Origin of the sequence: Shigella dysenteriae (genome assembly GCF_022354085.1) — a bacterium.
Lineage (GTDB): Bacteria > Pseudomonadota > Gammaproteobacteria > Enterobacterales > Enterobacteriaceae > Escherichia > Escherichia coli.
The window spans coordinates 3,855,511-3,911,782 of the sequence record NZ_CP055055.1 but is presented as its reverse complement, the minus strand read 5'-3'; the positions used below and the strand labels follow the sequence as shown (position 1 = coordinate 3,911,782).

Below are 56,272 nucleotides of genomic sequence, written 5' to 3'. Positions count from 1 at the left end.
TCATAAAGAACTCAAACGGCTTATCTGCGGCTTCGACATCACGCTGGCTTTCCAGATACCTTCCCTGCATAAAACCACGCGGATGACGCGTTTTGGTGGTACGCAGAATGCGCCCATCCGGGAAGGTCACTTTGCCGTGCGCGCCGCAGCCAATACCGATGTAGTCACCAAAGCGCCAGTAGTTGAGATTGTGCTGGCACTGGTAACCGGGTTTGGCGTAAGCGGAAGTTTCATATTGCTGATAACCCGCTGCGGTTAATAACTGATGCCCCTGTTCGAATATATCCCACAACGCGTCATCGTCCGGCAGTACAGGAGGGCGCGAGCCAAACAGCGTATTGGGTTCGATGGTCAGTTGATACCAGGAAAGATGCGGCGGATTCAGTTCAATGGCCTGGCGCAGATCGCCAAGCGCCTCTTCCAGTGATTGATCCGGCAGCCCATGCATCAAATCAAGGTTAAAACTACGCAGCCCCAGCCCGCTTGCCAGATTCGCAGCTCGTTTCGCTTCTTGCGGGCCATGAATGCGCCCAAGTCGTTTCAGCTTTTCTTCGCTAAAACTCTGTACGCCAATAGAGATGCGGTTCACGCCAGCACGCTGATAATCGACAAAGCGATCGGCTTCTACCGTACCAGGGTTCGCTTCCATAGTAATTTCTGCATCCGCTGCCAGCGGCAAACGCGCACGCACGCCGTCCAGCAGCGTTTGCATCGCCGGGCCGGAAAGCAGGCTCGGCGTACCACCGCCAATAAAAATTGTCTGCACTTCACGGCCCTGAGCGTAAGCCACATCGTTGTCCAGATCGTTAAGCAGATGCTGAACATAATCGTCGTGCGGCACTTCTCCTTTCAACGCGTGAGAGTTGAAATCGCAGTACGGGCATTTCTGCACGCACCACGGGATGTGAATGTAGAGACTCAGCGGCGGTAATTTAACCATTACGTAAAGCGTCCAGCAGCAGTTTCAACGCCTGACCACGGTGGGAAATGGCGCTCTTTTGTTCGCGAGTCAGTTCGGCAGCGGTTTTCCCTTCGGAAGGTACGAAGAAGATTGGATCATAACCAAAGCCACCAGTGCCCGCCGGTTCACGAGTAATCACTCCTGGCCAGCTACCGTGGCACACCAGCGGAGTCGGATCTTCCGCGTGACGCAGATACACCAGCACGCAGTGGAAACGCGCCTGACGTTGGTCGTCCGGTACGTCTTTCAGTGTTTCCAGCAGTTTTTGCAGATTCTTTTGATCGGTCGCGTCTTCACCGGAATAACGCGCGGAGTAAATGCCTGGCGCGCCACCAAGTACATCTACCGCCAGACCGGAGTCGTCGGCAATTGCAGGTAAACCGGTCACTTTTGCCGCATGGCGCGCTTTCAGAATCGCGTTTTCGATAAAGGTCAGGCCGGTTTCTTCAGCGGAATCTACGCCGAGGTCTGTTTGGGCCACGATATCAAGACCGAAGTCGCTAAGCAGCGACGCCAGCTCACGCACTTTACCGGCATTGCCGGTTGCGAGGACAACTTTTTGCATAGGATACCTAATTAATTAACGCCGCGATTTCTGGCGGGATTTGTTGCGGATTAATGATTTTAATTTGTTTGTGGCGGCCAAGTTCGCCTTTTTCAATCACCACCTGGCTTTTGGCAACCCGGAATTGCTTACCGAGAAACTTCACCAGATGACTGTTGGCCTGGCCGTCAACCGGCGGCGCGGTTATGGCGACTTTTACCTCGTCGCCATGTAAACCGACAATAGAATCACGGCTGGCTTTCGGCTGAATATAAAGCCGTAAAACCAGACCGTCATCGTTAACTGTTACGGCACTCATAACGCCATCCACAGCCCCGGCAGCAGCATGTGTCCGGTTGCCTGTAATACTTCTGCGACACCCATATTGATGACATACAGCAGCAGAACGAGGATCATCGGCGAGAAATCAATCCCACCCATTGCCGGTAGCAGGCGGCGAATCGGGCGCAGCAGCGGATCGGCCAGCTGAATCAGCACGTATTCAATCGGGCTACGGCCCTGGCTTACCCAGCTCATAATCGCCATCACCAGCAGGACCCAGAAAATCAGCAGGCCGATGGTTTTCAGCAGAATCAGTAAACCGGCAATCCAGATGATTGGCAGGAAGGTCACCACTTTAAACAGCACGATGGCTTTGATAAAACTGAGAATATAGGCAACCAGCAGCGAGGCGCTATCAATGGGGCCCATTGCCGGAATAACGCGGCGCAGTGGCCCGATAATTGGCTGCGTTACCTTCACTACAAACTGTGAGAAGGGGTTGTAAAAATCACAATGAGCCCACTGCATCCAGATGCGTAATAACAGCACCATGGTATACAGCTCAATGACCGTTGAAAGCAGGAAAGTCAACGTATTCATGGCGTTCCTTTAATTCCTTATTTTTTAGAGTAATCACGCGCACCAAAAATTGCAGTGCCGATACGAACCATCGTGCTACCTGCCGCAATGGCGGCTTCCATATCGTCCGACATTCCCAGAGAGAGCGTGTCGATATGCGGGTAGCGCGTTTTCAGTCCGGCAAATGCTACAGCCATTTGACGTGCAACTTCAAACTGCCTTACATATTCTGACTCAGGCGCAGGGATTGCCATCAGCCCGCGCAGACGTAAACGCGGTAGTTCAGCGACCGCAGCTGCCAGCTCGTCCAGTTCTGCCAGTTGAATCCCGGACTTACTGTTTTCATCACTAATATTAATTTGAATCAGTACGTTAAGAGGGGGAAGTTCTGCCGGGCGCTGATCGTTGAGGCGGGTAGCAATGCGCAAACGGTCGATGGTATGACACCAGTCGAAATGCTCTGCCACCAGGCGGCTTTTATTAGACTGCAACGGGCCAATAAAATGCCATTCTAATCCTGTTACGCCCAGTTCCTGAAAGTGGCGAATTTTATCTACCCCTTCCTGAACGTAGTTTTCACCAAATTGACGCTGCCCGGCATCAATGGCTTCTGCGATGGCGCTCGCAGGTTTTGTTTTACTGACTGCAAGCAGCGTAATTTCTTCTGGAGAACGGCCGCAACGCGTTGCAGCCGCTGAGATTTTGTCCCGGACCTGTGCCAGGTTATGCGCAATATCGTTCATTTTCCGAGGATCTTAGTATGAATATGGAAGAAATTGTGGCCCTTAGTGTAAAGCATAACGTCTCGGATCTACACCTGTGCAGCGCCTGGCCCGCACGATGGCGCATTCGCGGCAGAATGGAAGCTGCGCCGTTTGATGCGCCGGACGTCGAAGAACTACTGCGGGAGTGGCTGGATGACGATCAGCGGGCAATATTGCTGAAGAATGGTCAGCTGGATTTTGCCGTGTCGCTGGCGGAAAACCAGCGATTGCGCGGCAGTGCGTTCGCACAACGGCAAGGTATTTCTCTGGCGTTACGGTTGTTACCTTCGTGCTGCCCGCAGCTCGAACAGCTTGGCGCACCACCGGTATTGCCGGAATTACTCAAGAGCGAGAATGGCCTGATTCTGGTGACGGGGGCGACGGGGAGTGGTAAATCCACCACGCTGGCGGCAATGGTTGGCTATCTCAATCAACATGCCGATGCGCATATTCTGACGCTGGAAGATCCTGTTGAATATCTCTATGCCAGCCAGCGATGTTTGATCCAGCAGCGGGAAATCGGTTTGAATTGTATGACGTTCGCATCGGGATTGCGGGCCGCATTGCGGGAAGATCCTGATGTGATTTTGCTCGGAGAGCTGCGTGACAGCGAGACAATCCGTCTGGCGCTGACGGCGGCAGAAACCGGGCATTTGGTGCTGGCAACATTACATACGCGTGGTGCGGCGCAGGCAGTTGAGCGGCTGGTGGATTCATTTCCGGCGCAGGAAAAAGATCCCGTACGTAATCAACTGGCAGGTAGTTTACGGGCAGTGTTGTCACAAAAGCTGGAAGTGGATAAACAGGAAGGACGCGTGGCGCTGTTTGAATTGCTGATTAACACACCCGCGGTGGGGAATTTGATTCGCGAAGGGAAAACCCACCAGTTACCGCATGTTATTCAAACCGGGCAGCAGGTGGGGATGATAACGTTTCAGCAGAGTTATCAGCAGCGGGTGGGGGAAGGGCGTTTGTGACGTTGCCATGCCCGATGTGCAAGCTTATCGGGCCTACAAAGGCAATAAACGTCTGATGCGACGCTTGCGCGTCTTATCAGACCTACAACCGCTGCCACATGTAGGCCGGATAAGGCGTTCACGCCGCATCCGGCAATAAGGCGTAAGGCGCGATGATATTATTTACACTCCAGCAGGCGTTTAAATCGCCTTAATATCCCTGCTCGAAATAGCTTTCGAGAATAATAACCGCAGAGGCAGAGTCGACTTTGCCTTTGTTGAGCGCCCGATAGCCGCCCTGTTCAAACAGACCGGAACGGGCTTCCACGGTGCTAAGACGTTCGTCATGGAGCTTTACTTCAACACCGAAACGACCATGAATACGGTTGGCAAATTTACGCGCTCTGGCAGTCAATGGTTGCTCGGTACCGTCCATATTCAGCGGCAAACCGACGATGATTTCGTCCGGCTGCCACTCTTTCAGTAAACGTTCGATGAGGTTCCAGTCCGGCGTACCGTCCTGTGCTTTAATTGCAGGCAAAGGGCGAGCGGTGCCGGTAATGCGTTGGCCGACCGCTACGCCAATGCTTTTGGTGCCGAAGTCGAAGGCAAGTAAGGTTCCACTCATCAGGCGTGCCCTGCCACACCAGGCATGGTGAGAATATCCACACCAATCAGTTTTGCCGCCTCGCGCCAGCGGTCGGCAATTGGCGTTTTGAACAGAATATTCAGATCTGCCGGGGCGGTTAGCCACGCGTTATCGAGAATTTCTTGTTCCAGTTGACCTTTTTCCCAGGAGGCATAGCCCAGAGCCACCAATACGTCAGACGGTTGTTTATCGGTGCCGAGCGTTTCCAGCACATCGCGGGAAGTGGTCATCACCGTGTTGTCTGAAATGCGAATGCTGGAAGCAAAATTGGAGGGCGGAGTATGCAAAATAAACCCGCGATCTTCAGCCAGTGGGCCGCCGAGCATAACCGGTTTATCCAGACGGATTGATTCATCACGCGGCTCCGGCGTGATCTTCAGCTTTTCCAGAATCCCTTCAATTTTGAGATTTTCCAGCGGCTTGTTGACGATGATCCCCATTGCACCATTGGTATTATGTTCGCAAATGTAGACCACGGAACGACGGAAAATCGGATCCTGGAGAGCAGGCATGGCAATAAGAAAGTGATGCTGTAAATTCATTGTCAGAGGTTCTGTTTCCTGGTTCAAAAAAGCAACAGCGCCCAGTATGCGTGGAAAGAAGGGCGCTGTCACTCAGAGTCTCAACGAGATCCTTCTCGCTAAGGTGGGTTACTGCTGCTGTAAACGTGCTTCGATGGCATCCATTAACATTCCGGTGATCGACACCGGAAACTCTGCTTCAATCTCACGAATACAGGTTGGGCTGGTGACGTTAATTTCAGTCAGACGGTCGCCGATGATATCCAGACCAACAAAAATCAGCCCTTTTTCTTTCAGCGTCGGCCCGATCTGACGGGCGATTTTCCAGTCACTTTCCGTCAGCGGACGAGGTTCACCGCGACCACCGGCAGCCAGATTGCCACGGGTTTCGCCCCCCTGCGGAATACGCGCCAGGCAGTACGGTACCGGCTCGCCATCCACCACCAGCACGCGTTTGTCGCCATCTTTAATGGCTGGCAGGTAATTTTGCGCCATGCAGTAGCGAGTGCCATGCTCAGTCAGGGTTTCGGCAATCACGCCGAGGTTTGGATCGCCTTCTTTCACGCGGAAAATCGACGCGCCGCCCATACCGTCCAGCGGCTTAAGAATGATGTCGCTGTGTTTCTCCCAGAACGCTTTTAGCTGCGCTTTATTGCGCGTAACCAGCGTTTCTGGCGTTAAGTCAGAGAACCAGGCGGTAAACAGTTTCTCGTTACAGTCGCGCAGGCTCTGCGGCTTGTTAACGATCAGCGTCCCTTTCTCTTCGGCACGTTCCAGAATATAGGTCGCGTAGATAAACTCGGTATCAAACGGCGGGTCTTTACGCATCAGGATCACATCGAGATCGGCCAGCGGCAGATCCTGTTCACCGACGAATGAAAACCACTCTTCGTAGTTCTGCTTCACGTTCAGCGTGCGGGTATGGGCGCGGGCTTCGCCATTGATCAGATACAGATCGCCCATCTCCATATAGTGAAGTTCGTAACCACGACGCTGTGCTTCCAGCAACATAGCGAAACTGGAATCTTTCTTGATGTTGATGTTTGCGATGGGGTCCATCACGATGCCGAGCTTGATCATTATTCTTCTCCGTTAGCCCAAATCGCCAAATCGTACTTGTAGCGCGGTAATGGCGGTGAGCGCAGTTGTCTCTGTACGCAAAACGCGAGGTCCCAACAGGATATCAGTAAATTGATAGCGGGCAGTCATGGCAATTTCATCTGCCGATAAACCGCCTTCCGGGCCAATCAGCAGGCGGACGCGTTCAACCGGTAAAGGCAACGTATTGATGCTGTTACTGGCGCGCGGGTGAAGATTCAGTTTCAGTCCTTCATCCTGCTCTGCACACCAGGCTTCCAGATCCATCGCTGGACGGATTTCCGGCACTCGGTTACGACCACACTGCTCACAGGCAGCAATTGCAATCTTCTGCCACTGCTGGAGCTTCTTGTTCAGACGTTCACTATCCAGTTTAACGCCGCAGCGCTCAGAAAAAAGTGGCGTAATGAGGCTTACACCGAGTTCGATCGATTTCTGGATCGTAAATTCCATTTTTTCACCACGCGACATCACCTGACCGAGGTGAATATGCAGCGGAGATTCGCGATCGTCGATCTGGCCTTCCAGCACCTTCACTTCCACGCTTTTTTTGCTGGCGCTGGTAATTTCGGCGTCAAAGACCTGGTTGCTGCCGTCAAACAATTGCAACGCCTGCCCCGGCCCCATGCGCAGTACGCGCCCGATATGGTTGGCGGCATCTTCGCAAAGCGCGATGTGAGAATGGCTGGTCAGTGGTTCAGGATGATAAATGCGGGGGATACGCATAGTTAAAAATCCGCGTCGTCTCCCCACGCGGTTGTACGCGTGGGGTAGGGGTTAACAAAAAGAATCCCGCTAGTGTAGGTTAGCTCTTTCGCGCCTGGCAAGCGCGTTGCACATACGGGTTATGATTGCCCTGCACCTTCGCGATGCGTTCATCGCGCTCGCACTCCCAGTCGGTAACCGGATACATCTTGTTCCATGCGTTGAACAGCTGCGTTTGCTGGCGAGAGAGTGTCAGGTTGTATTGGTCACGCATATAGAAGTAGGTGCGCGCAATGGCACCGCGTGCACGCGCTGGTGGTTCGGCAGCTTTTTCTTTGAAATCGACCTTCATGGCGCATTGACCGTACTGGCCTTCGCCGCCATTCCACTGGCTGTACATAAAGTTGCCGCGATCGCCATTCACCTCGCCGACTGACGGCTGCAGGTTATGCATATCGCTTTCCATCTTGCGATAGACCGGATCTTTAGCGCAGTTTTTACGTCCACCGTCCTGCCAGCACTGGCGCTGGTGACCGAATTGCCAGGCGGGAACGACGTGTTCCCACTCTACGCGGCTGGCGCGGTTTTCATTTTTGCGCACCTGATAGCCGCACGATTGCAGATCAACAACGCCTTTTTTGCCCTGCCAGTTAATTTTACATCCGCAATAAAACGTACCGGGCGCGTCAGCGTGGACTTTTACCGCCGCGGCTTTCGCCTGAGAAAAACTATTGATACCTTCGGCCAACGCCGGGCCGGAAAATGCTGCGCTCAGTACCACCGCAGCAATAGACAAATAACGGTACATCACTTACTCCGTGTTAAAACGAGCCAGCAACGTAGCGAAAGTTGTTTTGGTATGCAATCAGCCAGATCAGGAAAGTTCCTGATAGTTCAGATGGTTATTTTGCGACCAGTTGTTCGCCGCAGTGAACACAGCGATAGACGGCTTCGCCACGAACTACGCGATTATGGCGGCGTACGGTAAGCTGATGCTCCTGGCACTTGCAGCGGTAGGGGAAGGTGTTGCGACGCACGGATTGCAGTTCGAACTGATGCGTACGACGGGCGGGAACACCCAGCACGTTTTCCATCATCCACTTCCACTCTTTGCCATGTGGTGCTACGCGCCCGAAATGTTTCCATACCAGCAAATGTGCCAGTTCGTGCGGCACCACTTCTTCAATAAAGGCTTCACTGTTTTCCAACAGCAAAACGGGATTGAGGCGGATTTCATAGCTTTCCAGCCAGGCTGTTCCGGCGGAGGTGCCGCGCTGGGTGTAAGAGAGTTTTGGCTCCGGGTAGTTACGCCCCAATTTCAGGTTAGCCTGGGCGAGTTTTTCCCGCAGGCGACGCATAACGGCCTGTTGGATGGCGATAGGGAGACGGGATGTTTTCATAGCGGCAGAGGATAGAGCGAAGAAAAGATGACTGCAAGAGGCGGCTTCCTCCGCGACGGGAGGAAGCCTGAGGAGATTAATCGTGAGCGCCGATTTCGCGCAGTTTACGACCTTTCATCAGATTACGTTCAATATGTTCCAGCGAAACGTGTTTGGTTTCCGGTACCAGCCACAATGTCAGCAGGATAAACAGTACGTTCAGAGCCGCGTACACCCAGAAGGTGTTGGCGTTACCCAGCGTGTTGAGCATGGTCAGGAACGTTGCGCCAACGATCATGTTGGCAATCCAGTTGGTGGCGGTGGAGCAGGTGATGCCAAAATCGCGGCCTTTCAGCGGCTGAATTTCGGAGCACAGTACCCAAATCAGCGGACCGGCACTCATGGCAAAACCGACAATAAACATCAGCAGCATGGCGATGGCGAAATACTGCGCCGACGGAGAGTGGATACCGATATGCATCATTGTACCGAGTACGCCCATACCAGCAGCCATCACCAGGAAGCCCAGCGTTAGCGTTGGTTTACGTCCCCAGCGGTCAACAAGGCCGATTGCGATAAAGGTGGCAAGTACGTTGGTCAGGCCGACAATCACTGTCCCCCACATTTGCTCGGTAGTGTTGGTATAACCCGCCAGTTCGAAGATTTTCGGCGCGTAATACATGATGACGTTCATCCCGGTGAATTGCTGCATAACCTGTAACAGTACGCCAAGGAACACCGCGCGGCGGAAGTTGCTATTCTCTTTAAACAGCGCCCAGCCACTCTGTTTAACCTGCAAACTTTCACGGATTTCATCCAGTTCGCGTTTCGCTTCCGCGCTGGTGTCACGCAGGCGTAGCAGCACGCGTTCGGCATCAACAAAACGGCGTTTGGCGGCAAACCAACGTGGGCTGTCTGGCAGGAAGAAGACACCAATCAGCAGCAAAATTGCCGGGATGATAATCACACCCAGCATCCAGCGCCATGCACCGGTGTAGCTGAAGGCGGTATCAGAAAGATAAGCACCGAGGATCCCGATAGTGATCATCAACTGATACATCGAGATCATACTGCCGCGAATTTTTTCCGGCGCAATTTCAGAGAGGTACAGTGGTGCGGTATAAGAGGCCACACCCACCGCCAGCCCCAGCAGAACGCGCGAAAGAATCAGTACTTCAACGTTTGGCGCAGCCGCAGAGAACAGCGAACCGGCAACAAACAAAATTGCGCCGATCATCAGGCTCTTTTTGCGCCCGAGTTTAAAGGAGAGCCAGCCGCTGCCCACCGCACCGACTGCCGCACCGAACATCATGGAGCTTACGACCCATTCTTGCGTGTGCGAAGTAATCTGGAATTCATCTGCAATAAACGGCAGTGCGCCAGCAATTACACCGATATCCAGGCCAAAGAGTAATCCCGCCAGAGCGGCAAGGAAGCAGACGAAAAACGTCATTGCCTTGTTTGACCGCCCCTGTTTTTTAGCGTCAGGCATGATGCCCTCCAATATGGTTATTTTTTATTGTGAATTAAGATAGGTGAGTACGACGTAAAAAGATGTGAAGCAAATCACATCAGTGTAATCGCTTACACTAACATTTATCTTAGTTATGATTTAAGTGCATGAAAATAATTGAGTTATATCATCATAGATTAAACGCTGTTATCTGCAATTAAGACTTTACTGAAAAGAAATGTAACAACTGTGAAAACCGAATAATAATATGAAAATATTACAAATCTTTGTCTGTTGTGGTTGGTGTAATCGGTTTCAGTTGTGATGATAATTTGCGGTGAAACGTGATCAGGAAGAATGATGTTATTGTGCGGGCGGTTTTTTTGCCGGATGCGGCGTGAACGCCTATCCACCGCGGTGAGGTAAAAGAAAAAGGCCAGCGCGAGGCTGGCCTTTGAAAGCAGGTGAAGAAAGATTACTTCAGGCCGGCAGCATCGCGCAGCAGCTGCGCTTTGTCGGTTTTTTCCCACGGGAAATGTTCACGACCAAAGTGACCGTATGCTGCGGTTTCTTTGTAGATCGGGTGCAGCAGATCCAGCATCTGAATCAGACCGTATGGGCGCAGGTCGAAGAACTCACGTACCAGCAGAGTCAGTTGTTCAGAAGGCACTTTCTCAGTACCGAAAGTTTCTACCATGATGGAAGTCGGTTCAGCCACGCCGATTGCGTAGGAAACCTGAATTTCACAACGATCGGCCAGGCCAGCAGCAACGATGTTTTTTGCAACATAACGTGCTGCGTACGCAGCGGAACGGTCCACTTTTGATGGATCTTTACCAGAGAATGCTCCGCCACCGTGACGTGCCATGCCGCCGTAGGTATCAACGATAATTTTACGACCAGTCAGACCGCAGTCACCCATCGGGCCACCGATAACAAAACGACCGGTCGGGTTGATGAAGAATTTGGTGGCAGAAGTCAGCCATTCAGCGGGCAGAATCGGCTTGATGATCTCTTCCATTACCGCTTCTTGCAGCGATTTCTGGTCGATCTCTTCAGAGTGCTGAGTGGAAAGCACGACAGCATCGATACCAACGATTTTGCCGTCGTCATACTGGAAAGTCACCTGGCTTTTCGCGTCCGGGCGCAGCCACGGCAGAGTGCCGTTTTTACGCACTTCAGCCTGACGCTGTACCAGACGGTGTGCATAGGTGATAGGTGCTGGCATCAGCACGTCAGTTTCATTAGTTGCGTAGCCAAACATCAGACCCTGGTCACCCGCGCCCTGTTCCAGCGGATCGGCACGGTCAACGCCCTGGTTGATGTCAGGAGACTGTTTGCCGATAGCGCTCAGAACCGCACAGGAGTTAGCGTCAAAGCCCATGTCGGAATGCACATAGCCAATTTCGCGAACGGTGTTACGGGTGATCTCTTCGATGTCTACCCAGGCGCTGGTGGTGATTTCGCCGCCAACTAAAACCATGCCGGTTTTTACGTAGGTTTCGCAAGCAACGCGTGCTTTCGGATCCTGTTCGAGGATCGCGTCTAAAACGGCATCAGAGATTTGGTCAGCAATTTTGTCAGGATGCCCTTCAGAGACGGACTCGGACGTAAAAAGGTGTTTTGCCATATTTAATATCACCTAAAGAGAATTTGGTTAGCTCAAACTGTTGTGTGGATTTTCTGTGGTAGCGGATCCTACCACGACTCTGCAGGTTAAAAACACTGGCAGTCTGAGTGTTAATCGGTATGGATGGATTAACATCTGGATGGCTATTTTAGGTCAATTCTTCACCCGATTTCCACTTTTTTTTGAATCGTGTCTCATTCTGTTAAAAACGTGGCTGGAAATTTTTCCTGACAATGCCGGCATTCTGCGTATTTATCTTTTGCAATTTTCTGCCATTGTGGGGTATAAAACGCGGCGCGCGGCTTAAATAAAAAGCACACGACGTTTCTTTCGTGTTGCCACTTCCAGCCGGGTTGAAATCAGAGTTTTGGCTTGTGGGTTCGTCTTAACAGGCGGCCGTGGAGGTGATACGAAATAATGAACCGTTGTCTGCTGCTTAACCTGTCTCACCGTTCTGGTGAAGATTCGTTCCCCGCACTCTGCATCTCTGCTTTGCATACCTGCCGATGTTATACCCATCTCGGCGCTTCTCAGGATTCAAGAGCTGGTTACAGTTACTGAGGACTGAACAAGGGCGCTCTTGTAAAAACAAGAGTTTTCTCGTGGTTTCGCCGAACTGTCACACTTACGTTCGGTTATGTGCTTAATAATGTTATGAAAAAGAAACCGGTTGCGCAGTTGGAGCGTCAGCATTCACTGCTGGAAAATCCATGTGCTTATGGGTTGTTATCGCAGTTCCAGGCTGCGATAGTCGTTAACTGTTTTACACTTAATAAAATAATTTGAGGTTCGCTATGTCTGACGACATGTCTATGGGTTTGCCTTCGTCAGCGGGCGAACACGGTGTACTACGCTCCATGCAGGAGGTTGCAATGAGCTCCCAGGAAGCCAGCAAGATGCTGCGTACTTACAATATTGCCTGGTGGGGCAATAACTACTATGACGTTAACGAGCTGGGCCACATCAGCGTGTGCCCGGACCCGGACGTCCCGGAAGCTCGCGTCGATCTCGCGCAGTTAGTGAAAACTCGTGAAGCACAGGGCCAGCGTCTGCCTGCACTGTTCTGTTTCCCACAGATCCTGCAGCACCGTTTGCGTTCCATTAACGCCGCGTTCAAACGTGCGCGGGAATCCTACGGCTATAACGGCGATTACTTCCTTGTTTATCCGATCAAAGTTAACCAGCACCGTCGCGTGATTGAGTCCCTGATTCATTCGGGCGAACCGCTGGGTCTGGAAGCCGGTTCCAAAGCCGAGTTGATGGCAGTGCTGGCACATGCTGGCATGACCCGTAGCGTCATCGTCTGCAACGGTTATAAAGACCGCGAATATATCCGCCTGGCATTAATTGGCGAGAAGATGGGGCACAAGGTCTATCTGGTCATTGAGAAGATGTCAGAAATCGCCATTGTGCTGGATGAAGCAGAACGTCTGAATGTCGTTCCTCGTCTGGGCGTGCGTGCACGTCTGGCTTCGCAGGGCTCGGGTAAATGGCAGTCTTCCGGCGGGGAAAAATCGAAGTTCGGCCTGGCTGCGACTCAGGTACTGCAACTGGTTGAAACGCTGCGTGAAGCTGAGCGTCTCGACAGCCTGCAACTACTGCACTTCCACCTCGGTTCGCAGATGGCGAATATTCGCGATATCGCCACGGGCGTTCGTGAATCCGCGCGTTTCTATGTGGAACTGCACAAGCTGGGCGTCAATATTCAGTGCTTCGACGTCGGCGGCGGTCTGGGCGTGGACTATGAAGGCACCCGTTCGCAGTCTGACTGTTCGGTAAACTACGGCCTCAATGAATATGCCAACAACATCATCTGGGCGATTGGTGATGCGTGTGAAGAAAACGGTCTGCCGCATCCGACGGTAATCACTGAATCGGGTCGTGCAGTGACTGCGCATCACACCGTGCTGGTGTCTAATATCATCGGCGTGGAACGTAACGAATACACGGTGCCGACCGCGCCTGCAGAAGATGCGCCGCGCGCGCTGCAAAGCATGTGGGAAACCTGGCAGGAGATGCACGAACCGGGAACTCGCCGTTCTCTGCGTGAATGGTTACACGACAGTCAGATGGATCTGCACGACATTCATATCGGCTACTCTTCCGGCACCTTTAGCCTGCAAGAACGTGCATGGGCTGAGCAGCTTTATTTGAGCATGTGCCATGAAGTGCAAAAGCAGCTGGATCCGCAAAACCGTGCTCATCGTCCGATTATCGACGAGCTGCAGGAACGTATGGCGGACAAAATGTACGTCAACTTCTCGCTGTTCCAGTCAATGCCGGACGCATGGGGGATCGACCAGTTGTTCCCGGTTCTGCCGCTGGAAGGGTTAGATCAAGTGCCGGAACGCCGCGCTGTGCTGCTGGATATTACCTGTGACTCCGACGGTGCTATCGACCACTATATTGATGGTGACGGTATTGCCACGACAATGCCAATGCCGGAGTACGATCCAGAGAATCCGCCGATGCTCGGTTTCTTTATGGTCGGCGCATATCAGGAGATCCTCGGCAACATGCACAACCTGTTCGGTGATACCGAAGCGGTTGACGTGTTCGTGTTCCCTGACGGTAGTGTCGAAGTGGAACTGTCTGACGAAGGTGATACCGTGGCGGACATGCTGCAATATGTACAGCTCGATCCGAAAACGCTGTTAACTCAGTTCCGTGATCAAGTGAAGAAAACCGATCTTGATGCTGAACTGCAACAACAGTTCCTTGAAGAGTTCGAGGCAGGTTTGTACGGTTATACCTATCTTGAAGATGAATAATTAAGATTATTCTGCTGGCGGGTCGATTTATTTACTTAAATCGGTCCGCTTTCTTTTTATATATTCTTAAAAATAATTTAGCTGCTTTTCTTATTAAATAATCTCCCTACAATCGCTGCATTAATTAAATGCAGAGGGAACGGTTATGAAAAAATGGAAAGTACGTAGCGCGTTGGTGGCATTAATCGTGCTGCTGGCCGGTTGTTCCAGTAATGCGCAGTATAATAGCAGTGCATCGGGCAATGTCGGCGCCGCCTGGGGTGGGGATGTGCACTCAACGGTTCAGGGCGTATCTGCTGAGCGAGCCTGGCGCGATCCGGCGGAGATGATCGTTATTAGTTATTCGACTAATGTTCCTTCCGGCTACGACCGCGTTTATAGCATTCGTATTAACGAACTGGAATATGCTATTCGCGATGGTAATTTTAATTCTCTACCTATTACGCGTGTTTATGATTCATCCAATAATGAACCACGCTATATTGTCCATGCCAGAGTCGGAATGAATTATCAATTATATGTCCGTAATTACAGTCGTAACACCAACTACGAGATCGTTGCTACGGTTGATGGCCTGGATGTGCTGAACGGCAAGCAAGGTTCGCTGAATAACAACGGCTATATTGTGAATGCCGGAGATTCGTTAGCGATTAAAGGATTCCGCAAAGATAAACATACCGAAGCGGCTTTTCAGTTCGCCAACGTTGCTGATTCCTACGCAGCCAATTCGGCGCAAGGCGATGTGCGTAATACCGGTGTAATAGGCTTTGCCGCCTTTGAATTACAAGGCCAGGCGCAAAACGCGCTGCCGCCGTGCTCTGGACAAGCCTTTCCGGCAGATAACAATGGCTATGCGCCGCCACCGTGTCGGAAATAGCAACCTCGCTTGATGCCTCGCCCATTTAAGGCGATAATTAGCACAAACTTGTGTTTCGCAAATCCAACCCTTCCTCGTCGGGCCTAACGACGCGGAAGGGTTTTTTTATATCGACTTTGTAATAGGAGTCCATCCATGAGCACCTTAGGTCATCAATACGATAACTCACTGGTTTCCAACGCCTTTGGTTTTTTACGCCTGCCGATGAACTTCCAGCCGTATGACAGCGATGCTGACTGGGTGATTACTGGTGTGCCGTTCGATATGGCCACTTCTGGTCGTGCGGGGGGACGCCACGGTCCGGCAGCTATCCGTCAGGTTTCGACGAATCTGGCCTGGGAACACAACCGCTTCCCGTGGAATTTCGACATGCGTGAGCGTCTGAACGTCGTGGACTGTGGTGATCTGGTATATGCTTTCGGCGATGCCCGTGAGATGAGCGAGAAGCTGCAGGCACACGCAGAGAAGCTGCTGGCTGCCGGTAAGCGTATGCTCTCCTTCGGTGGTGACCACTTTGTTACGCTGCCGCTGCTGCGTGCTCATGCGAAGCATTTCGGCAAAATGGCGCTGGTACACTTTGACGCCCACACCGATACCTACGCGAACGGTTGTGAATTTGACCACGGCACCATGTTCTATACCGCGCCGAAAGAAGGTCTGATCGACCCGAATCATTCCGTGCAGATTGGTATTCGTACCGAATTTGATAAAGACAACGGCTTTACCGTGCTGGACGCCTGCCAGGTGAACGATCGCAGCGTGGATGACGTTATCGCCCAGGTGAAACAAATTGTGGGTGATATGCCGGTTTACCTGACCTTTGATATCGACTGCCTGGATCCTGCATTTGCGCCGGGAACCGGTACGCCGGTAATTGGCGGTCTGACCTCCGATCGCGCCATTAAACTGGTACGCGGCCTGAAAGATCTCAACATTGTTGGGATGGACGTAGTGGAAGTGGCTCCGGCATACGATCAGTCGGAAATCACCGCTCTGGCAGCGGCAACGCTGGCGCTGGAGATGCTGTATATCCAGGCGGCGAAAAAGGGCGAGTAAGCGCCAGATGCGATGCGCACGGGTAAAACGTGCCATTAATGTCGGATGCGGCGTGAACGCCTTATCCGACCTACGTTCGGCACCCGTAGGCCGGATAAGATGCGCCAGCATCGCATCCGGCAATGCGCACAAGGTAACAAATGTGCCATTCATGTCAGATGCGGCGTGAACGCCTTATCTGACCTACGTTCGACACCACCAGGCTTTACTTAATCCCATCCGCGCTCATGCGATCGCGAATATGCTGGGCGCGTTCGGCGGATGCAGGATGGTCGTCAAACATTGAGCTTTGGCGGCCTTCTTCCAGTTTCGCCAGTTTTTCAAAGCTGGTGGCAAGACCTGCCGGGCTGATGCCGCGTTGGCGCAGAAGATCGTAAGAATAATCATCGGCTTCTGCTTCCTGGCGCTGGGAGAATTGCGAATTGACTAATTTCTCGCCCAGATCACCAAGTTGTGATTGAGATAAACTTCCGACAATCCCGCCCGCAGAGGCCGCAGCTACTCGCACGGCATTTGTACCAAGCGCTACCTGCATCCCTTTCTTCACATGGCCTAACGCTACATGCCCCATCTCGTGACCGATCACCGCTTCGACTTCGTTATCCGTCATCATATCCATCAGCCCGCTATAGACACGGATACAGCCGTTAGCCATTGCAAAGGCGTTCACATCCTTCGCCATATACACTTTGTAATTTACCGGCTGACCGTTGATATTGTTGCCTAGCGCATTGGCAATAGTTGTCAGACGTTTAGCGTATTCGCTATTGGCTGGCGCAATCGTCGCCTTGCTGTCCATCTCCTGACATGCCTGATCGCTCAGGGTTTTCACCTGCGCATCACTCAAACTGTAAGCCTGAAAAGCTTCCGCTCCTGATGAGAGCAGTCCGTTGGAGTCCATATTCTGGCAACCGGTCAGTACCGTTGCCACGCTCATTGCTACCAATAAGGCGCGAATTTTCATGTTTTTTCTTCCGCACAAGGTCAGGATTATTCTAAAAATGCGCCGTTTGCAGGTGAACCGACGCTCAGTCTCAGTATAAGGAAAAGCGCAGCGGACGGGCGAGTAGATTGCGCAACATGCGAGCATGATCCAGAGATTTCTGAAGCAGCAAAAGGATGTTCCATGTACATGACGCGCGGCTTGCGGTAAATTGTTGGCAAATTTTCCGGCGTAGCCCAAAACGCGCTGTCGTCAAGTCGTTAAGGGCGTGCCCTTCATCATCCGATCTGGAGTCAAAATGTCCTCACGTAAAGAGCTTGCCAATGCTATTCGTGCGCTGAGCATGGACGCAGTACAGAAAGCCAAATCCGGTCACCCGGGTGCCCCTATGGGTATGGCTGACATTGCCGAAGTCCTGTGGCGTGATTTCCTGAAACACAACCCGCAGAATCCGTCCTGGGCTGACCGTGACCGCTTCGTGCTGTCCAACGGCCACGGCTCCATGCTGATCTACAGCCTGCTGCACCTCACCGGTTACGATCTGCCGATGGAAGAACTGAAAAACTTCCGTCAGCTGCACTCTAAAACTCCGGGCCACCCGGAAGTGGGTTACACCGCTGGTGTGGAAACCACCACCGGTCCGCTGGGGCAGGGTATTGCCAACGCAGTAGGTATGGCGATTGCAGAAAAAACGCTGGCGGCGCAGTTTAACCGTCCGGGCCACGACATTGTCGACCACTACACCTACGCCTTCATGGGCGACGGCTGCATGATGGAAGGCATCTCCCACGAAGTTTGCTCTCTGGCGGGTACGCTGAAGCTGGGTAAACTGATTGCGTTCTACGATGACAACGGTATCTCTATTGATGGTCACGTTGAAGGCTGGTTCACCGACGACACCGCAATGCGTTTCGAAGCTTACGGCTGGCACGTTATTCGCGACATCGACGGTCATGACGCAGCATCCATCAAACGCGCAGTAGAAGAAGCGCGCGCAGTGACTGACAAACCGTCCCTGCTGATGTGCAAAACCATCATCGGTTTCGGTTCCCCGAACAAAGCCGGTACTCACGACTCCCACGGTGCGCCGCTGGGTGATGCAGAAATCGCTCTGACCCGCGAACAGCTGGGCTGGAAATACGCACCGTTCGAAATCCCGTCTGAAATCTATGCGCAGTGGGATGCGAAAGAAGCAGGCCAGGCGAAAGAATCTGCATGGAATGAGAAGTTTGCGGCTTACGCGAAAGCTTATCCGCAGGAAGCAGCTGAATTTACCCGCCGTATGAAAGGCGAAATGCCGTCTGACTTCGACGCGAAAGCGAAAGAGTTTATCGCTAAACTGCAGGCTAATCCGGCGAAAATCGCCAGCCGTAAAGCGTCGCAGAATGCTATCGAAGCGTTCGGCCCGCTGTTGCCTGAATTCCTCGGCGGCTCTGCTGACCTGGCACCGTCTAACCTGACCCTGTGGTCTGGTTCTAAAGCAATCAACGAAGATGCTGCGGGTAACTACATCCACTACGGTGTTCGCGAGTTCGGTATGACCGCGATTGCTAACGGTATCTCCCTGCACGGTGGCTTCCTGCCGTACACTTCCACCTTCCTGATGTTCGTGGAATACGCACGTAACGCCGTACGTATGGCTGCGCTGATGAAACAGCGCCAGGTGATGGTTTACACCCACGACTCCATCGGTCTGGGCGAAGATGGCCCGACTCACCAGCCGGTAGAGCAGGTCGCTTCTCTGCGTGTGACCCCGAACATGTCTACATGGCGTCCGTGTGACCAGGTTGAATCCGCGGTAGCGTGGAAATACGGTGTTGAGCGTCAGGACGGCCCGACCGCGCTGATCCTCTCCCGTCAGAACCTGGCGCAGCAGGAACGTACTGAAGAGCAGTTGGCAAACATCGCGCGCGGTGGTTATGTGCTGAAAGACTGTGCTGGTCAGCCGGAACTGATCTTCATCGCCACCGGTTCTGAAGTTGAACTGGCGGTTGCTGCCTACGAAAAACTGACTGCCGAAGGCGTGAAAGCGCGCGTGGTTTCCATGCCGTCTACCGACGCATTCGACAAGCAGGACGCGGCTTACCGTGAGTCTGTCCTGCCGAAAGCTGTTACTGCACGCGTTGCGGTGGAAGCGGGTATTGCTGACTACTGGTACAAGTATGTTGGCCTGAACGGTGCTATCGTCGGTATGACCACCTTCGGTGAATCTGCTCCGGCAGAGCTGCTGTTTGAAGAGTTCGGCTTCACTGTTGATAACGTTGTTGCGAAAGCAAAAGCGCTGCTGTAATCAGTAAGACGTTTTGTGAGAAGGGCCGCGAAAGCGGCCCTTTAGATTATTGGTAAAGTGCGCGTTGTTCATGTCGGATGCGGCGTGAACGCCTTATCCGACCTACAAGATCGTGCAAATTCAATATATTGCAGGAAGTATGTAGGCCTGATAAGCGTAGCGCATCAGGCAGTTTTGCTTTTGCCATCACTCTCAAGGGCCGCGAAAGCGGCCCTTTTTTACTTAGTAGAGATAAACGGAACTGTGCTGCCGGGGATCATGGTATCGGGCAGTTTACCGTCCCAACGTTCGGCAGTGGTGAGGGCTACAAGTCCGGGATTATCCCGCAGAGCTTCACCGCGCAGGCGGATTGCTTCTGCTTCAGCCGCACTTTTTAAACGAATAGTTTCAGCCTCTGCCGCGCCTCTTACGCGAATAGTTTCCGCTTCTGCTTTGGCTGCCGCCAGTTTACTGTCTGCTTCTGCCTGGGCCTGAGTTACCGCTATTTGCGCCTGGATTTTCTCTGTTTCCAGATTTTGCTTACGCGTGGCAATGGCGACTTCTGCTTTCATTCGGTCTTCAATCGACTTTTCATAAGCGTCAGAAAAATCAATATTTTCAATCTGGACCCCGTCAATTACCACTGGCCCAACAACGGCTTTGCGCATGGCATTTTGCAGATCCTGAACCAGTTTTGTACGATCCTGTACAGCGCTGATGGCGGTATATTGGCCGAAAACGTTCTCCAGTTGAGTTGGCAACTGACGGACAATCAGACGATCTTTTAATGCTTCAATGGTGTTGTAGGTGGTATAAACCGCGCCTGCTTCTGAAGGTTTAATGTGGAAGCTGACTGATACTGTCATTTGTGCCGGTTGCTGGTCGCGGCTGTAGGCCTGTAATCCCTGATAGACCACAGCCTGATTACGCGTGGAAATTTTCTCCACGCTTTCCATAAACGGGATCTTAAAACCCAGACCCGGCTCGGCAACTTTTACGATTTTTCCGTAGCGCAGCAAAATGCCGCGTTCACCTTCATTAACGGTGTAATACGAGAGAAATGGCAGCACAACCACGGCAAGCACGCCAATGGCGATAGCAAGAGATTTTTGTGGGCGAAATGAGGTTAATGAAACAGGTGCTTTCATGACAATCTTCCTTGAGTAAAGTGTGGGAATATGTCACATGAGATGAGGAGAAAACAGCCGACAGGTGAGAATTCAGAATCTATAAAGGGGTATAGCGAAAAAACATTGTATTAGAAAAGTATGTTTTCGAACATTCAATAAATAAATAGAGATATGCATCACAAATACAATAACAAACAAAATGTTGATTTTGTGATAAACATAACAAATACAAAGTTGACTTTAAAAATATCAATTTCATATTGTTGTTATTTAAGGTTTTATTATTTTGGTTTATGGGGTTTTTCTTCTCGCGTACCCAATTGCTTTCATTAAACCGCACGAGTATTTTATTTTTACCGCCGGACGGTACCCTAAAAATAAAATAAGGATAATTTATGCGGCTTAGTGATTATTTTCCAGAATCATCAATCTCAGTTATACATTCAGCAAAAGATTGGCAGGAAGCTATCGATTTCTCGATGGTATCATTGCTGGATAAAAACTATATCAGCGAGAATTACATTCAGGCAATTAAAGATTCCACCATTAACAATGGCCCTTATTATATTCTCGCACCAGGCGTGGCAATGCCTCATGCGCGACCGGAATGTGGGGCGCTTAAAACCGGGATGTCTTTGACATTACTTGAACAAGGTGTTTATTTTCCGGGGAATGACGAACCAATTAAATTACTCATCGGACTCTCTGCTGCCGATGCCGATTCGCACATTGGCGCTATTCAGGCGTTAAGTGAATTACTGTGCGAAGAAGAAATACTCGAACAACTCTTAACAGCATCATCAGAAAAACAATTAGCGGACATTATCAGCCGCGGATAATTACTCTCTCCTCTACAGGATAATATTATGGAAAACAAGTCTGCTCGTGCAAAGGTCCAGGCTTTTGGGGGCTTTTTGACTGCAATGGTCATCCCCAATATTGGTGCTTTTATTGCCTGGGGTTTTATTACTGCGTTATTTATTCCCACCGGTTGGCTGCCTAACGAACATTTCGCCAAAATTGTCGGCCCGATGATTACCTATTTATTGCCCGTGATGATTGGTTCTACCGGTGGTCATCTGGTCGGCGGTAAACGCGGCGCGGTCATGGGCGGAATAGGTACTATTGGTGTGATCGTCGGCGCAGAGATCCCGATGTTCCTTGGCTCAATGATTATGGGGCCGCTCGGTGGTCTGGTCATAAAATATGTTGATAAGGCACTGGAAAAACGCATACCTGCCGGTTTTGAGATGGTTATCAATAACTTCTCATTAGGTATCGCGGGGATGCTCCTTTGCCTGCTGGGTTTTGAAGTGATCGGCCCGGCGGTGTTAATTGCCAATACTTTCGTCAAAGAGTGTATTGAGGCGCTGGTACATGCGGGTTATCTGCCTCTGCTGTCAGTCATCAATGAACCGGCGAAAGTGCTTTTCCTTAATAATGCGATCGATCAGGGCGTCTATTATCCGCTGGGAATGCAACAGGCTTCGGTTAACGGTAAATCCATCTTCTTTATGGTGGCCTCTAACCCAGGTCCGGGCCTGGGGCTGCTGCTGGCGTTTACCTTGTTTGGTAAAGGGATGAGTAAACGTTCTGCGCCCGGGGCGATGATTATTCACTTCCTCGGTGGGATCCACGAACTGTATTTCCCATATGTGCTGATGAAGCCGCTGACTATTATTGCCATGATTGCGGGCGGTATGTCTGGCACCTGGATGTTTAACTTACTGGACGGTGGTCTGGTGGCTGGCCCAAGTCCGGGGTCTATCTTTGCTTACCTGGCGCTGACGCCGAAAGGTTCGTTCCTGGCGACAATTGCCGGTGTTACGGTAGGTACCCTGGTGTCCTTTGCTATCACTTCGCTGATACTGAAGATGGAAAAAACGGTGGAAACGGAGAGCGAAGATGAGTTTGCTCAGTCAGCCAATGCGGTTAAGGCGATGAAACAAGAGGGTGCATTCTCGTTAAGCAGGGTTAAGCGTATCGCCTTTGTTTGCGATGCGGGGATGGGCTCCAGTGCGATGGGCGCGACCACCTTCCGTAAACGCCTGGAAAAAGCGGGGCTGGCAATTGAAGTAAAACATTACGCCATAGAAAACGTGCCTGCGGATGCGGATATCGTCGTTACTCATGCCAGTCTGGAAGGGCGCGTGAAACGTGTGACGGATAAACCACTGATATTGATTAATAACTATATTGGCGATCCAAAACTCGACACTTTATTTAATCAATTAACCGCCGAACATAAACACTGATTACAGAGGTAAAAATGAAAACCAAAGTTGCTGCTATTTATGGCAAGCGGGATGTCCGTCTGCGCGAATTTGAACTGCCAGAAATTACCGATAATGAATTACTGGTGAGTGTGATTTCTGACAGCGTCTGTTTATCCACCTGGAAAGCGGCGTTACTCGGTAGTGAACATAAACGCGTACCCGACGATTTAGAAAATCATCCGGTCATTACCGGGCATGAATGTGCCGGGGTTATTGTCGAAGTGGGTAAAAATCTCACTGGCAAATATAAAAAAGGCCAGCGTTTTGTATTGCAACCGGCGATGGGGTTACCAAGCGGATATTCAGCGGGCTACAGCTACGAATATTTTGGCGGCAATGCCACTTATATGATTATTCCCGAAATCGCCATTAATTTGGGCTGCGTATTACCGTATCACGGCTCTTATTTTGCTGCGGCGTCGCTGGCAGAGCCTATGTGCTGCATTATTGGTGCTTATCATGCCAATTATCACACCACGCAATATGTTTATGAGCATCGCATGGGCGTCAAACCTGGCGGTAATATTGCACTGCTGGCGTGTGCAGGTCCGATGGGCATTGGCGCTATCGATTACGCCATTAACGGCGGCATACAACCGTCGCGGGTGGTGGTGGTCGATATCGACGACAAACGTCTGGCGCAGGTACAGAAGCTGCTGCCGGTGGAACTGGCGGCCAGTAAAGGCATTGAGCTGGTGTATGTGAATACCAAAGGGATGAGCGATCCTGTACAGATGCTGCGGGCGCTGACAGGAGATGCCGGGTTCGATGACATTTTTGTTTATGCGGCGGTGCCTGCTGTCGTTGAGATGGCTGATGAATTACTGGCGGAAGATGGCTGTCTGAACTTCTTTGCCGGGCCGACGGATAAAAACTTCAAAGTGCCGTTTAATTTCTACAACGTTCATTACAACAGCACGCACGTCGTCGGTACATCCGGCGGTTCAACGGACGACATGAAAGAGGCGATTGCCCTTAGCGCCACTGGGCAGTTACAGCCGTCGTTTATGGTGACCCATATCGGTGGCCTGGATGCGGTGCCAGAAACCGTGCTCAATCTGCCGGATATCCCTGGCGGTAAAAAACTCATTTATAACGGCGTGACCATGCCGCTCACTGCCATTGCCGATTTTGCCGAAAAAGGCAAAACCGATCCGCTGTTTAAAGAGTTGGCGCGGCTGGTTGAGGAAACGCACGGCATCTGGAATGAACAGGCCGAGAAATATCTGCTGGCACAATTTGGCGTTGATATCGGGGAGGCCGCGCAATGATGTCCCTGGCGTGGCCATTATTTCGCGTTACGGAACAGGCAGCGTTGGCTGCCTGGCCGCAAACCGGATGTGGCGACAAAAATAAAATTGATGGCCTGGCGGTCACCGCGATGCGCCAGGCATTAAACGACGTCGCTTTTCGTGGACGAATGGTTATCGGCGAAGGAGAAATTGACCATGCGCCGATGCTGTGGATTGGCGAAGAGGTGGGCAAAGGCGATGGGCCAGAAGTCGATATCGCGGTTGATCCCATTGAAGGCACGCGGATGGTGGCGATGGGGCAGAGCAATGCGCTGGCGGTCATGGCTTTCGCCCCTCGAGATAGCCTGTTACATGCACCCGATATGTATATGAAAAAGCTGGTTGTTAATCGACTGGCTGCCGGGGCGATTGATCTGTCTTTGCCTCTGGCGGACAACTTGCGTAACGTGGCGCGGGCGTTAGGTAAACCGCTGGACAAGCTGCGCATGGTTACGCTGGATAAACCGCGTCTGAGTGCCGCGATTGAGGAAGCAACACAGCTGGGGGTGAAAGTTTTTGCCCTGCCGGATGGCGATGTCGCCGCCAGCGTGCTGACCTGCTGGCAGGATAATCCTTACGACGTGATGTACACCATCGGCGGCGCGCCGGAAGGCGTGATTTCTGCCTGTGCAGTCAAAGCGTTAGGCGGAGATATGCAGGCGGAATTAATCGATTTTTGTCAGGCTAAAGGGGATTACACGGAAAATCGGCAGATTGCAGAGCAGGAGCGCAAGCGTTGCAAGGCAATGGGCGTTGAAGTGAACCGTGTGTACTCGCTCGACGAACTGGTGAGGGGGAACGATATCCTCTTTAGCGCTACGGGCGTCACGGGCGGCGAGCTGGTGAACGGTATCCAACAGACGGCGAATGGGGTGCGGACGCAGACATTACTGATCGGCGGCGCGGACCAAACGTGTAATATAATAGACTCCCTGCATTGATGGTGATCTATCGGAAGACCAATGGCGACGCTGACAGAAGATGATGTGCTTGAGCAACTGGATGCACAGGACAATTTATTTTCATTTATGAAAACTGCGCATTCTATTTTGCTCCAGGGAATACGCCAGTTTCTGCCGTCGCTGTTTGTCGATAACGATGAAGAGATCGTGGAATATGCAGTGAAGCCGTTACTTGCCCAAAGCGGCCCGCTTGACGATATTGATGTTGCACTGCGTTTGATTTATGCGCTGGGGAAAATGGATAAATGGCTGTACGCCGATATCACGCATTTTTCCCAGTTCTGGCATTACCTGAACGAACAGGATGAAGCGCCCGGATTTGCCGATGACATGACCTGGGATTTTATCAGCAACGTCAATAGCATAACCTGCAATGCGACGCTCTATGACGCGTTGAAAGCGATGAAGTTCGCCGATTTCGCCGTCTGGTCAGAGGCGCGTTTTAGCGGAATGGTCAAAACGGCGCTGACGCTGGCAGTAACGACCACCTTAAAGGAATTAACGCCGTGAAAATTGAATTAACGGTGAATGGGCTGAACGTGCAAGCGCAGTACCATGATGAAGAGATAAAACGCGTGCATAAACCGTTGCTGCGTATGCTGGCAGCCTTACAGACGGTAAATCCGCAGCGGCGTACGGTGGTTTTTCTTTGCGCTCCGCCGGGGACGGGGAAATCTACCCTAACCACCTTCTGGGAATATCTCGCGCAACAAGACCCGGAACTGCCCGCTATTCAGACGCTGCCGATGGATGGTTTTCACCATTACAATAGCTGGCTGGATGCGCATCAATTGCGCCCCTTCAAAGGCGCACCAGAGACATTTGACGTAGCGAAACTGGCGGAAAATCTGCGCCAGGTCGTGGAAGGGGATTGTACGTGGCCGCAGTATGATCGACAAAAGCATGATCCTGTTGAAGATGCGTTGCACGTTACCGCACCAATAATCATTGTCGAAGGAAACTGGCTATTGCTGGATGACGATAACTGGCGCCAGCTAGCGCAATTTTGTGATTTCTCGATCTTTATCAATGCGCCAGCTACTGCGTTGCGGGAACGACTGATGGGGCGCAAGCTGGCGGGAGGGTTATCGCTGACAGACGCAGAAGCTTTTTATGACCGTACCGACGGGCCGAATGTTCGCCGGGTGCTGGAAGAGAGTCTGCCTGCAAATTTGACCTTAATGATGACCGCTACGGGTGAATATCGTCTGGTGGATTAATGTTCCTGATTAGACCATCTTCCAGTCGCACCACACGAGAGAAATGACGCCGGGTAAATGCGGCGTCATGACTGATTGCTACGACACTCGTGCCTCGCTGGCGGCACTTCTCCAGCCAGCTTTCAAACACGCTCAACCAATTTTCGTCAAAATCCCGACTCGGCTCGTCCAGCAGCAATAGTGGCGGAGAGAGTGCTTCCAGGCAGGCGACGGCGACCATCCGTCGCTGCGCACTATGCAGATCCAACGGGTGCGCGCTGGCAGTGTCTGCTAACTGACAACATTGCAGGGCAGCATGGGTACGTTGAGTGATTTCATCCGCCGGGCATTTTTGCAGTTTCAAACCAAATGCGATCTCGTCAGCGACGGTGCTGTGAAAAAGTTGGTTTTCCGCTTCCTGAAACAGTACGCCAATCTTTGCCGCGCGCTGGCGGTTTTTCAGGTTTTTCATCGCCTGTTGTTGCAGCATAACCGTACCGGCTGTGGGCGTAAGAAGACCTGCCATTACTCGTAACAGCGTCGATTTCCCTGCGCCATTGTCACCGGTCAGCGCCAACCATTCACCTTGTTTGAGTTGCAGAGAAATGTCGCAAAGACAATCCGTTGCCGCGCCAGGCCAGCGATAAGATATCTGATTTAACGTTAACATAGTGGCTGGAGCGCTCCGTTTTGCAATTGCCACGCTTGCTGGCAGTAGTTCAGGAAAGGTGTGCGATGACGTTCAAAAAGAATAATCAGCGAACCACGTTCAAACGCCCAGTGTTGTAAGCGCTGCAACAGCATTTCGCTGGCCTGCGGCGTCAGGCGGCTAAAGGCTTCATCAAGAATTAATAGCTTTGGCTGCATCGCGATGGCGCAGGCGATGACCACGCGCTGTGTCTCTCCACCGGAGAGTGTTGCCGGGTGACGATGGCGCAACGGCTGGCACTCGGTCAGAGTCAGGGCGGCATCAATCCGCGCCATAATCTCTGCTTCAGCAAGACACAGATTTTCTGGCCCAAAGGCAACTTCTTCTTCCACGCTAAAGGTACAGCCGGAGAGCTGCAAATAGGGCGATTGCTGGACGAGCTGGATGGTGGCGGATTGTTCATTAAGCGGGAGATGCCCAATGGGCGTACCGAGGAGCGTCCCCGTGCCTGTTATCTCTCCTGGCAGAAAGTCCGGATACCAGCCCGCCATCAGCTGTGCCAGCGTACTTTTGCCACTGCCGTTGTCACCAAAGATGGCGACCATCCCCGGTTTGACATAGTGAAAGTTATAACAGAACGGAGGATGCGTTGAGTGTGTCGGGCAATAACGGAACTGTTCTAACGTAACCATATCCACGCTCCGAATTCTGTCAGCATCAGCAAGATCATGGTGTAACGCGCTACGCGTTGTAGGGTGCTATCGGCTGGTGCCCACAACGTTGTTCGTCGGTTGTGGATCCGAAATGCCCGCATATCCAGCGCCGCACCGCGGACAGCAAGATCGTTTAGCGCATTGTGTGTTAGCGGAATAATTAACGCGGGCATCGCACGTAAACGCTGATACCAGCCCTCATCCAGCGGCACGCCGCGGGCACGCTGCGCTTCATGAATAATCGCTAATTGCCGTTTTAACTGCTCAACGACCAATAACGGCCCGGCAAACAGATAAGCGACGCCTGGCGGCAGGCGAGAAGCAAACAGAGCGCGGATAAAACATTGCACGGGGACGTACTGCATCCACAACTGTGAGGTTGAAACAATCGCCAGAATCCGCAACCAGAGCGTAATAGCATGCGTCCAACGCTCCGGCGAACGCGGCGTGCCGCTTAGCCATTCTGTTAGCCAGCCACCGTGTACCAGCCACAGCCCGGCTCCCAGCGAGAACATCAGCCAGGCGACATATTTTGCACGCCGCCGCGTGGCCTTTAGCGCAATAAGGCAAAAAAAGGTCGCCGCGCTATAGATCGGCAAAATGGTCTGCGCGGGCAGGATAAGCGTGGTGCAGGCCGCCAATGCCCATAGTGTTAATGAGGTAAATGGATGCATTTAGCGCACGGCAGCCATTGCCGGAAAATGGCGCGTGGTGCGAATCGGCAGCTGGCGCAGTAAAAGCCAGACAATCACCGCTGTAAGAGTTTTATCGACCAGGTTCGCGCCTATCACCGTAATCGCCACTGACTCCACCAGGTTTTGCCCCATCGAGTGCATCCAGGCAACGAACAAATCGGCTCCGCTACCGGTGACACCGCCGAACAGCGCAGTACGCAGCGGTACAGCGACGACCGTTACCGCAAGCGTAATAATCACGCCGCTGACAACGACTTTTGGTAGGGTGCGAAACCAACCCGCTCGCGCCAGCCAACCGGCGACCAGGCCGATGACCATCGCCACGGGCGCAAATGCGGCGGCGATCGGGTCGGTCAGCAATCCCCAGAGTAAATTGGTCAGTAAACCGGTCAGCATCCCGATCACCGGACCAAGCAGTACCGCGCTAATAAGTGTGCCGATGGAGTCGAGAAATATAGGTAATTTGACCATGCTGGCCAGTTGCCCGCCGATCATATTGATGGCGATAGATATAACGATTAACACCAGCACCTGACTGGAAAAGTGGCTACGCGCCATAAGAAAACCTCTCTGAAAGTAGTTATTTAACGGGGGAAATATGCAACTCGTCGTAACCAGAAAGCGCGCAAGGTTGGCGGCTAAACGCCAGTTCCTCAAGGCTACCGATCACCAGTTCAAGCGTGGTCCGCACGGTACAGCCGGGCATCATATGACCGCCAAGCATCGTGCCGTGTGGATCGGAAACGCAGAGATGAAGATGCTCACCACTCTGTTCCAACGTGCCGTTTAGTGAGATCACTTCGAATGTACCGTTCAGGAGCGTGGTGCCTTCTTGCCCGGCATAGCGCAAGGCGATGTCAGTCAGGCTACCGGTACAGCCTGCAATCCAGGCGGCATGAAGTTGCTGCTGCTGTGCAAAAGCGTGTAGCTGGGAAAAAACTTCCTGCCCGGGGAGGAGGCGCAGTGCGTAAAAGCGTGCGGAGGAAGAATATGGGTAGGGCAATGTCATCATTGGAGTACTCCGAAACTCGGACGTATTGCGGATAATATCGACGCTGCATCAGTCATATTCTGATAAAAGTCAGGGTTTGTGACGGCACAACGAAAAGATTTTGCTACGCTTATTCGTGATTCTGCAAAGTGGAATAAATTCCACAGGGGCGGGGCTGAAAACGTGACGTAAGTCAGATATTTGTTTTCTTTGACTGGACAATCATTCCTTTTATTCCACGTTTCGCTTATCCTAGCTGAAGCGTTTCAGTCGATTAAATGTTCGACAATTAACCAATCAGTCGCAGTTTGCGACAGGTAAGGTTTCCCCGGACGATTTGCTGGATTACTCTGTCTGGCAAATTTGCTCAGGGAAAACCTTGCAGGAGATCTATGACCGTACGCGTAGCGATAAATGGCTTCGGTCGCATCGGGCGTAATGTGGTTCGTGCTTTGTATGAATCCGGACGCCGGGCGGAAATTACCGTGGTGGCAATCAACGAACTGGCGGATGCTGCGGGCATGGCGCATTTGTTGAAATATGACACCAGCCATGGCCGTTTTGCATGGGAAGTACGACAGGAACGCGATCAACTTTTTGTTGGTGATGACGCCATCCGCGTATTGCATGAACGTTCACTGCAATCGCTCCCCTGGCGTGAACTTGGCGTTGATGTAGTCCTCGACTGCACCGGCGTATATGGCTCCCGCGAGCATGGCGAAGCGCATATTGCCGCCGGGGCCAAAAAAGTGCTCTTTTCACATCCTGGCAGTAACGATCTCGACGCGACCGTTGTTTACGGCGTCAATCAGGATCAACTTCGTGCGGAACACCGCATCGTTTCTAACGCTTCCTGTACCACGAATTGCATAATTCCCGTCATCAAATTGTTAGATGATGCGTACGGTATTGAGTCCGGCACTGTGACCACAATTCACTCCGCCATGCACGATCAACAGGTTATTGATGCATACCATCCTGACCTGCGTCGCACCCGGGCAGCCAGCCAGTCGATCATTCCGGTCGATACTAAACTGGCCGCCGGTATCACACGATTTTTTCCGCAATTTAACGATCGCTTTGAAGCGATTGCGGTACGTGTGCCAACCATAAATGTGACGGCAATCGATTTAAGCGTGACGGTGAAGAAACCTGTAAAAGCCAATGAAGTCAACCTGTTGCTGCAAAAAGCAGCACAAGGTGCATTTCATGGTATAGTTGACTATACGGAATTGCCGTTGGTCTCTGTAGATTTTAACCACGATCCGCACAGTGCCATTGTCGATGGCACCCAAACCCGGGTCAGTGGCGCACACCTGATCAAAACGTTGGTCTGGTGCGATAACGAATGGGGCTTTGCTAACCGAATGCTCGACACGACGTTAGCTATGGCTACTGTTGCTTTCAGGTAAGACGCAAGCAGCGTCTGCAAAACTTTTAGAATCAACGAGAGGATTCACCATGTCTGTAATTAAGATGACCGATCTGGATCTTGCTGGGAAACGTGTATTTATCCGTGCGGATCTGAACGTACCAGTAAAAGACGGGAAAGTAACCAGCGACGCGCGTATCCGTGCTTCTCTGCCGACCATCGAACTGGCCCTGAAACAAGGCGCAAAAGTGATGGTAACTTCCCACCTGGGTCGTCCTACCGAAGGCGAGTACAACGAAGAATTCTCTCTGCTGCCGGTTGTTAACTACCTGAAAGACAAACTGTCTAACCCGGTTCGTCTGGTTAAAGATTACCTCGACGGCGTTGACGTTGCTGAAGGTGAACTGGTTGTTCTGGAAAACGTTCGCTTCAACAAAGGCGAGAAGAAAGACGACGAAACCCTGTCCAAAAAATACGCTGCACTGTGTGACGTGTTCGTAATGGACGCATTCGGTACTGCTCACCGCGCGCAGGCTTCTACTCACGGTATCGGTAAATTCGCTGACGTTGCGTGCGCAGGCCCGCTGCTGGCAGCTGAACTGGACGCGCTGGGTAAAGCACTGAAAGAACCTGCTCGCCCGATGGTGGCTATCGTTGGTGGTTCTAAAGTATCTACCAAACTGACCGTTCTGGACTCCCTGTCTAAAATCGCTGACCAGCTGATTGTTGGTGGTGGTATCGCTAACACCTTTATCGCGGCACAAGGCCACGATGTGGGTAAATCCCTGTACGAAGCTGACCTGGTTGACGAAGCAAAACGTCTGCTGACCACCTGCAACATCCCGGTTCCGTCTGATGTTCGCGTAGCAACCGAGTTCTCTGAAACCGCTCCGGCTACCCTGAAATCTGTTAACGATGTGAAAGCTGACGAGCAGATCCTGGATATCGGTGATGCTTCCGCTCAGGAACTGGCTGAAATCCTGAAGAATGCGAAAACCATTCTGTGGAACGGTCCGGTTGGCGTGTTCGAATTCCCGAACTTCCGCAAAGGTACTGAAATCGTGGCTAACGCTATCGCAGACAGCGAAGCGTTCTCCATCGCTGGCGGCGGCGACACTCTGGCAGCAATCGACCTGTTCGGCATTGCTGACAAAATCTCCTACATCTCCACTGGCGGCGGCGCATTCCTCGAATTCGTGGAAGGTAAAGTACTGCCTGCAGTAGCGATGCTCGAAGAGCGCGCTAAGAAGTAAAAAATCACAGGGCAGGGAAACCTGCCCTTGTTTCAGCGCGCTTTTAGAGCACGCATTTTTTCATACTCTAAATAATTCGAGTTGCAGGAAGGCGACAAGAGAGTGAATCCCCAGGAGCTTACATAAGTAAGTGACTGGGGTGAGCGAACGCAAACGCAGCACATGCAACTTGAAGTATGACGAGTATAAGGCCCGACGATACAGGACAAGAGACATGTCTAAGATTTTTGATTTCGTAAAACCTGGCGTAATCACTGGTGATGACGTACAGAAAGTTTTCCAGGTAGCAAAAGAAAACAACTTCGCACTGCCAGCAGTAAACTGCGTCGGTACTGACTCCATCAACGCCGTACTGGAAACCGCTGCTAAAGTTAAAGCGCCGGTTATCGTTCAGTTCTCCAACGGTGGTGCTTCCTTTATCGCTGGTAAAGGCGTGAAATCTGACGTTCCGCAGGGTGCTGCTATCCTGGGCGCGATCTCTGGTGCGCATCACGTTCACCAGATGGCTGAACACTATGGTGTTCCGGTGATCCTGCATACCGACCACTGCGCGAAGAAACTGCTGCCGTGGATCGACGGTCTGCTGGACGCGGGTGAAAAACACTTCGCTGCTACCGGTAAGCCGCTGTTCTCTTCTCACATGATCGACCTGTCTGAAGAATCTCTGCAAGAGAACATCGAAATCTGCTCTAAATACCTGGAGCGTATGTCCAAAATCGGCATGACTCTGGAAATCGAACTGGGTTGCACCGGTGGTGAAGAAGACGGCGTGGACAACAGCCACATGGACGCTTCTGCACTGTACACCCAGCCGGAAGACGTTGATTACGCATACACCGAGCTGAGCAAAATCAGCCCGCGTTTCACCATCGCAGCGTCCTTCGGTAACGTACACGGTGTTTACAAGCCGGGTAACGTGGTTCTGACTCCGACCATCCTGCGTGATTCTCAGGAATATGTTTCTAAGAAACACAACCTGCCGCACAACAGCCTGAACTTCGTATTCCACGGTGGTTCCGGTTCTACTGCTCAGGAAATCAAAGACTCCGTAAGCTACGGCGTAGTGAAAATGAACATCGATACCGATACCCAATGGGCAACCTGGGAAGGCGTTCTGAACTACTACAAAGCGAACGAAGCTTATCTGCAGGGTCAGCTGGGTAACCCGAAAGGCGAAGATCAGCCGAACAAGAAATACTACGATCCGCGCGTATGGCTGCGTGCCGGTCAGACTTCGATGATCGCTCGTCTGGAAAAAGCATTCCAGGAACTGAACGCGATCGACGTTCTGTAAGATATTCCTTTCTGCTTATCTCAAGGCCCGCTCTGCGGGTCTTTTTTTTGCCAAAAGAAAAATTGCCTGATGCGCTACGCTTATCAGGCCTACACGTATCCTGCAATATATTGAATTCGCAGGTTTTTGTAGGCCGGATAAGGCGTTCACGCCGCATCCGGCATGACAAAGCGCACATTGATATCTGTCTGAGCCCCGCTCTGCGGGGCTTTTTTTCGCCAAAAGCAAGGTGATACAGATGAGAAATCTGTGATCTATTTGGCAAAATTATGCTTTATTGTTTACCCTTGTCAGACTGCCCGTCATAAGGCGGCGGAGTGTATTTCTCCATTTTGAGTCAGTTGAAAAGGAATATTGAATGGAAGATTTGAATGTTGTCGATAGCATAAACGGTGCGGGAAGCTGGCTGGTGGCTAACCAGGCGCTGCTGCTAAGTTATGCAGTAAACATCGTGGCGGCACTCGCGATCATCATCGTTGGTTTGATTATCGCGCGGATGATTTCCAACGCGGTGAATCGCCTGATGATCTCCCGTAAAATCGATGCCACTGTTGCTGATTTTCTTTCTGCATTAGTCCGTTACGGTATTATCGCCTTTACGCTAATCGCTGCACTGGGACGCGTGGGTGTACAAACCGCGTCCGTCATTGCTGTACTCGGTGCCGCAGGCTTAGCTGTTGGTCTGGCTTTGCAGGGGTCACTTTCTAACCTGGCCGCTGGCGTGTTACTTGTCATGTTCCGCCCGTTCCGTGCCGGAGAATATGTTGACCTCGGCGGCGTAGCCGGTACTGTGCTGAGTGTGCAGATTTTCTCCACCACCATGCGTACTGCAGACGGTAAAATTATCGTTATTCCGAACGGTAAAATTATTGCCGGAAATATTATTAACTTCTCCCGCGAGCCAGTTCGCCGTAACGAGTTTATTATTGGCGTGGCGTATGATTCCGATATCGATCAGGTTAAGCAGATCCTGACCAATATTATCCAGTCTGAAGATCGCATTTTGAAAGATCGCGAAATGACTGTGCGCCTGAACGAACTTGGTGCATCGTCGATTAATTTCGTGGTCCGCGTCTGGAGCAACAGCGGCGATCTGCAAAACGTGTACTGGGATGTGCTGGAGCGTATTAAACGTGAATTTGATGCCGCCGGTATCAGCTTCCCGTACCCGCAAATGGATGTGAACTTTAAGCGGGTGAAAGAAGACAAAGCTGCGTAATCAACGCTGAGGCCAGATAATACTTTCTGGCCTCTCTCTTATTAGTTTTTCTGATTGCCAATTAATATTATCAATTTCCGCTAATAACAATCCCGCGATATAGTCTCTGCATCAGATACTTAATTCGGAATACCAAACGTGATTTCTTATTACTTTCAAGGTCTTGCACTTGGTGCTGCTATGATCCTACCGCTCGGTCCACAAAATGCTTTTGTGATGAATCAGGGCATTCGTCGTCAGTACCACATTATGATTGCCTTACTTTGCGCTATCAGCGATTTGGTCCTGATTTGCGCCGGGATTTTTGGTGGCAGCGCGTTATTGATGCAGTCGCCGTGGTTGCTGGCGCTGGTCACCTGGGGCGGCGTAGCCTTCTTGCTCTGGTATGGTTTTGGCGCTTTTAAAACAGCGATGAGCAGTAATATTGAGTTAGCCAGTGCCGAAGTCCTGAAGCAAGGAAGATGGAAAATTATCGCCACCATGTTGGCAGTGACCTGGCTGAATCCGCATGTTTACCTGGATACTTTTGTTGTACTGGGCAGCCTTGGTGGGCAGCTTGACGTCGAACCAAAACGTTGGTTTGCGCTCGGGACAATTAGCGCCTCTTTCCTGTGGTTCTTTGGTCTGGCTATTCTCGCAGCCTGGCTGGCACCGCGCCTGCGCACGGCAAAATCACAGCGCATTATCAATCTGGTAGTGGGATGTGTCATGTGGTTTATAGCCTTGCAGCTGGCGAGAGACGGTATTGCTCATGCACAAGCCTTGTTCAGTTAGGCGCTATCTGATGGAAAAATAAAACAGAGGCGCTAAGCTTGCCTCCAGAGGTCCTGAATTTTTGGCAAGTCAATTAACACGGAGAGACTAACGTGAAGTTCAAAGTTATCGCCCTGGCGGCATTAATGGGTATTAGCGGGATAGCAGCGCAGGCTAACGAATTGCCGGATGGACCGCATATTGTCACCTCCGGTACGGCAAGCGTGGATGCGGTGCCAGACATTGCCACTCTTGCGATTGAAGTTAACGTGGCCGCGAAGGATGCCGCTACTGCCAAGAAACAGGCAGATGAGCGCGTCGCACAATACATTTCCTTCCTTGAACTCAATCAGATCGCGAAAAAAGATATCAGCTCAGCGAACTTACGCACCCAGCCAGATTATGATTATCAGGATGGTAAAAGTATCCTGAAAGGCTACCGCGCAGTGAGAACGGTGGAAGTCACGCTCCGTCAGTTAGACAAACTGAATTCCTTGCTGGACGGCGCGCTGAAGGCGGGTCTTAACGAAATTCGTTCTGTGTCGCTGGGCGTGGCGCAGCCGGATGCCTATAAAGACAAAGCGCGTAAGGCAGCGATTGATAACGCGATTCATCAGGCGCAGGAACTGGCGAACGGCTTTCATCGTAAACTGGGGCCGGTATATAGCGTGCGCTACCATGTTTCCAACTATCAGCCCAGCCCAATGGTGCGGATGATGAAAGCCGATGCCGCGCCGGTGTCCGCCCAGGAAACTTACGAGCAGGCCGCTATTCAGTTTGATGATCAGGTCGATGTGGTCTTCCAGTTAGAACCTGTGGATCAACAACCCGCTAAAACACCTGCAGCACAATAATACTTGTAGCCCGACGTATTCGTCGGGCTAATGCCTTTACCCGATATTGCCTCCTTTTTCTGTAATTTTCTGTAAAACCATGACGTAATCACCTATCTTTGCTCGCGGTTTCATCAAGGATAGGCTGACTGAAACGGTTAAGCGGACAAGGATGCGGGGGAGGGGGGATGGACATTTTTATTTCGAAAAAGATGCGCAATTTCATTTTATTAGCGCAAACCAATAATATTGCCCGGGCGGCAGAAAAAATCCATATGACGGCTTCGCCATTTGGTAAAAGCATTGCCGCGCTGGAAGAACAAATTGGCTATACGCTATTTACCCGCAAAGATAATAATATCAGCCTCAATAAAGCCGGACAGGAACTGTATCAAAAACTGTTCCCGGTTTATCAACGGCTTTCTGCGATTGATAATGAAATCCATAACTCAGGGCGTCGTTCACGAGAAATTGTGATTGGCATAGATAATACTTATCCGACAATTATTTTCGATCAGTTGATTAGTCTCGGAGATAAGTATGAAGGCGTGACCGCCCAGCCAGTTGAGTTCAGCGAAAACGGCGTTATCGATAATCTTTTTGACCGCCAGTTAGATTTTATTATCTCCCCACAGCATGTATCTGCACGAGTTCAGGAACTGGAAAACCTGACTATCAGTGAACTACCACCGCTGCGATTAGGCTTTCTCGTTTCTCGCCGTTATGAAGAGCGTCAAGAGCAAGAGCTGCTTCAGGAGCTGCCCTGGCTACAAATGCGCTTTCAGAACCGGGCCAACTTCGAAGCAATGATTGATGCGAATATGCGACCTTGTGGGATCAATCCAACCATTATTTATCGTCCCTACAGTTTTATGGCCAAAATCAGCGCCGTGGAGCGCGGACATTTTCTGACGGTGATCCCGCATTTTGCCTGGCGACTGGTGAATCCGGCAACGCTGAAATATTTTGATGCGCCGCACAGGCCGATGTATATGCAGGAATATCTTTATTCAATCAGAAATCATCGTTATACCGCCACGATGCTTCAGCATATTGCTGAAGATCGTGACGGGACAAACCATTAACCCAGCATCGAGCCGGTTGCAATTAAATTACGGTGTAAGTCGAAGACGTGGCTAAGATCGTGGTGAATATGTCCGCCAGGCGCATTTTCCAGATAGCGATGCAGATAATCCCGATACATAGGATGTGCACAATTATCAATGATCGTGCGGGCGCGTTGAAGCGGGGAAAGACCGCGCAGATCGGCGATCCCTTGTTCGGTGATGATCACTTTGACGCTGTGTTCGCTGTGATCAACATGGCTGCACATTGGCACGACGGTTGAGATCTTGCCTTCTTTAGCAATCGACGGGGCCATAAAGATCGACAGATACGCGTTGCGTTCAAAATCACCGCTGCCGCCGATGCCGTTCATCAGATCGACCCCGGCTACGTGCGTTGAGTTGGCATGCCCGTAAATATCAAACTCCAGGCCGACGTTCAGAGCGATGACGCCCAGACGACGGATGATTTCCGGGTTATTGGAAATCTCCTGCGGACGCAACACAATGCGGCTGGCAAAGTAATCCATATTGTCGTAAATCTTGCGCAGGGAATCGGCCGAGATTGTCAGGCTGGAGGCGCTGGCCCCGCTGATTTTGCCGGTTTCCAGTAAATGCACCACCGATTCCTGTAGCACTTCCGAATACATCATAAACGGAGGAATTTCCGGGTTTTCCCCCAGACGCGCCATTACCGCATTATTGATATTGCCCACGCCACTTTGCAGCGGCAGAAATTCCGGCGGAATACGCCCATGCGCCATTTCCTGCAATAAGAACGTGACCACGTTATCGGCAATCTGCTGGCACATGGGATTTTGCTTATCCAGCATATTACCGGCGTCAGGCAAGTTGGTTTCCACGACGGCGACAATCTTTTTCGGATCGATTTGCACATAGCGGGTACCGACACGATCCATTGCATGGAAGATCGACACGCTATTACGCCGCGGTGGCGCGCCAGGAATCACAATATCTGCCAGTTCTGCAACGCGCGGATCGTGATAGTGATTAAGTTCAATGATCACTTTCTTCGCCCGCAGCAGCCATGTCGGCGCATTACCGATCCCGCTGGTTAACCAGACTCGACCATCCGGTGCCAGTGCCGATGCTTCGATGACGGCAACATCAATGTCGCCGAAGAAACCGTAATTGACCATTTGCGCCACTTCGCTCAAATGCAGGTCAACGAAACTCACCGCGCCCTGATTGATCTTTTTACGTAAACCGGACGATGTTTGATATGGCGCACGCCAGGAAACAGCATCGGCGTCAGAAAGTACATCGTCAGCGGCGGCGCTGATTGACGCCCCCGTCAGCAGGCGAATTTGATACGGCTTTTTGGCCTCATGCTGTTCGTTAGCTCTGCGGGCAATCGCGGTGGGTAGGGCTTTCGGCGAACCCGCTGGGGTAAAGCCGCTAAATGCCACCATGTCGTTATGCTGGATAATTTCTGCCGCTTCATCGGCGGTCATCCTTGTCCACTGAGTTTCCATTTTTACTCCTTCGTTCGCAGGGATTAATGACCAACGAAATTAGGTTTACGTTTTTCGAGGAAAGCGCTCATCCCTTCCTGGTAATCTTCGCTGTCATAAACCGCGCGGCGCATCCCCTGAATACGTTCAAATTCATCGGAGTTCATGGTGTGCGCTTCGCCCAGTACACGCAGCTCTTCTTTGATAACGGCAATGGCTAACGGCGCTTTCTCAGAGATGTGGTGCGCCATTTGTAAGGTGAAATCTTCCAGTTCTTCCACCTCCACAACATGGTTGAGGATGCCGACAGCCAGCGCGCGTTGGGCGGTGATTGGCGAAGCGGTAAAAATCAGCTCTTTGACAATGTGGAAGCCCGCGTCGCGGGTCAGGTTGTGAATGCCGACCAGGTTATACGGGACGCCGAGGTTTACAGGCGTCATTGAGAAGGTTGAGGTACTGGCGGCGATGATCAGATCGGAACTCATGATCATTTCAAATGCTCCACCCCAAACACTACCTTCCACCATCGAAATGATCGGTTTCGGGAATTTTTGGATCATGCGGGTGATTTGACGCAATGGATCATCATAGGAGAGCGGATCGCGACCGCCAGACGGCAGTTCGTGAATATCGTGACCTGCGGAGAAGACTTTGGATCCACTCGGCGCGCGCAAAATGATACAGCGAATTTCCGGCCGGTTGAGATCGCTTAACGCCTGCATAAGATCATCAATAAAGACTTTACTTAAGGCATTAAGTTTTCGGCCATAGTTAAACTCAATGACCGCCACTTTGTTGATAGTGGCAACGTTCACATACTGATAAGACATAAAAATTCCTTTAATCAAAATATTGCGTCTGGATAAATTCACTGAGCTGCCGCAGGCCGGTGCGCGGTGAGAGCGTATTGTTTTTGACCGCTAAAAGCGTCTGGCGGTAATAGCGATCGAAATCTTCATTCGCGAACAGGTGATTCAGTACTTCTTCTTCGGTCTGCTTACGCAGCCATTCCACCGATTGTTGTTGCCGCACTTGTTGTAAACGACCACTGGCAGTTAGCGCGGTTTTGAAGTCGATGATGGCGTGCCAGATCTCATCGATTCCACGTTTTTCCAGTGCGCTACAAGTCAGAACCCGTGGCTGCCATTCGTCGTATTTACGTCGCAGAATATGCAGGGCACTCTCGTACATATGCCGGGCAATGGCGACATTGGTATGGTTATCGCCATCGTCTTTGTTGATAACGATCAGATCAGCCACTTCCATCAGCCCTTTTTTAATGCCCTGCAGATCATCGCCGCCACCGGCAATTTGCAACGAGATAAAACAGTCCACCATGCGGGCGACTTCCGTTTCCGACTGCCCGACGCCAACCGTTTCGACAATCACTACGTCATAACCCGCCGCTTCGCATAACAGCATTAATTCCCGCGCTCGCTGACTGGCACCGCCCAGATGACCGGAGGATGGTACCGGGCGAATAAACGCCGTCTCGGCACGCGCCAGGTCATTCATGCGGGTTTTATCCCCGAGAATGCTACCGCCAGTGACCGGACTGCTGGGATCGACCGCAATAACCGCAACCTTTAATCCATCACGAATCAACAACATGCCAAAGGCTTCAAGAAAGGTACTTTTCCCCGCGCCGGGTGTGCCGGTAACGCCCAGTCGCAGGGCGTTACCGCAGTACGGCATAATGGCATCAAGCAGTTGCGTACTTAGCGCCTGATGACGCGGGTGACGGCTTTCCACCAGCGTCATGGCCTGGGCGAGTGTGGCACGCTCACCCTGACGTAAGCGGCGAATACTTTCTGCCAGCGTGGCTTCATTAATCATGATGCTGGCTTATCAGATTCAGTACGTCGCGCACACTGTCGAGCATAGGTGTACCTGGACCATAAATCGCCGCCACGCCGCGCTCTTGCAGGAAGGCGTAATCCTGCGGTGGAATGACGCCACCGGCGACTACGCAGATATCTTCGCGTCCCCATTTTTTCAGCGCTTCGACCAGTTCCGGGATCAGCGTTTTATGACCGGCAGCCAGTGAGGATGCGCCCACTACGTGAACGTCATTTTCTACTGCCAGGCGGGCGATCTCTTGAGGTGTAGAGAACATCGGGCTTAAATCTACGTCGAAACCGAGATCGGAATAGGCGCTGGCGATCACTTTCGCGCCGCGATCGTGCCCATCCTGGCCCATTTTGGCGATCAGAATGCGCGGGCGACGACCATTGTCGGCAAGGAACTGCTCCGTTTGCGCAACAATGGCATCGAACTCGGAGGCCGATTTCTCAGATTGATGATAGCTTTGCGCAATCACGCCGGTAACACACTGGCTTGGCACCAGATAACGGTCGAAAGCGGCTTCCAGCGCATCGGAAATTTCACCCAGGGTGACGCGAACGCGAGCGGCATTAACAGCGGCAGCCAGCAGGTTTTCGGTATGCTGTGCGGCGTGAGTCAGGGCGTTCAACGCGGCGGTTACGGCGGCATCATCACGGGTGGCGCGAATGCGTTCCAGCGAAGCAATTTGCTCGTTACGCACCATCACGTTGTCGATCTCAAGTACATCGGTTTCGTCTTCGTGATCCAGTTTGTACTTGTTGACACCAACGATGACACGCTTGCCCTGGTCGATCAGCGACTGTTCGCGCGCTGAGGCCTCTTCGATCATTCGTTTTGGCAGACCTGCTTCGATCGCTTTCGCCATGCCACCGGCTTCGTCGATCTGTTGGATAATAGTTCTGGCTTGTTTGACGATTTGATCGGTCAGCGACTCAATGTAATAGGATCCGGCCAGTGGATCGACGGTGCGGCAGAGTTCTGATTCTTCCTGGATGATGATCTGGGTGTTGCGGGCAATGCGTGCTGAGAAATCGGTAGGCAAACCAAGCGCTTCGTCAAAGGCGTTGGTATGCAGTGACTGAGTACCGCCCAGCGTCGCAGCCAGTGCTTCAATGGTGGTGCGGATAACGTTGTTATACGGATCCTGTTCAGTCAGGCTCCAGCCTGAGGTCTGGCAGTGGGTACGCAGCGCCAGTGATTTCGGGTCCTGTGCGCCAAATCCACTGACCGCTTCGCTCCATAAATAACGTGCCGCACGCAACATGGCGACGTTCATAAACAGATCCATGCCGATGCCGAAGAAGAACGACAGGCGAGGAGCGAAGTCATCAATTTTCAGTCCGGCAGAGATTGCTGCTTTGATGTACTCAATCCCATCAGCGAGCGTAAATGCTACCTGCTGCACGCAGTTGGCACCCGCTTCACCCATGTGGTAACCGCTGATACTGATGGTATTAAATCGCGGCATGTTGCCGGAACACCAGGCGATGATGTCGGCGATAATGCGCATTGACGGTTTTGGCGGGTAAATATAGGTGTTGCGGCAGAGGTACTCTTTGAGGATATCGTTCTGAATGGTGCCGGTCAGTTTATCAGGTGTAACACCTTGCTCTTCCGCGGCGACGATATAAAACGCCAGTACTGGTAGCACTGCGCCATTCATGGTCATCGAAACCGACATTTTATCCAGCGGGATCTGGTCGAACAGGACTTTCATATCTTCCACGGTGTCGATAGCGACGCCCGCTTTGCCGACGTCGCCCGCCACGCGCGGGTTATCGGAGTCGTAGCCTCGGTGGGTGGCAAGGTCAAATGCAACGGAAAGACCTTTTTGCCCGGCGGCCAGGTTACGGCGATAAAAAGCGTTGGACTCTTTTGCTGTTGAAAAACCAGCATACTGACGGATGGTCCACGGTTGGGCGGTATACATAGTGGCACGCGGGCCACGAACGTAGGGCGGCAAACCAGGAAGGGTACCTGTCACCTCCAGATTATCGAGATCGGCTTCGGTATACAGCGGCTTGATGGCGATCCCTTCCGCGGTTTGCTGAACCAGCGAGTCGACAGTTTTCTCCCGACGGCTCAATTCCTTGTTGGCAAGCTGTTGCCACTCCTGCACGTTAAACATTATTTGCTCCGTAAAACGCAATCAAAATGAGGGTATTTGCGCCTACGGTGAGCTTTTTACGTGGGTTTGTCGCCAGCAAAAAAAATGCATTCAGACGTCGTTTTTTGCCGCCTGAGATTTGTCTATTTTGTGATGTGATTCAAGGAATACAAAAAGAAGTGAGGACAACGCCTGATATGTGCTATCAGGCATTATTTGATGGATTAATCCTGACGAAGGACTTTGTGACCATAATCGAGTAACGCATCAGTGACTTTACGCATCATGCGGCTTTCAGGTGCAAAGCGGTGCCAGTAAAGCATTCGGCGTTGAAATAGCCCAGGCGTTAAGTCAATCAGTTCACCGCTGGCCAGTTCTTTCTCGATTTGCAGGTGCGGGATCATACAGCAGGTGGTGCCCTGGCGAGCAAGTTGCACGAATGCTTCTGAAGAATTAACGATATGGCAGGGTACGCTGCCAGGAGGCAGATCGAAGTTTTGCTGCAAAAAGGCCTGGTGCATATCGTCAAGATGGTCAAACGCGACCACTGGCGCTTTCAATAATGCCGAACGCGTTACGCCGTTAGGGAAATATTTTTCGGCAAAGGGTTTTGAGCTGACGAACAGATAGTCGAGCGCACCAAGTTTATCGACAAGACAACTCGGCAGCGCCTGATGTTGAATACTCACCGCGCCGACCACTTCGCCGCGGCGCAGACGTTCCTGAGTGCGGGTTTCATCTTCTACCTGCAAGTTGAGGCGGATAGGCGAATCAGCCAACACAGGAGCCAGTGCAGGAAGCAACCACGTCGCCAGACTGTCGGCATTGACCGCCAGTGAAAGCAGCAGCGGAGTCGAACCGGTTTGTTCATCGCCCAGCCACTCTTCTTCCAGCAACTCCACCTGGCGCAGCAGTGCCAGCAGTTTTTGCCCTTGTTCCGTCGGGCGCGGCGGTACGGTACGCACCAACAGCGGCTGCCCGAACATATTTTCCAGTTGCTTAATGCGCTGTGAGACGGCTGATTGTGTAATGCACAGCTTTTGTGCCGCGCGCTCAAATCCTCGTTCACGTATCACCGCATCCAGTGCCTGTAATGTTCTGTAGTCCGGGCGTTTCATTGCTGTTGTCTGCTCCTGGTAAATGCTTTTTCCTGCACTATGACACAATTTTGTGTCAGGTTGCATATACCGAAGCCGTCGGTGGGTAACATTTGTATTCGTGGTTAAACGCGCAGCTTAAAAGATCAGGGATTTGCGCTAATGCATTTCGCTCAGCGAGTTCGCGCCCTGGTTGTGTTGAATGGCGTGGCGTTATTGCCTCTGTTCGCACCGTGGAGCGGCATACCCAGACCGTTGTATGCTTTATTTGCGGGGCGAAAGGGGATGCCCGCCATTGCGCGATATTTTATGGATGAGTTAACCACGCGGCTTGCCAACGGGGTCTGAATCGCTTTTTTTGTATATAATGCGTGTGAAATTTCATACCACAGGCGAAACGATCATGACGCAGGATGAATTGAAAAAAGCAGTAGGATGGGCGGCACTTCAGTATGTTCAGCCCGGCACCATTGTTGGTGTAGGTACAGGTTCCACCGCCGCACACTTTATTGACGCGCTCGGTACAATGAAAGGCCAGATTGAAGGGGCCGTTTCCAGTTCAGATGCTTCCACTGAAAAACTGAAAAGCCTCGGCATTCACGTTTTTGATCTCAACGAAGTCGACAGCCTTGGCATCTACGTTGATGGCGCAGATGAAATCAACGGCCACATGCAAATGATCAAAGGCGGCGGCGCGGCGCTGACCCGTGAAAAAATCATTGCTTCGGTTGCAGAAAAATTTATCTGTATTGCAGACGCTTCCAAGCAGGTTGATATTCTGGGTAAATTCCCGCTGCCAGTAGAAGTTATCCCGATGGCACGTAGTGCAGTGGCGCGCCAGCTGGTGAAACTGGGCGGTCGTCCGGAATACCGTCAGGGCGTGGTGACCGATAATGGCAACGTGATCCTCGACGTCCACGGCATGGAAATCCTTGACCCGATAGCGATGGAAAACGCCATAAATGCGATTCCTGGCGTGGTGACTGTTGGCTTGTTTGCTAACCGTGGCGCGGACGTTGCGCTGATTGGCACACCTGACGGTGTCAAAACCATTGTGAAATGATCTGACGGGGGAACCTCCCCCGTTAAAAAAATTCTCTTCATTAAATTTGGTGACATGTGTCACGTTTTTACCTGGCTATTGTCGATTGCTCTAAATAAATCCTCTAAACCAGCATATTCATCCAAGAATTACCTTTGCGTGATATTTCCTCAACATCGCGACGCAAACGTTCATATTGCCGCAATATTATTTTTTGATATGTTGAAAGGCGGACGCAAATCCGCACACAACATTTCAAAAGACAGGATTGGGTAAATGGCAAAGGTATCGCTGGAGAAAGACAAGATTAAGTTTCTGCTGGTAGAAGGCGTGCACCAAAAGGCGCTGGAAAGCCTTCGTGTAGCTGGTTACACCAACATCGAATTTCACAAAGGCGCGCTGGATGATGAACAATTAAAAGAATCCATCCGCGATGCCCACTTCATCGGCCTGCGATCCCGTACCCATCTGACTGAAGACGTGATCAACGCCGCAGAAAAGCTGGTCGCTATTGGCTGTTTCTGTATAGGAACAAACCAGGTTGATCTGGATGCGGCGGCAAAGCGCGGGATCCCGGTATTTAACGCACCGTTCTCAAATACGCGCTCTGTTGCGGAGCTGGTGATTGGCGAACTGCTGCTGCTATTGCGCGGCGTGCCGGAAGCCAATGCTAAAGCGCACCGTGGCGTGTGGAACAAACTGGCGGCGGGGTCTTTTGAAGCGCGCGGCAAAAAGCTGGGTATCATCGGCTACGGTCATATTGGTACGCAATTGGGCATTCTGGCTGAATCGCTGGGAATGTATGTTTACTTTTATGATATTGAAAACAAACTGCCGCTAGGCAACGCCACTCAGGTACAGCATCTTTCTGACCTGCTGAATATGAGCGATGTGGTGAGTCTGCATGTACCAGAGAATCCGTCCACCAAAAATATGATGGGCGCGAAAGAAATTTCACTAATGAAGCCCGGCTCGCTGCTGATTAATGCTTCGCGCGGTACTGTGGTGGATATTCCAGCGCTGTGTGATGCGCTGGCGAGCAAACATCTGGCGGGGGCGGCAATCGACGTATTCCCGACGGAACCGGCGACCAATAGCGATCCATTTACCTCTCCGCTGTGTGAATTCGACAACGTCCTTCTGACGCCACACATTGGCGGTTCGACTCAGGAAGCGCAGGAGAATATTGGCCTGGAAGTTGCGGGTAAATTGATCAAGTATTCTGACAATGGCTCAACGCTCTCTGCGGTGAACTTCCCGGAAGTCTCGCTGCCACTGCACGGTGGGCGTCGTCTGATGCACATCCACGAAAACCGTCCGGGCGTGCTAACTGCGCTGAACAAAATCTTCGCCGAGCAGGGCGTCAACATCGCCGCGCAATATCTACAAACTTCCGCCCAGATGGGTTATGTGGTTATTGATATTGAAGCCGACGAAGACGTTGCCGAAAAAGCGCTGCAGGCAATGAAAGCTATTCCGGGTACCATTCGCGCCCGTCTGCTGTACTAATACCCCTTCTCTGAAAATCAACGGGCAGGTCACTGACTTGCCCGTTTTTTTATCCCTTCTCCACACCGTTGCGCATTCTACTTTGCGAGTATGCTCCAGAAAATAAATCAAAGTCAGATCAATGCGTTGTGTTTATTTAATGGGGATTTACGATGGCAGGGCAGCATGGGGCTGTAACGGTAAAGCCCTCACCGAAGCGAGGGCTTGAAGGAGAAGGGTTATGATGCGACTTGTCATCATACTGATTGTACTGTTACTCATAAGTTTCCCAGCTTATTAACAGTCAGTCTCAGGGGAGGAGTAATCCTCCCTTACCCTTACTCACTAAATTAGGTTAAAGAATCAACGATGTCAATCAGGGCGATGCAGGTGTGTCGCCCTTACCACTCCCAGACTTTCGACGGTGTAACCACCGCAGGAAGAGGGATATCCCACTCTTCAACGGGAAGTTTTTCCACTAACTGACAATCATGCGCATAACCCACCGGTTGCATTTTATAGTGCTGCCAGTTTTGTAAGGTCCGATCATAAAAACCACCGCCCATTCCCAGGCGCTGGCCGTACTCATCAAAGGCGACCAGCGGTGTGATCAACACGTCTAATCGGGAAAGGGGTAGCACGTCACGCACATCCAATTTTGGCTCATGGATCTTCAACCTGTTCATCACCAGTTCGCTTTGCGGATGGTAATTCAGGAACAGCAAATTACCGGCACTAAAGGGATGCAAAACTGGAAGATATACGCGCTTACCGGCGCGCCAGAGTTGTTCTATGAGTGGCTGGGTGTCGAGTTCGCCATCAAAAGAGAGGAATACAGCGACCGTATGTGCCATCACCACCGGGGGATAAGTCATCATCCGGGTAGCGGCTTGTTGACCCATTTCCTGCTGTTGTTCCGGCGTTAACGTACGACGACGTTGCCGAATCATTTTGCGGATTTCTTGTCGGGATAATGTCAGTGGGAGTTCTGGTAGTTGCGTCATGGCTGGTGCCAGATAAGAAGGGAATCTCCGAGATGCCGCCGCAGGCTGTAACCCTTGAACCCTTGGTTCAAGGTGAATGTGTCGTCGCAGTTTTAAGGCTTCTCGGACGGACCGAGCATGCTCACCAACCGCGGAGCGCCACATTCTTGTGGTATGAAATATCGGCTCAGGGGACTGGCCCGCTTGCGAACATCTCAGAGAAATTTTGTCTTCACGGTTACTCTACCACAGTAAACCGAAAAGTGTCATTCAAAGTTTTGGTTAGTTTTTTCGGTGATGCGACCTTGTTCAAGTAACGCTTGTTCTATGGTCTGCTGCAGCATCCGAATACGCTGTTCCATACTTGCCGCGTAGTCACGAGTCTTTGCTTTTTCTTGCGCTAACTCATAGCTGATATTCAATGCGGCAATGAAGACCAACTGTTCAGTATTTGTGACTCTAGTGCGTTCTTTCAGATCTTGCAACCGTTGGTTCAGATCGTCCGCTGCCTGATTCAACGCATCCCTTTGGTCAGGCGGGCAGTTCACACGCAGTGAACGGCCAAAAATTTGGATATCGACGGGTTGTGCAGACATGCCACCTTCCTGCTGATTGACTGCGCTGCCTTCGTCTTTAGACCCATGGTCTGCGAAGGGGCGACACTATAGCTACCCTGATGAGAAGAGACAAGCCCTTTTCTGGTCCACCAGGGCCCAAAGTGGTAGCATATCATGAATATTCCTCCCTTTGACGACGAATGCTTATGTCTATACAGAACGAAATGCCTGGTTACAACGAAATGAACCAGTATCTGAACCAACAAGGGACGGGTCTGACCCCTGCTGAGATGCATGGTTTAATCAGTGGGATGATATGTGGCGGTAACGATGACAGCTCATGGCTACCGCTACTTCACGACCTGACGAACGAAGGCATGGCTTTCGGTCATGAGCTGGCACAGGCACTGCGTAAAATGCACTCTGCCACCAGCGATGCCCTGCAGGATGACGGCTTCCTTTTTCAGCTTTATCTGCCTGATGGCGATGATGTCAGCGTTTTCGATCGGGCTGATGCGCTGGCAGGTTGGGTCAATCACTTCCTGCTTGGTCTTGGCGTTACGCAACCGAAGCTGGACAAAGTGACCGGCGAAACCGGTGAAGCCATCGACGATCTGCGTAACATCGCGCAGTTGGGCTACGACGAAGACGAAGATCAGGAAGAGCTTGAAATGTCGCTTGAAGAGATCATCGAATACGTCCGTGTTGCCGCGCTGTTATGCCACGACACCTTTACTCATCCGCAACCGACCGCGCCAGAAGTACAAAAACCGACTCTACACTAAAAACAAAAAACGTAAGGAGAGTGTTATGAGTGAGATATCCCGGCAAGAGTTTCAGCGTCGCCGTCAGGCCCTGGTGGAGCAAATGCAACCCGGCAGCGCCGCGCTGATTTTTGCTGCACCAGAAGTAACACGTAGCGCCGACAGCGAATACCCCTATCGTCAGAACAGTGACTTCTGGTACTTCACCGGCTTTAACGAACCGGAAGCGGTGCTGGTGCTGATTAAAAGCGATGACACTCATAACCACAGCGTTCTGTTTAACCGCGTTCGCGACCTGACGGCGGAGATCTGGTTTGGCCGTCGTTTAGGTCAGGATGCCGCGCCAGAGAAACAGGGCGTTGACCGCGCACTGGCATTCAGCGAAATTAATCAGCAACTTTATCAACTACTTAATGGTCTGGATGTGGTTTACCACGCCCAGGGCGAATATGCATATGCTGATGAAATCGTGAACAGCGCGCTTGAGAAACTGCGTAAAGGTTCGCGGCAAAATCTCACCGCGCCGGCAACGATGATCGACTGGCGTCCCATTGTTCATGAAATGCGCCTGTTCAAATCGCCGGAAGAGATTGCCGTACTTCGCCGCGCGGGTGAAATCACCGCCCTGGCGCATACCCGGGCGATGGAAAAATGCCGTCCGGGAATGTTCGAGTACCACCTGGAAGGCGAAATTCACCACGAATTTAACCGCCACGGCGCGCGCTATCCTTCCTATAACACCATTGTTGGCAGCGGTGAAAACGGCTGCATTCTGCATTACACCGAAAACGAGTGTGAACTGCGCGACGGCGATCTGGTGTTGATTGACGCGGGTTGCGAATACAAAGGTTACGCTGGCGATATTACCCGCACCTTCCCGGTCAACGGCAAATTCACTCAGGCTCAGCGTGAAATCTACGACATTGTGCTGGAGTCTCTCGAAACCAGCCTGCGCCTGTATCGTCCGGGAACTTCCATTCAGGAAGTCACCGGTGAAGTGGTGCGCATCATGGTTAGCGGCCTGGTAAAACTCGGCATCCTGAAAGGTGATGTTGATGAACTGATCGCTCAGAACGCCCATCGTCCTTTCTTTATGCATGGCCTTAGCCACTGGTTAGGACTGGATGTCCATGACGTGGGTGTTTATGGTCAGGATCGCTCGCGCATTCTGGAACCGGGCATGGTACTGACCGTAGAGCCAGGGCTGTATATTGCGCCGGATGCAGAAGTGCCAGAACAATATCGCGGTATCGGCATTCGTATTGAAGACGACATTGTGATTACCGAAACCGGTAACGAAAACCTCACCGCCAGCGTGGTGAAAAAGCCGGAAGAAATCGAAGCGTTGATGGCAGCTGCGAGAAAGCAATGAGCGTAATCATCGTCGGTGGCGGCATGGCGGGCGCGACGCTGGCGCTGGCTATTTCCCGGTTAAGTCACGGAGCGCTGCCGGTACATTTGATTGAAGCGACCGCGCCAGAGTCACATGCTCATCCGGGCTTTGATGGACGAGCTATTGCTCTAGCGGCGGGGACCTGTCAGCAACTGGCGCGCATCGGCGTCTGGCAATCTTTGGCTGATTGCGCAACCGCCATCACTACCGTGCATGTCAGCGATCGTGGTCATGCCGGATTCGTCACCCTCGCCGCAGAAGATTACCAACTGGCGGCGCTGGGGCAGGTTGTCGAATTGCACAATGTCGGGCAACGGCTGTTTGCATTGCTGCGCAAAGCACCTGGCGTAACGCTGCATTGCCCGGATCGCGTGGCTAACGTTGCCCGTACTCAGAGACATGTTGAAGTGACGCTGGAGTGTGGCGAGACGCTGACGGGCCGCGTGCTGGTAGCCGCTGATGGCACCCATTCAGCGTTAGCCACTGTGTGCGGCGTTGACTGGCAGCAGGAGCCTTACGAACAACTGGCTGTGATTGCCAACGTTGCGACTTCCGTTGCGCATGAAGGGCGCGCTTTTGAACGCTTTACGCAACATGGCCCGCTGGCGATGTTGCCGATGTCTGACGGACGCTGTTCGCTGGTCTGGTGTCATCCACTGGAACGGCGCGAAGAGGTGCTGTCGTGGAGCGACGAGAAGTTTTGCCGTGAACTCCAGTCGGCCTTTGGCTGGCGACTTGGGAAAATTACCCACGCTGGTAAACGCAGTGCTTATCCGCTGGCGTTAACCCACGCCGCCAGATCTATTACCCATCGTACCGTGCTGGTGGGCAATGCGGCGCAAACCCTGCACCCCATCGCTGGGCAAGGATTTAATCTCGGTATGCGTGATGTGATGAGCCTTGCGGAAACCCTGACTCAGGCGCAGGAGCGCGGAGAAGACATGGGTGATTACGGCGTATTGTGCCGTTATCAGCAGCGTCGACAGAGCGATCGAGAAGCAACCATCGGCGTCACGGACAGCCTTGTACATCTTTTTGCCAACCGTTGGGCGCCGCTGGTTGTCGGGCGCAACATTGGGCTGATGACGATGGAATTATTCACCCCGGCACGCGATGTGCTGGCGCAGCGCACCCTCGGTTGGGTGGCGCGTTGAAGGCGGTTTTAAGGAATAAACAATGCAAAGTGTTGATGTAGCCATTGTTGGCGGCGGCATGGTGGGGCTGGCGGTTGCCTGCGGCTTACAGGGTAGCGGCTTACGCGTTGCCGTACTGGAGCAGCGCGTACCGGAACCTCTGGCGGCGGATGCACCACCACAACTGCGCGTTTCGGCTATCAATGCCGCCAGCGAAAAATTACTCACCCGTCTTGGCGTCTGGCAGGACATTCTCTCTCGCCGAGCCAGCTGTTATCACGGTATGGAAGTGTGGGACAAAGACAGCTTTGGTCACATTTCGTTTGACGATCAAAGCATGGGCTATAGCCATCTTGGGCATATCGTTGAAAACTCAGTGATTCACTACGCGCTGTGGAACAAAGCGCAGCAGTCGTCAGATATCACTCTGTTGGCCCCCGCAGAATTACAGCAGGTCGCCTGGGGAGAAAACGAAACCTTCCTGACGCTGAAAGATGGCAGTATGTTAACGGCGCGTCTGGTGATTGGCGCGGACGGCGCTAATTCCTGGTTGCGCAACAAAGCCGATATTCCGCTGACTTTCTGGGATTATCAGCATCACGCGCTGGTAGCGACCATACGCACGGAAGAACCGCATGATGCGGTGGCGCGGCAGGTTTTCCACGGCGAAGGCATTCTGGCCTTTTTACCGCTTAGCGATCCGCATCTTTGCTCGATTGTCTGGTCGCTGTCGCCAGAGGAAGCGCAGCGGATGCAGCAGGCAGGGGAAGACGAATTTAATCGCGCGTTAAATATCGCTTTTGATAATCGCCTGGGCTTATGCAAGGTTGAGAGCGAGCGTCAGGTGTTCCCGCTGACGGGGCGTTATGCGCGCCAGTTTGCCGCACATCGTCTGGCGCTGGTGGGCGACGCCGCGCATACCATTCACCCACTGGCGGGGCAGGGCGTTAATCTCGGCTTTATGGACGCCGCAGAGCTGATTGCTGAACTGAAACGGTTGCATCGTCAGGGTAAAGACATCGGGCAGTACATTTACCTGCGCCGCTATGAACGTAGCCGCAAGCACAGCGCGGCGCTGATGCTGGCTGGTATGCAGGGATTCCGCGATCTGTTTTCCGGTACCAATCCGGCGAAAAAACTGCTGCGTGATATTGGTTTGAAACTGGCCGACACGCTTCCTGGCGTTAAGCCACAACTTATCCGTCAGGCAATGGGATTAAACGATTTGCCTGAATGGCTGCGTTAAAAATTTCTCTTCTGCTGTTTATTTGATACGCATCACACTTTCATCTCCCGGTTTTTTCGCCGGGAGATTTTCCTCATTTGAAATAAACTAATTTCACCTCCGTTTTCGCATTATATTTTCTAATGTCATGATTTTTTGATTTAGTGTTTTTTGACATTTTTTTAGCTCTTAATATTGTCTTATTCAAATTGACTTTCTCATCACATCATCTTTGTATAGAAACTGGTGTATTTTTTGGTTTTTTATTCTGTCGCGATTTTTGCATTTTTTAACCATAAGCTAATGTGATGATCAATTTTACCTTATGGTTAACAGTCTGTTTCGGTGGTAAGTTCAGGCAAAAGAGAACGATTGCGTTGGGGACCGGGAGTGGCTCCGATGCTGGGTTTTGTGGTGATAATTTCACCATGAAAAAGTTGTCAGCCCCGCTTATTCAATGAGGACAAGATGGCACAACAGACTCCTTTGTACGAACAACACACGCTTTGCGGCGCTCGCATGGTGGATTTCCACGGCTGGATGATGCCGCTGCATTACGGTTCGCAAATCGACGAACATCATGCGGTACGTACCGATGCCGGAATGTTTGATGTGTCACATATGACCATCGTCGATCTTCGCGGCAGCCGCACCCGGGAGTTTCTGCGTTATCTGCTGGCGAACGATGTGGCGAAGCTCACCAAAAGCGGCAAAGCCCTTTACTCGGGGATGTTGAATGCCTCTGGCGGTGTGATAGATGATCTCATCGTCTACTACTTTACTGAAGATTTCTTCCGCCTCGTTGTTAACTCCGCCACCCGCGAAAAAGACCTCTCCTGGATTACCCAACACGCTGAACCTTTCGGCATCGAAATTACCGTTCGTGATGACCTTTCCATGATTGCTGTACAAGGGCCGAATGCGCAGGCAAAAGCTGCCACACTGTTTAATGACGCCCAGCGTCAGGCAGTGGAAGGGATGAAACCGTTCTTTGGTGTGCAGGCGGGCGATCTGTTTATTGCCACTACCGGTTACACCGGTGAAGCGGGCTACGAAATTGCGCTGCCCAATGAAAAAGCGGCGGATTTCTGGCGCGCGCTGGTGGAAGCGGGCGTTAAGCCATGCGGCCTGGGCGCGCGTGACACGCTGCGTCTGGAAGCTGGCATGAATTTGTATAGTCAGGAGATGGACGAAACCATCTCTCCTTTAGCCGCCAACATGGGCTGGACCATCGCCTGGGAACCGGCAGATCGTGACTTTATCGGTCGTGAAGCTCTGGAAGCGCAGCGTGAACATGGCACAGAAAAACTGGTTGGTCTGGTGATGACCGAAAAAGGCGTGCTGCGTAATGAACTGCCGGTACGTTTTACCGATGCGCAGGGCAACCAGCATGAAGGCATTATCACCAGCGGGACTTTCTCCCCGACGCTGGGTTACAGCATTGCGCTGGCGCGCGTGCCGGAAGGTATTGGTGAAACAGCGATTGTGCAAATTCGCAACCGTGAAATGCCGGTTAAAGTGACGAAACCTGTTTTTGTGCGTAACGGCAAAGCCGTCGCGTGATTTACTTTTTTGGAGATTGATTGATGAGCAACGTACCAGCAGAACTGAAATACAGCAAAGAACACGAATGGCTGCGTAAAGAAGCCGACGGCACTTATACCGTTGGCATCACCGAACACGCTCAGGAGTTGTTGGGCGATATGGTGTTTGTTGACCTGCCGGAAGTGGGCGCGACGGTTAGCGCGGGCGATGACTGCGCGGTTGCTGAATCAGTAAAAGCGGCGTCAGACATTTATGCGCCAGTAAGCGGTGAAATCGTGGCGGTAAACGACGCACTGAGCGATTCCCCGGAACTGGTGAACAGCGAACCGTATGCAGGTGGCTGGATCTTTAAAATCAAAGCCAGCGATGAAAGCGAACTGGAATCACTGCTGGATGCGACCGCATACGAAGCATTGTTAGAAGACGAGTAACGGCTTTATTCCTCTTCTGCGGGAGAGGATCAGGGTGAGGAAAATTTATGCCTCACCCTCACTCTCTTCGCAAGGAGAGAGGTTCACAATTCACTGCACGTTTCAGGAACCATCGCTCATGACACAGACGTTAAGCCAGCTTGAAAACCGCGGCGCTTTTATTGAACGCCATATCGGACCGGACGCCGCGCAACAGCAAGAAATGCTGAATGCCGTTGGCGCGCAATCGTTAAACGCGCTGACCGGCCAGATTGTACCGAAAGATATTCAGCTTGCGACCCCGCCGCAGGTTGGCGCACCGGCGACCGAATACGCCGCGCTGGCGGAACTCAAGGCTATTGCCAGTCGCAATAAACGCTTCACGTCTTACATCGGCATGGGTTACACCGCCGTGCAGTTACCGCCGGTTATCCTGCGTAACATGCTGGAAAATCCGGGCTGGTATACCGCGTATACTCCGTATCAACCTGAAGTCTCGCAGGGCCGCCTTGAGGCACTGCTCAATTTCCAGCAGGTAACGCTGGATTTAACCGGGCTGGATATGGCCTCTGCTTCTCTTCTTGACGAAGCCACCGCTGCCGCCGAAGCAATGGCGATGGCGAAACGCGTCAGCAAACTGAAAAATGCCAACCGCTTCTTCGTGGCTTCCGATGTGCATCCGCAAACGCTGGATGTGGTCCGTACTCGTGCCGAAACCTTTGGTTTTGAAGTGATTGTCGATGATGCGCAAAAAGTGCTCGACCATCAGGACGTCTTCGGCGTGCTGTTACAGCAGGTTGGCACTACCGGTGAAATTCACGACTACACTGCGCTTATCAGCGAACTGAAATCACGCAAAATTGTGGTCAGCGTTGCCGCTGATATTATGGCGCTGGTGCTGTTAACTGCGCCGGGTAAACAGGGCGCGGATATTGTTTTTGGTTCGGCGCAACGCTTTGGCGTACCGATGGGTTACGGTGGCCCCCACGCGGCATTCTTTGCGGCGAAAGACGAATACAAACGCTCAATGCCAGGCCGTATTATCGGTGTATCGAAGGATGCAGCTGGCAATACCGCGCTGCGCATGGCGATGCAGACTCGCGAGCAACATATTCGTCGTGAGAAAGCGAACTCCAACATTTGTACTTCCCAGGTGCTGCTGGCAAACATTGCCAGTCTGTATGCCGTTTACCACGGTCCGGTTGGCCTGAAACGTATCGCAAACCGCATTCACCGTCTGACCGATATCCTGGCAGTGGGCCTGCAACAAAAAGGTCTGAAACTGCGCCATGCGCACTATTTCGACACTTTGTGTGTGGAAGTAGCCGACAAAGCGGGCGTACTGGCGCGTGCCGAAGCGGCTGAAATCAACCTGCGTAGCGATATTCTGAACGCGGTGGGGATCACCCTTGATGAAACCACCACGCGTGAAAACGTGATGCAGCTTTTCAGCGTGCTGCTGGGGGATAATCACGGGCTGGACATCGACACGCTGGACAAAGACGTGGCTCACGACAGCCGCTCTATCCAGCCTGCGATGCTGCGCGACGACGAAATCCTCACCCATCCGGTGTTTAATCGCTACCACAGCGAAACCGAAATGATGCGCTATATGCACTCGCTGGAGCGTAAAGATCTGGCGCTGAATCAGGCGATGATCCCGCTGGGTTCCTGCACCATGAAATTGAACGCCGCCGCCGAGATGATCCCAATCACCTGGCCGGAATTTGCCGAACTGCATCCGTTCTGCCCGCCGGAGCAGGCCGAAGGTTATCAGCAGATGATTGCGCAGCTGGCTGACTGGCTGGTGAAACTGACCGGTTACGACGCCGTTTGTATGCAGCCGAACTCTGGCGCACAGGGCGAATACGCGGGCCTGCTGGCGATTCGTCATTATCATGAAAGCCGCAACGAAGGGCATCGCGATATCTGCCTGATCCCGGCTTCTGCGCACGGCACTAACCCTGCTTCTGCACATATGGCAGGAATGCAGGTGGTGGTTGTGGCATGTGATAAAAACGGCAACATCGATCTGGCTGATCTGCGCGCGAAAGCGGAACAGGCGGGCGATAACCT

General features: G+C 52.0%; 60 protein-coding genes and 1 other RNA gene (2 of these 61 running past the window's edge). 32 read left to right on the top strand and 29 right to left on the bottom strand.

The annotated features are described in order from the left end of the window. The 5 genes in view from hemW to yggS are tightly spaced (at most 17 nt apart) and all read right to left on the bottom strand, a layout consistent with a single transcriptional unit that may run on beyond the window. Positions 1-940: the 5' portion of a radical SAM family heme chaperone HemW gene (gene hemW / locus HUZ68_RS18705; RefSeq protein WP_033814752.1), read on the bottom strand. The gene continues 197 nt to the left of window position 1, outside the view; 940 of the gene's 1,137 nt are visible here — the first part of the coding sequence; its start codon is at positions 938-940; its stop codon lies beyond the left edge, outside the window. Next, the gene (locus tag HUZ68_RS18700; RefSeq protein WP_001174748.1) at positions 933-1,526 is read right to left on the bottom strand and encodes an XTP/dITP diphosphatase; all 594 of its coding nucleotides are present in this window, start codon (positions 1,524-1,526) and stop codon (positions 933-935) included. The genes hemW and HUZ68_RS18700 overlap by 8 nt, the downstream gene beginning before the upstream one ends. Positions 1,527-1,533: 7 nt before the next feature. Then, entirely contained in the window at positions 1,534-1,824 is a 291-nt protein-coding gene (gene yggU / locus HUZ68_RS18695; protein ID WP_001277222.1) for a DUF167 family protein YggU, read from the bottom strand. Then, entirely contained in the window at positions 1,821-2,387 is a 567-nt protein-coding gene (gene yggT / locus HUZ68_RS18690) for an osmotic shock tolerance protein YggT (RefSeq protein ID WP_033814753.1), read from the bottom strand. Before yggT ends, yggU begins: the two co-directional genes overlap by 4 nt. Positions 2,388-2,404: 17 nt before the next feature. Next, positions 2,405-3,109 carry a pyridoxal phosphate homeostasis protein gene (gene yggS, locus HUZ68_RS18685; protein WP_000997795.1) on the bottom strand — a complete coding sequence of 235 codons (705 nt, stop codon included), beginning with the start codon at positions 3,107-3,109 and terminating at the stop codon, positions 2,405-2,407. A gap of 17 nt (positions 3,110-3,126) precedes the next feature. On the opposite strand from yggS, the gene HUZ68_RS18680 reads away from it, so the two are divergent. Continuing rightward, a complete protein-coding gene (locus tag HUZ68_RS18680; RefSeq protein ID WP_071828987.1) occupies positions 3,127-4,107 on the top strand; it encodes a PilT/PilU family type 4a pilus ATPase in 981 nt (326 codons plus the stop codon). Between the two features lie 190 nt (positions 4,108-4,297). Here HUZ68_RS18680 and ruvX read toward each other — a convergent pair whose 3' ends face one another. The 8 genes from ruvX to metK form a co-directional block, all read right to left on the bottom strand. Continuing rightward, entirely contained in the window at positions 4,298-4,714 is a 417-nt protein-coding gene (gene ruvX, locus HUZ68_RS18675; protein WP_000017111.1) for a Holliday junction resolvase RuvX, read from the bottom strand. Next, complete coding sequence (locus HUZ68_RS18670; RefSeq protein ID WP_001053178.1) at positions 4,714-5,277, bottom strand: YqgE/AlgH family protein; 564 nt, start codon at positions 5,275-5,277, stop codon at positions 4,714-4,716. The genes ruvX and HUZ68_RS18670 overlap by 1 nt, the downstream gene beginning before the upstream one ends. 108 nt (positions 5,278-5,385) lie before the next feature. Further along, positions 5,386-6,336, bottom strand: coding sequence for a glutathione synthase (gene gshB, locus HUZ68_RS18665; protein ID WP_000593273.1), 951 nt, complete (start codon positions 6,334-6,336; stop codon positions 5,386-5,388). A gap of 12 nt (positions 6,337-6,348) precedes the next feature. Further along, positions 6,349-7,080 carry a 16S rRNA (uracil(1498)-N(3))-methyltransferase gene (rsmE, locus tag HUZ68_RS18660; RefSeq protein WP_001222509.1) on the bottom strand — a complete coding sequence of 244 codons (732 nt, stop codon included), beginning with the start codon at positions 7,078-7,080 and terminating at the stop codon, positions 6,349-6,351. Positions 7,081-7,159: 79 nt separating this feature from the next. Next, complete coding sequence (gene endA / locus HUZ68_RS18655) at positions 7,160-7,867, bottom strand: deoxyribonuclease I (RefSeq protein ID WP_000286500.1); 708 nt, start codon at positions 7,865-7,867, stop codon at positions 7,160-7,162. Positions 7,868-7,961: 94 nt separating this feature from the next. Continuing rightward, entirely contained in the window at positions 7,962-8,459 is a 498-nt protein-coding gene (locus HUZ68_RS18650; protein ID WP_001300769.1) for a SprT family zinc-dependent metalloprotease, read from the bottom strand. A 76-nt stretch (positions 8,460-8,535) separates the two neighbouring features. Further along, positions 8,536-9,930, bottom strand: coding sequence for a galactose/proton symporter (gene galP, locus HUZ68_RS18645; RefSeq protein WP_001112301.1), 1,395 nt, complete (start codon positions 9,928-9,930; stop codon positions 8,536-8,538). A 436-nt stretch (positions 9,931-10,366) separates the two neighbouring features. Next, entirely contained in the window at positions 10,367-11,521 is a 1,155-nt protein-coding gene (metK, locus tag HUZ68_RS18640; RefSeq protein WP_001062128.1) for a methionine adenosyltransferase, read from the bottom strand. Between the two features lie 55 nt (positions 11,522-11,576). On the opposite strand from metK, the gene yqgD reads away from it, so the two are divergent. The 6 genes from yqgD to speB all read left to right on the top strand — a co-directional run bounded on the left by yqgD (position 11,577) and on the right by speB (position 16,225). Next, positions 11,577-11,828: a protein YqgD gene (yqgD, locus tag HUZ68_RS24985; protein WP_001303651.1), complete on the top strand. Its 252-nt coding sequence runs from the start codon at positions 11,577-11,579 to the stop codon at positions 11,826-11,828. A gap of 110 nt (positions 11,829-11,938) precedes the next feature. Beyond that, the gene (gene yqgG, locus HUZ68_RS24980; protein WP_001297404.1) at positions 11,939-12,082 is read left to right on the top strand and encodes a protein YqgG; all 144 of its coding nucleotides are present in this window, start codon (positions 11,939-11,941) and stop codon (positions 12,080-12,082) included. A 93-nt stretch (positions 12,083-12,175) separates the two neighbouring features. Beyond that, positions 12,176-12,307 carry an acid stress response protein YqgB gene (yqgB, locus tag HUZ68_RS18635; protein ID WP_001297406.1) on the top strand — a complete coding sequence of 44 codons (132 nt, stop codon included), beginning with the start codon at positions 12,176-12,178 and terminating at the stop codon, positions 12,305-12,307. Between the two features lie 8 nt (positions 12,308-12,315). Next, a complete protein-coding gene (speA, locus tag HUZ68_RS18630) occupies positions 12,316-14,292 on the top strand; it encodes a biosynthetic arginine decarboxylase (RefSeq protein ID WP_033814754.1) in 1,977 nt (658 codons plus the stop codon). A gap of 145 nt (positions 14,293-14,437) precedes the next feature. Continuing rightward, positions 14,438-15,169 (top strand): hypothetical protein, encoded by a 732-nt coding sequence (locus tag HUZ68_RS18625; RefSeq protein ID WP_239593955.1) that lies wholly within the window; start codon positions 14,438-14,440, stop codon positions 15,167-15,169. A 135-nt stretch (positions 15,170-15,304) separates the two neighbouring features. Then, positions 15,305-16,225: an agmatinase gene (speB, locus tag HUZ68_RS18620; protein WP_000105566.1), complete on the top strand. Its 921-nt coding sequence runs from the start codon at positions 15,305-15,307 to the stop codon at positions 16,223-16,225. A gap of 205 nt (positions 16,226-16,430) precedes the next feature. On the opposite strand, the gene loiP is transcribed toward speB, so the two are convergent. After that, positions 16,431-17,189 (bottom strand): metalloprotease LoiP, encoded by a 759-nt coding sequence (loiP, locus tag HUZ68_RS18615; RefSeq protein ID WP_000701842.1) that lies wholly within the window; start codon positions 17,187-17,189, stop codon positions 16,431-16,433. Between the two features lie 277 nt (positions 17,190-17,466). Here loiP and tkt point away from each other — a divergent pair, with 277 nt between their 5' ends. Next, positions 17,467-19,458, top strand: a complete 1,992-nt coding sequence (gene tkt, locus HUZ68_RS18610; RefSeq protein WP_000098613.1) for a transketolase — start codon at positions 17,467-17,469, stop codon at positions 19,456-19,458. A gap of 218 nt (positions 19,459-19,676) precedes the next feature. Here tkt and HUZ68_RS18605 read toward each other — a convergent pair whose 3' ends face one another. Further along, positions 19,677-20,585 (bottom strand): prohibitin family protein, encoded by a 909-nt coding sequence (locus HUZ68_RS18605; RefSeq protein WP_000646940.1) that lies wholly within the window; start codon positions 20,583-20,585, stop codon positions 19,677-19,679. Between the two features lie 377 nt (positions 20,586-20,962). Here HUZ68_RS18605 and cmtB point away from each other — a divergent pair, with 377 nt between their 5' ends. The 6 genes from cmtB to HUZ68_RS18575 are packed head-to-tail and all read left to right on the top strand — an operon-like array spanning position 20,963 to position 26,317. Further along, positions 20,963-21,406, top strand: coding sequence for a PTS mannitol transporter subunit IIA (gene cmtB / locus HUZ68_RS18600; RefSeq protein WP_001239650.1), 444 nt, complete (start codon positions 20,963-20,965; stop codon positions 21,404-21,406). A gap of 27 nt (positions 21,407-21,433) precedes the next feature. Beyond that, positions 21,434-22,822, top strand: a complete 1,389-nt coding sequence (gene cmtA / locus HUZ68_RS18595) for a PTS mannitol transporter subunit IICB (protein WP_000428805.1) — start codon at positions 21,434-21,436, stop codon at positions 22,820-22,822. 14 nt (positions 22,823-22,836) lie between these two features. After that, complete coding sequence (locus tag HUZ68_RS18590) at positions 22,837-24,114, top strand: zinc-binding dehydrogenase (RefSeq protein ID WP_000853226.1); 1,278 nt, start codon at positions 22,837-22,839, stop codon at positions 24,112-24,114. Next, the gene (gene glpX, locus HUZ68_RS18585) at positions 24,111-25,076 is read left to right on the top strand and encodes a class II fructose-bisphosphatase (RefSeq protein ID WP_112925199.1); all 966 of its coding nucleotides are present in this window, start codon (positions 24,111-24,113) and stop codon (positions 25,074-25,076) included. The genes HUZ68_RS18590 and glpX overlap by 4 nt, the downstream gene beginning before the upstream one ends. 21 nt (positions 25,077-25,097) lie before the next feature. Beyond that, positions 25,098-25,607: a fumarase E gene (gene fumE, locus HUZ68_RS18580; protein ID WP_000224122.1), complete on the top strand. Its 510-nt coding sequence runs from the start codon at positions 25,098-25,100 to the stop codon at positions 25,605-25,607. Continuing rightward, positions 25,604-26,317 carry a nucleoside/nucleotide kinase family protein gene (locus tag HUZ68_RS18575; RefSeq protein ID WP_115740009.1) on the top strand — a complete coding sequence of 238 codons (714 nt, stop codon included), beginning with the start codon at positions 25,604-25,606 and terminating at the stop codon, positions 26,315-26,317. The genes fumE and HUZ68_RS18575 overlap by 4 nt, the downstream gene beginning before the upstream one ends. On the opposite strand, the gene HUZ68_RS18570 is transcribed toward HUZ68_RS18575, so the two are convergent. From HUZ68_RS18570 to HUZ68_RS18550, 5 genes are read right to left on the bottom strand one after another with little or no spacing between them, the layout of a single operon-like run. Further along, positions 26,289-26,966: an ABC transporter ATP-binding protein gene (locus tag HUZ68_RS18570; protein ID WP_000956885.1), complete on the bottom strand. Its 678-nt coding sequence runs from the start codon at positions 26,964-26,966 to the stop codon at positions 26,289-26,291. The two genes, HUZ68_RS18575 and HUZ68_RS18570, sit on opposite strands and share 29 nt — an antisense overlap. Continuing rightward, on the bottom strand, positions 26,960-27,637 hold the full coding sequence (locus tag HUZ68_RS18565) for an ABC transporter ATP-binding protein (protein WP_024250013.1): 678 nt from the start codon (positions 27,635-27,637) through the stop codon (positions 26,960-26,962). The genes HUZ68_RS18570 and HUZ68_RS18565 overlap by 7 nt, the downstream gene beginning before the upstream one ends. Next, a complete protein-coding gene (locus HUZ68_RS18560; protein ID WP_000553212.1) occupies positions 27,625-28,332 on the bottom strand; it encodes an energy-coupling factor transporter transmembrane component T in 708 nt (235 codons plus the stop codon). The genes HUZ68_RS18565 and HUZ68_RS18560 overlap by 13 nt, the downstream gene beginning before the upstream one ends. After that, a complete protein-coding gene (locus HUZ68_RS18555) occupies positions 28,333-28,911 on the bottom strand; it encodes an ECF transporter S component (protein WP_115740008.1) in 579 nt (192 codons plus the stop codon). A 22-nt stretch (positions 28,912-28,933) separates the two neighbouring features. Beyond that, the gene (locus HUZ68_RS18550; protein WP_000988700.1) at positions 28,934-29,365 is read right to left on the bottom strand and encodes a PPC domain-containing DNA-binding protein; all 432 of its coding nucleotides are present in this window, start codon (positions 29,363-29,365) and stop codon (positions 28,934-28,936) included. A 371-nt stretch (positions 29,366-29,736) separates the two neighbouring features. On the opposite strand from HUZ68_RS18550, the gene epd reads away from it, so the two are divergent. The 7 genes from epd (at position 29,737) to srsR (ending at position 37,153) form a co-directional block, all read left to right on the top strand. Beyond that, positions 29,737-30,756, top strand: a complete 1,020-nt coding sequence (gene epd / locus HUZ68_RS18545; RefSeq protein ID WP_000218480.1) for an erythrose-4-phosphate dehydrogenase — start codon at positions 29,737-29,739, stop codon at positions 30,754-30,756. 49 nt (positions 30,757-30,805) lie between these two features. Next, positions 30,806-31,969: a phosphoglycerate kinase gene (gene pgk / locus HUZ68_RS18540; RefSeq protein ID WP_000111269.1), complete on the top strand. Its 1,164-nt coding sequence runs from the start codon at positions 30,806-30,808 to the stop codon at positions 31,967-31,969. A 214-nt stretch (positions 31,970-32,183) separates the two neighbouring features. Beyond that, positions 32,184-33,263: a class II fructose-bisphosphate aldolase gene (fbaA, locus tag HUZ68_RS18535; RefSeq protein WP_000034372.1), complete on the top strand. Its 1,080-nt coding sequence runs from the start codon at positions 32,184-32,186 to the stop codon at positions 33,261-33,263. A gap of 358 nt (positions 33,264-33,621) precedes the next feature. Next, complete coding sequence (gene mscS / locus HUZ68_RS18530) at positions 33,622-34,482, top strand: small-conductance mechanosensitive channel MscS (RefSeq protein WP_000389818.1); 861 nt, start codon at positions 33,622-33,624, stop codon at positions 34,480-34,482. Positions 34,483-34,620: 138 nt separating this feature from the next. Then, on the top strand, positions 34,621-35,256 hold the full coding sequence (gene argO, locus HUZ68_RS18525) for an arginine exporter ArgO (RefSeq protein ID WP_000626874.1): 636 nt from the start codon (positions 34,621-34,623) through the stop codon (positions 35,254-35,256). Positions 35,257-35,348: 92 nt separating this feature from the next. Continuing rightward, on the top strand, positions 35,349-36,089 hold the full coding sequence (locus HUZ68_RS18520) for an oxidative stress defense protein (RefSeq protein WP_086625029.1): 741 nt from the start codon (positions 35,349-35,351) through the stop codon (positions 36,087-36,089). Positions 36,090-36,256: 167 nt separating this feature from the next. Continuing rightward, a complete protein-coding gene (gene srsR / locus HUZ68_RS18515) occupies positions 36,257-37,153 on the top strand; it encodes a LysR family transcriptional regulator SrsR (protein WP_000350806.1) in 897 nt (298 codons plus the stop codon). Here srsR and scpC read toward each other — a convergent pair. The 5 genes from scpC to argP form a co-directional block, all read right to left on the bottom strand. After that, on the bottom strand, positions 37,150-38,628 hold the full coding sequence (gene scpC / locus HUZ68_RS18510; RefSeq protein ID WP_000449941.1) for a propionyl-CoA:succinate CoA transferase: 1,479 nt from the start codon (positions 38,626-38,628) through the stop codon (positions 37,150-37,152). The two genes, srsR and scpC, sit on opposite strands and share 4 nt — an antisense overlap. A gap of 23 nt (positions 38,629-38,651) precedes the next feature. Beyond that, positions 38,652-39,437: a methylmalonyl-CoA decarboxylase gene (scpB, locus tag HUZ68_RS18505; protein ID WP_000122064.1), complete on the bottom strand. Its 786-nt coding sequence runs from the start codon at positions 39,435-39,437 to the stop codon at positions 38,652-38,654. 10 nt (positions 39,438-39,447) lie between these two features. Further along, positions 39,448-40,443: a methylmalonyl Co-A mutase-associated GTPase MeaB gene (meaB, locus tag HUZ68_RS18500; RefSeq protein ID WP_000606515.1), complete on the bottom strand. Its 996-nt coding sequence runs from the start codon at positions 40,441-40,443 to the stop codon at positions 39,448-39,450. Beyond that, a complete protein-coding gene (gene scpA, locus HUZ68_RS18495; protein WP_239593954.1) occupies positions 40,436-42,580 on the bottom strand; it encodes a methylmalonyl-CoA mutase in 2,145 nt (714 codons plus the stop codon). Before scpA ends, meaB begins: the two co-directional genes overlap by 8 nt. A gap of 203 nt (positions 42,581-42,783) precedes the next feature. After that, the gene (gene argP, locus HUZ68_RS18490) at positions 42,784-43,677 is read right to left on the bottom strand and encodes a DNA-binding transcriptional regulator ArgP (RefSeq protein ID WP_000828351.1); all 894 of its coding nucleotides are present in this window, start codon (positions 43,675-43,677) and stop codon (positions 42,784-42,786) included. Between the two features lie 141 nt (positions 43,678-43,818). On the opposite strand from argP, the gene HUZ68_RS18485 reads away from it, so the two are divergent. The 4 genes from HUZ68_RS18485 (at position 43,819) to ibsC (ending at position 46,487) form a co-directional block, all read left to right on the top strand. Further along, entirely contained in the window at positions 43,819-44,004 is a 186-nt protein-coding gene (locus HUZ68_RS18485; RefSeq protein ID WP_000545299.1) for a hypothetical protein, read from the top strand. A 55-nt stretch (positions 44,005-44,059) separates the two neighbouring features. Continuing rightward, positions 44,060-44,719: a ribose-5-phosphate isomerase RpiA gene (gene rpiA, locus HUZ68_RS18480; RefSeq protein WP_000189743.1), complete on the top strand. Its 660-nt coding sequence runs from the start codon at positions 44,060-44,062 to the stop codon at positions 44,717-44,719. Between the two features lie 255 nt (positions 44,720-44,974). After that, positions 44,975-46,207, top strand: a complete 1,233-nt coding sequence (gene serA, locus HUZ68_RS18475) for a phosphoglycerate dehydrogenase (protein WP_033814756.1) — start codon at positions 44,975-44,977, stop codon at positions 46,205-46,207. Positions 46,208-46,427: 220 nt separating this feature from the next. Next, the gene (gene ibsC, locus HUZ68_RS18470) at positions 46,428-46,487 is read left to right on the top strand and encodes a type I toxin-antitoxin system toxin IbsC (RefSeq protein ID WP_071525914.1); all 60 of its coding nucleotides are present in this window, start codon (positions 46,428-46,430) and stop codon (positions 46,485-46,487) included. 100 nt (positions 46,488-46,587) lie between these two features. Here ibsC and HUZ68_RS18465 read toward each other — a convergent pair whose 3' ends face one another. From HUZ68_RS18465 to zapA, 3 genes are all read right to left on the bottom strand, one after another. Further along, positions 46,588-47,190: a 5-formyltetrahydrofolate cyclo-ligase gene (locus HUZ68_RS18465; RefSeq protein ID WP_000192751.1), complete on the bottom strand. Its 603-nt coding sequence runs from the start codon at positions 47,188-47,190 to the stop codon at positions 46,588-46,590. Between the two features lie 20 nt (positions 47,191-47,210). Next, positions 47,211-47,394, bottom strand: a non-coding RNA gene (ssrS, locus tag HUZ68_RS18460) — 6S RNA. 41 nt (positions 47,395-47,435) lie between these two features. Beyond that, positions 47,436-47,765, bottom strand: coding sequence for a cell division protein ZapA (gene zapA, locus HUZ68_RS18455; protein WP_001276008.1), 330 nt, complete (start codon positions 47,763-47,765; stop codon positions 47,436-47,438). Between the two features lie 167 nt (positions 47,766-47,932). On the opposite strand from zapA, the gene ygfB reads away from it, so the two are divergent. From ygfB to ubiI, 4 genes are read left to right on the top strand one after another with little or no spacing between them, the layout of a single operon-like run. Then, complete coding sequence (ygfB, locus tag HUZ68_RS18450; protein ID WP_001295378.1) at positions 47,933-48,511, top strand: UPF0149 family protein YgfB; 579 nt, start codon at positions 47,933-47,935, stop codon at positions 48,509-48,511. Positions 48,512-48,536: 25 nt separating this feature from the next. After that, positions 48,537-49,862: a Xaa-Pro aminopeptidase gene (pepP, locus tag HUZ68_RS18445; RefSeq protein ID WP_033814757.1), complete on the top strand. Its 1,326-nt coding sequence runs from the start codon at positions 48,537-48,539 to the stop codon at positions 49,860-49,862. Beyond that, on the top strand, positions 49,859-51,037 hold the full coding sequence (gene ubiH / locus HUZ68_RS18440) for a 2-octaprenyl-6-methoxyphenyl hydroxylase (protein WP_033814758.1): 1,179 nt from the start codon (positions 49,859-49,861) through the stop codon (positions 51,035-51,037). The genes pepP and ubiH overlap by 4 nt, the downstream gene beginning before the upstream one ends. A gap of 22 nt (positions 51,038-51,059) precedes the next feature. Continuing rightward, complete coding sequence (gene ubiI, locus HUZ68_RS18435; RefSeq protein WP_001192176.1) at positions 51,060-52,262, top strand: FAD-dependent 2-octaprenylphenol hydroxylase; 1,203 nt, start codon at positions 51,060-51,062, stop codon at positions 52,260-52,262. Between the two features lie 73 nt (positions 52,263-52,335). Here ubiI and HUZ68_RS18430 read toward each other — a convergent pair whose 3' ends face one another. After that, complete coding sequence (locus tag HUZ68_RS18430; RefSeq protein ID WP_122986162.1) at positions 52,336-52,419, bottom strand: hypothetical protein; 84 nt, start codon at positions 52,417-52,419, stop codon at positions 52,336-52,338. 290 nt (positions 52,420-52,709) lie between these two features. On the opposite strand from HUZ68_RS18430, the gene gcvT reads away from it, so the two are divergent. The 3 genes from gcvT to gcvP all read left to right on the top strand — a co-directional run. After that, positions 52,710-53,804: a glycine cleavage system aminomethyltransferase GcvT gene (gene gcvT / locus HUZ68_RS18425; RefSeq protein WP_000068706.1), complete on the top strand. Its 1,095-nt coding sequence runs from the start codon at positions 52,710-52,712 to the stop codon at positions 53,802-53,804. A 23-nt stretch (positions 53,805-53,827) separates the two neighbouring features. Continuing rightward, positions 53,828-54,217: a glycine cleavage system protein GcvH gene (gcvH, locus tag HUZ68_RS18420; protein WP_001295377.1), complete on the top strand. Its 390-nt coding sequence runs from the start codon at positions 53,828-53,830 to the stop codon at positions 54,215-54,217. 118 nt (positions 54,218-54,335) lie between these two features. Further along, positions 54,336-56,272, top strand: the 5' portion of a protein-coding gene (gene gcvP, locus HUZ68_RS18415; protein ID WP_000194983.1) for an aminomethyl-transferring glycine dehydrogenase. Its footprint extends 937 nt past the window's final position; the window shows 1,937 of its 2,874 coding nt (coding positions 1-1,937); it begins with the start codon at positions 54,336-54,338; its stop codon lies beyond the right edge, outside the window.

What these genes read in the sequence shown, in the direction of transcription:
- tkt (WP_000098613.1), top strand. Translation starts at nt 17,467, where the DNA reads ATGTCCTCACGTAAAGAGCTTGCCAATGCTATTCGTGCGCTGAGCATG.
- speB (WP_000105566.1), top strand. Translation starts at nt 15,305, where the DNA reads ATGAGCACCTTAGGTCATCAATACGATAACTCACTGGTTTCCAACGCC.
- epd (WP_000218480.1), top strand. Translation starts at nt 29,737, where the DNA reads ATGACCGTACGCGTAGCGATAAATGGCTTCGGTCGCATCGGGCGTAAT.
- endA (WP_000286500.1), bottom strand. Translation starts at nt 7,867, where the DNA reads ATGTACCGTTATTTGTCTATTGCTGCGGTGGTACTGAGCGCAGCATTT.
- ygfB (WP_001295378.1), top strand. Translation starts at nt 47,933, where the DNA reads ATGTCTATACAGAACGAAATGCCTGGTTACAACGAAATGAACCAGTAT.
- yqgG (WP_001297404.1), top strand. Translation starts at nt 11,939, where the DNA reads ATGAACCGTTGTCTGCTGCTTAACCTGTCTCACCGTTCTGGTGAAGAT.
- HUZ68_RS18485 (WP_000545299.1), top strand. Translation starts at nt 43,819, where the DNA reads ATGCATTTCGCTCAGCGAGTTCGCGCCCTGGTTGTGTTGAATGGCGTG.
- serA (WP_033814756.1), top strand. Translation starts at nt 44,975, where the DNA reads ATGGCAAAGGTATCGCTGGAGAAAGACAAGATTAAGTTTCTGCTGGTA.
- yggT (WP_033814753.1), bottom strand. Translation starts at nt 2,387, where the DNA reads ATGAATACGTTGACTTTCCTGCTTTCAACGGTCATTGAGCTGTATACC.
- metK (WP_001062128.1), bottom strand. Translation starts at nt 11,521, where the DNA reads ATGGCAAAACACCTTTTTACGTCCGAGTCCGTCTCTGAAGGGCATCCT.
- argP (WP_000828351.1), bottom strand. Translation starts at nt 43,677, where the DNA reads ATGAAACGCCCGGACTACAGAACATTACAGGCACTGGATGCGGTGATA.
- HUZ68_RS18650 (WP_001300769.1), bottom strand. Translation starts at nt 8,459, where the DNA reads ATGAAAACATCCCGTCTCCCTATCGCCATCCAACAGGCCGTTATGCGT.
- ubiH (WP_033814758.1), top strand. Translation starts at nt 49,859, where the DNA reads ATGAGCGTAATCATCGTCGGTGGCGGCATGGCGGGCGCGACGCTGGCG.
- HUZ68_RS18590 (WP_000853226.1), top strand. Translation starts at nt 22,837, where the DNA reads ATGAAAACCAAAGTTGCTGCTATTTATGGCAAGCGGGATGTCCGTCTG.
- cmtA (WP_000428805.1), top strand. Translation starts at nt 21,434, where the DNA reads ATGGAAAACAAGTCTGCTCGTGCAAAGGTCCAGGCTTTTGGGGGCTTT.
- fumE (WP_000224122.1), top strand. Translation starts at nt 25,098, where the DNA reads ATGGCGACGCTGACAGAAGATGATGTGCTTGAGCAACTGGATGCACAG.
- pepP (WP_033814757.1), top strand. Translation starts at nt 48,537, where the DNA reads ATGAGTGAGATATCCCGGCAAGAGTTTCAGCGTCGCCGTCAGGCCCTG.
- zapA (WP_001276008.1), bottom strand. Translation starts at nt 47,765, where the DNA reads ATGTCTGCACAACCCGTCGATATCCAAATTTTTGGCCGTTCACTGCGT.
- fbaA (WP_000034372.1), top strand. Translation starts at nt 32,184, where the DNA reads ATGTCTAAGATTTTTGATTTCGTAAAACCTGGCGTAATCACTGGTGAT.
- meaB (WP_000606515.1), bottom strand. Translation starts at nt 40,443, where the DNA reads ATGATTAATGAAGCCACGCTGGCAGAAAGTATTCGCCGCTTACGTCAG.
- HUZ68_RS18605 (WP_000646940.1), bottom strand. Translation starts at nt 20,585, where the DNA reads ATGAAAGCACCTGTTTCATTAACCTCATTTCGCCCACAAAAATCTCTT.
- yggS (WP_000997795.1), bottom strand. Translation starts at nt 3,109, where the DNA reads ATGAACGATATTGCGCATAACCTGGCACAGGTCCGGGACAAAATCTCA.
- gshB (WP_000593273.1), bottom strand. Translation starts at nt 6,336, where the DNA reads ATGATCAAGCTCGGCATCGTGATGGACCCCATCGCAAACATCAACATC.
- scpA (WP_239593954.1), bottom strand. Translation starts at nt 42,580, where the DNA reads ATGTTTAACGTGCAGGAGTGGCAACAGCTTGCCAACAAGGAATTGAGC.
- HUZ68_RS18550 (WP_000988700.1), bottom strand. Translation starts at nt 29,365, where the DNA reads ATGATGACATTGCCCTACCCATATTCTTCCTCCGCACGCTTTTACGCA.
- HUZ68_RS18680 (WP_071828987.1), top strand. Translation starts at nt 3,127, where the DNA reads ATGAATATGGAAGAAATTGTGGCCCTTAGTGTAAAGCATAACGTCTCG.
- galP (WP_001112301.1), bottom strand. Translation starts at nt 9,930, where the DNA reads ATGCCTGACGCTAAAAAACAGGGGCGGTCAAACAAGGCAATGACGTTT.
- HUZ68_RS18560 (WP_000553212.1), bottom strand. Translation starts at nt 28,332, where the DNA reads ATGCATCCATTTACCTCATTAACACTATGGGCATTGGCGGCCTGCACC.
- glpX (WP_112925199.1), top strand. Translation starts at nt 24,111, where the DNA reads ATGATGTCCCTGGCGTGGCCATTATTTCGCGTTACGGAACAGGCAGCG.
- srsR (WP_000350806.1), top strand. Translation starts at nt 36,257, where the DNA reads ATGGACATTTTTATTTCGAAAAAGATGCGCAATTTCATTTTATTAGCG.
- HUZ68_RS18625 (WP_239593955.1), top strand. Translation starts at nt 14,438, where the DNA reads ATGAAAAAATGGAAAGTACGTAGCGCGTTGGTGGCATTAATCGTGCTG.
- HUZ68_RS18555 (WP_115740008.1), bottom strand. Translation starts at nt 28,911, where the DNA reads ATGGCGCGTAGCCACTTTTCCAGTCAGGTGCTGGTGTTAATCGTTATA.
- rpiA (WP_000189743.1), top strand. Translation starts at nt 44,060, where the DNA reads ATGACGCAGGATGAATTGAAAAAAGCAGTAGGATGGGCGGCACTTCAG.
- ubiI (WP_001192176.1), top strand. Translation starts at nt 51,060, where the DNA reads ATGCAAAGTGTTGATGTAGCCATTGTTGGCGGCGGCATGGTGGGGCTG.
- gcvT (WP_000068706.1), top strand. Translation starts at nt 52,710, where the DNA reads ATGGCACAACAGACTCCTTTGTACGAACAACACACGCTTTGCGGCGCT.
- HUZ68_RS18565 (WP_024250013.1), bottom strand. Translation starts at nt 27,637, where the DNA reads ATGGTTACGTTAGAACAGTTCCGTTATTGCCCGACACACTCAACGCAT.
- gcvH (WP_001295377.1), top strand. Translation starts at nt 53,828, where the DNA reads ATGAGCAACGTACCAGCAGAACTGAAATACAGCAAAGAACACGAATGG.
- HUZ68_RS18465 (WP_000192751.1), bottom strand. Translation starts at nt 47,190, where the DNA reads ATGACGCAACTACCAGAACTCCCACTGACATTATCCCGACAAGAAATC.
- scpB (WP_000122064.1), bottom strand. Translation starts at nt 39,437, where the DNA reads ATGTCTTATCAGTATGTGAACGTTGCCACTATCAACAAAGTGGCGGTC.
- HUZ68_RS18570 (WP_000956885.1), bottom strand. Translation starts at nt 26,966, where the DNA reads ATGTTAACGTTAAATCAGATATCTTATCGCTGGCCTGGCGCGGCAACG.
- HUZ68_RS18430 (WP_122986162.1), bottom strand. Translation starts at nt 52,419, where the DNA reads ATGTCAAAAAACACTAAATCAAAAAATCATGACATTAGAAAATATAAT.
- HUZ68_RS18700 (WP_001174748.1), bottom strand. Translation starts at nt 1,526, where the DNA reads ATGCAAAAAGTTGTCCTCGCAACCGGCAATGCCGGTAAAGTGCGTGAG.
- yggU (WP_001277222.1), bottom strand. Translation starts at nt 1,824, where the DNA reads ATGAGTGCCGTAACAGTTAACGATGACGGTCTGGTTTTACGGCTTTAT.
- scpC (WP_000449941.1), bottom strand. Translation starts at nt 38,628, where the DNA reads ATGGAAACTCAGTGGACAAGGATGACCGCCGATGAAGCGGCAGAAATT.
- cmtB (WP_001239650.1), top strand. Translation starts at nt 20,963, where the DNA reads ATGCGGCTTAGTGATTATTTTCCAGAATCATCAATCTCAGTTATACAT.
- yqgB (WP_001297406.1), top strand. Translation starts at nt 12,176, where the DNA reads ATGAAAAAGAAACCGGTTGCGCAGTTGGAGCGTCAGCATTCACTGCTG.
- HUZ68_RS18670 (WP_001053178.1), bottom strand. Translation starts at nt 5,277, where the DNA reads ATGAATTTACAGCATCACTTTCTTATTGCCATGCCTGCTCTCCAGGAT.
- loiP (WP_000701842.1), bottom strand. Translation starts at nt 17,189, where the DNA reads ATGAAAATTCGCGCCTTATTGGTAGCAATGAGCGTGGCAACGGTACTG.
- pgk (WP_000111269.1), top strand. Translation starts at nt 30,806, where the DNA reads ATGTCTGTAATTAAGATGACCGATCTGGATCTTGCTGGGAAACGTGTA.
- rsmE (WP_001222509.1), bottom strand. Translation starts at nt 7,080, where the DNA reads ATGCGTATCCCCCGCATTTATCATCCTGAACCACTGACCAGCCATTCT.
- ruvX (WP_000017111.1), bottom strand. Translation starts at nt 4,714, where the DNA reads ATGAGTGGAACCTTACTTGCCTTCGACTTCGGCACCAAAAGCATTGGC.
- mscS (WP_000389818.1), top strand. Translation starts at nt 33,622, where the DNA reads ATGGAAGATTTGAATGTTGTCGATAGCATAAACGGTGCGGGAAGCTGG.
- speA (WP_033814754.1), top strand. Translation starts at nt 12,316, where the DNA reads ATGTCTGACGACATGTCTATGGGTTTGCCTTCGTCAGCGGGCGAACAC.